The organism is Salinarimonas ramus (assembly GCF_014645695.1).
Taxonomy (GTDB): Bacteria; Pseudomonadota; Alphaproteobacteria; order Rhizobiales; family Beijerinckiaceae; genus Salinarimonas; species Salinarimonas ramus.
Window position 1 is genome coordinate 112473 of record NZ_BMMF01000010.1, and the last position, 55960, is coordinate 168432.

The 55960-nt window shown below is 70.7% G+C and carries 52 protein-coding genes, 1 tRNA gene and 1 pseudogene (2 of these 54 only partly in view); 24 read left to right on the plus strand and 30 right to left on the minus strand.

Features of this window, described 5'->3' with window-relative positions; all coding sequences use genetic code 11:
• From phnC to IEX89_RS16745, 6 genes are all read left to right on the plus strand, one after another.
• Positions 1-754: the 3' portion of a phosphonate ABC transporter ATP-binding protein gene (gene phnC, locus IEX89_RS16720; RefSeq protein ID WP_188914389.1), read on the plus strand. Its footprint begins 77 nt before the window's first position; 754 of the gene's 831 nt are visible here — the last part of the coding sequence; the start codon falls outside the window, past its left edge; its stop codon occupies positions 752-754.
• Complete coding sequence (gene phnE / locus IEX89_RS16725) at positions 751-1581, plus strand: phosphonate ABC transporter, permease protein PhnE (RefSeq protein ID WP_188914390.1); 831 nt, start codon at positions 751-753, stop codon at positions 1579-1581. The genes phnC and phnE (IEX89_RS16725) overlap by 4 nt, the downstream gene beginning before the upstream one ends.
• A complete protein-coding gene (gene phnE, locus IEX89_RS16730; protein WP_188914391.1) occupies positions 1581-2396 on the plus strand; it encodes a phosphonate ABC transporter, permease protein PhnE in 816 nt (271 codons plus the stop codon). The genes phnE (IEX89_RS16725) and phnE (IEX89_RS16730) overlap by 1 nt, the downstream gene beginning before the upstream one ends.
• Before the next feature lie 100 nt (positions 2397-2496).
• Positions 2497-2832: an ArsR/SmtB family transcription factor gene (locus IEX89_RS16735; protein WP_188914392.1), complete on the plus strand. Its 336-nt coding sequence runs from the start codon at positions 2497-2499 to the stop codon at positions 2830-2832.
• 61 nt (positions 2833-2893) lie between these two features.
• A complete protein-coding gene (locus tag IEX89_RS16740) occupies positions 2894-4282 on the plus strand; it encodes an NAD(P)-binding domain-containing protein (RefSeq protein ID WP_188914393.1) in 1389 nt (462 codons plus the stop codon).
• A complete protein-coding gene (locus tag IEX89_RS16745) occupies positions 4279-5529 on the plus strand; it encodes an MFS transporter (RefSeq protein WP_188914394.1) in 1251 nt (416 codons plus the stop codon). Before IEX89_RS16740 ends, IEX89_RS16745 begins: the two co-directional genes overlap by 4 nt.
• Before the next feature lie 4 nt (positions 5530-5533).
• Here the strand turns inward: IEX89_RS16745 and IEX89_RS16750 are convergent, their stop codons facing one another.
• The 5 genes from IEX89_RS16750 to IEX89_RS16770 form a co-directional block, all read right to left on the minus strand.
• Positions 5534-7831 (minus strand): putative bifunctional diguanylate cyclase/phosphodiesterase, encoded by a 2298-nt coding sequence (locus IEX89_RS16750; RefSeq protein WP_188914395.1) that lies wholly within the window; start codon positions 7829-7831, stop codon positions 5534-5536.
• A 76-nt stretch (positions 7832-7907) separates the two neighbouring features.
• A complete protein-coding gene (locus IEX89_RS16755) occupies positions 7908-10610 on the minus strand; it encodes a valine--tRNA ligase (RefSeq protein WP_188914396.1) in 2703 nt (900 codons plus the stop codon).
• Positions 10611-10749: 139 nt separating this feature from the next.
• The gene (locus IEX89_RS16760; RefSeq protein ID WP_188914397.1) at positions 10750-11472 is read right to left on the minus strand and encodes a PopZ family protein; all 723 of its coding nucleotides are present in this window, start codon (positions 11470-11472) and stop codon (positions 10750-10752) included.
• Positions 11473-11613: 141 nt separating this feature from the next.
• On the minus strand, positions 11614-13002 hold the full coding sequence (locus IEX89_RS16765) for a TolC family outer membrane protein (RefSeq protein WP_188914398.1): 1389 nt from the start codon (positions 13000-13002) through the stop codon (positions 11614-11616).
• A gap of 233 nt (positions 13003-13235) precedes the next feature.
• A complete protein-coding gene (locus IEX89_RS16770) occupies positions 13236-13904 on the minus strand; it encodes a protein-L-isoaspartate O-methyltransferase family protein (protein WP_188914399.1) in 669 nt (222 codons plus the stop codon).
• A 301-nt stretch (positions 13905-14205) separates the two neighbouring features.
• Here IEX89_RS16770 and IEX89_RS16775 point away from each other — a divergent pair, with 301 nt between their 5' ends.
• A complete protein-coding gene (locus tag IEX89_RS16775) occupies positions 14206-15672 on the plus strand; it encodes a methyl-accepting chemotaxis protein (protein ID WP_188914400.1) in 1467 nt (488 codons plus the stop codon).
• Between the two features lie 68 nt (positions 15673-15740).
• Here IEX89_RS16775 and IEX89_RS16780 read toward each other — a convergent pair.
• Positions 15741-15814: transfer RNA gene (locus IEX89_RS16780), tRNA-Cys, on the minus strand.
• Between the two features lie 358 nt (positions 15815-16172).
• On the opposite strand from IEX89_RS16780, the gene IEX89_RS16785 reads away from it, so the two are divergent.
• The 7 genes from IEX89_RS16785 to IEX89_RS16815 all read left to right on the plus strand — a co-directional run bounded on the left by IEX89_RS16785 (position 16173) and on the right by IEX89_RS16815 (position 22854).
• On the plus strand, positions 16173-17306 hold the full coding sequence (locus IEX89_RS16785) for a DUF4214 domain-containing protein (RefSeq protein ID WP_188914401.1): 1134 nt from the start codon (positions 16173-16175) through the stop codon (positions 17304-17306).
• Positions 17307-17438: 132 nt separating this feature from the next.
• On the plus strand, positions 17439-18482 hold the full coding sequence (gene speB, locus IEX89_RS16790; protein WP_188914402.1) for an agmatinase: 1044 nt from the start codon (positions 17439-17441) through the stop codon (positions 18480-18482).
• A gap of 104 nt (positions 18483-18586) precedes the next feature.
• Positions 18587-19432 carry a transporter substrate-binding domain-containing protein gene (locus IEX89_RS16795; protein ID WP_280513923.1) on the plus strand — a complete coding sequence of 282 codons (846 nt, stop codon included), beginning with the start codon at positions 18587-18589 and terminating at the stop codon, positions 19430-19432.
• A 238-nt stretch (positions 19433-19670) separates the two neighbouring features.
• Positions 19671-20534 carry a transporter substrate-binding domain-containing protein gene (locus IEX89_RS16800; RefSeq protein WP_188914403.1) on the plus strand — a complete coding sequence of 288 codons (864 nt, stop codon included), beginning with the start codon at positions 19671-19673 and terminating at the stop codon, positions 20532-20534.
• Between the two features lie 46 nt (positions 20535-20580).
• Entirely contained in the window at positions 20581-21303 is a 723-nt protein-coding gene (locus IEX89_RS16805; RefSeq protein WP_188914404.1) for an ABC transporter permease, read from the plus strand.
• Complete coding sequence (locus tag IEX89_RS16810) at positions 21303-22043, plus strand: ABC transporter permease (protein WP_188914405.1); 741 nt, start codon at positions 21303-21305, stop codon at positions 22041-22043. Before IEX89_RS16805 ends, IEX89_RS16810 begins: the two co-directional genes overlap by 1 nt.
• Before the next feature lie 46 nt (positions 22044-22089).
• Positions 22090-22854 (plus strand): ABC transporter ATP-binding protein, encoded by a 765-nt coding sequence (locus IEX89_RS16815; protein WP_188914406.1) that lies wholly within the window; start codon positions 22090-22092, stop codon positions 22852-22854.
• On the opposite strand, the gene IEX89_RS16820 is transcribed toward IEX89_RS16815, so the two are convergent.
• Positions 22835-23137: a hypothetical protein gene (locus IEX89_RS16820; RefSeq protein ID WP_188914407.1), complete on the minus strand. Its 303-nt coding sequence runs from the start codon at positions 23135-23137 to the stop codon at positions 22835-22837. The genes IEX89_RS16815 and IEX89_RS16820 overlap by 20 nt on opposite strands.
• Before the next feature lie 157 nt (positions 23138-23294).
• On the opposite strand from IEX89_RS16820, the gene IEX89_RS16825 reads away from it, so the two are divergent.
• A complete protein-coding gene (locus tag IEX89_RS16825) occupies positions 23295-24023 on the plus strand; it encodes a YcbK family protein (protein WP_188914408.1) in 729 nt (242 codons plus the stop codon).
• A gap of 168 nt (positions 24024-24191) precedes the next feature.
• On the plus strand, positions 24192-24863 hold the full coding sequence (locus tag IEX89_RS16830; RefSeq protein ID WP_188914409.1) for a carbonic anhydrase: 672 nt from the start codon (positions 24192-24194) through the stop codon (positions 24861-24863).
• Between the two features lie 19 nt (positions 24864-24882).
• Here IEX89_RS16830 and IEX89_RS16835 read toward each other — a convergent pair whose 3' ends face one another.
• The 7 genes and pseudogenes from IEX89_RS16835 to IEX89_RS24465 all read right to left on the minus strand — a co-directional run.
• Positions 24883-25221, minus strand: coding sequence for a hypothetical protein (locus IEX89_RS16835; protein ID WP_188914410.1), 339 nt, complete (start codon positions 25219-25221; stop codon positions 24883-24885).
• Between the two features lie 2 nt (positions 25222-25223).
• Positions 25224-25484, minus strand: coding sequence for a hypothetical protein (locus IEX89_RS16840; RefSeq protein ID WP_188914411.1), 261 nt, complete (start codon positions 25482-25484; stop codon positions 25224-25226).
• Between the two features lie 64 nt (positions 25485-25548).
• The gene (gene arsJ, locus IEX89_RS16845) at positions 25549-26787 is read right to left on the minus strand and encodes an organoarsenical effux MFS transporter ArsJ (RefSeq protein ID WP_188914412.1); all 1239 of its coding nucleotides are present in this window, start codon (positions 26785-26787) and stop codon (positions 25549-25551) included.
• A 2-nt stretch (positions 26788-26789) separates the two neighbouring features.
• A complete protein-coding gene (locus IEX89_RS16850) occupies positions 26790-27839 on the minus strand; it encodes an ArsJ-associated glyceraldehyde-3-phosphate dehydrogenase (RefSeq protein ID WP_210317655.1) in 1050 nt (349 codons plus the stop codon).
• The gene (gene arsB, locus IEX89_RS16855) at positions 27836-28915 is read right to left on the minus strand and encodes an ACR3 family arsenite efflux transporter (protein WP_188914413.1); all 1080 of its coding nucleotides are present in this window, start codon (positions 28913-28915) and stop codon (positions 27836-27838) included. The genes IEX89_RS16850 and arsB overlap by 4 nt, the downstream gene beginning before the upstream one ends.
• A gap of 2 nt (positions 28916-28917) precedes the next feature.
• Positions 28918-29460, minus strand: a complete 543-nt coding sequence (locus IEX89_RS24460) for an arsenate reductase ArsC (protein ID WP_244645541.1) — start codon at positions 29458-29460, stop codon at positions 28918-28920.
• Positions 29461-29547: 87 nt separating this feature from the next.
• Positions 29548-29781: pseudogene (locus IEX89_RS24465) on the minus strand (ArsR/SmtB family transcription factor); the annotation flags it as partial.
• 129 nt (positions 29782-29910) lie between these two features.
• Between IEX89_RS24465 and IEX89_RS16865 the strand changes: the two are divergent.
• Positions 29911-30420 (plus strand): DUF6653 family protein, encoded by a 510-nt coding sequence (locus IEX89_RS16865; protein WP_188914415.1) that lies wholly within the window; start codon positions 29911-29913, stop codon positions 30418-30420.
• A gap of 14 nt (positions 30421-30434) precedes the next feature.
• On the opposite strand, the gene IEX89_RS16870 is transcribed toward IEX89_RS16865, so the two are convergent.
• From IEX89_RS16870 to IEX89_RS16890, 5 genes are all read right to left on the minus strand, one after another.
• Positions 30435-31520, minus strand: a complete 1086-nt coding sequence (locus tag IEX89_RS16870) for an SDR family oxidoreductase (RefSeq protein WP_188914416.1) — start codon at positions 31518-31520, stop codon at positions 30435-30437.
• A 104-nt stretch (positions 31521-31624) separates the two neighbouring features.
• Complete coding sequence (locus IEX89_RS16875) at positions 31625-32326, minus strand: thermonuclease family protein (RefSeq protein WP_188914417.1); 702 nt, start codon at positions 32324-32326, stop codon at positions 31625-31627.
• A gap of 133 nt (positions 32327-32459) precedes the next feature.
• Positions 32460-33728 (minus strand): choline ABC transporter ATP-binding protein, encoded by a 1269-nt coding sequence (gene choV, locus IEX89_RS16880; protein ID WP_188914418.1) that lies wholly within the window; start codon positions 33726-33728, stop codon positions 32460-32462.
• Positions 33725-34576: a choline ABC transporter permease subunit gene (gene choW / locus IEX89_RS16885; RefSeq protein ID WP_188914419.1), complete on the minus strand. Its 852-nt coding sequence runs from the start codon at positions 34574-34576 to the stop codon at positions 33725-33727. Before choW ends, choV begins: the two co-directional genes overlap by 4 nt.
• A 183-nt stretch (positions 34577-34759) precedes the next feature.
• Positions 34760-35713: a choline ABC transporter substrate-binding protein gene (locus IEX89_RS16890; RefSeq protein WP_188914420.1), complete on the minus strand. Its 954-nt coding sequence runs from the start codon at positions 35711-35713 to the stop codon at positions 34760-34762.
• 210 nt (positions 35714-35923) lie between these two features.
• Between IEX89_RS16890 and betI the strand changes: the two genes are divergently transcribed.
• From betI to betA, 3 genes are all read left to right on the plus strand, one after another.
• Positions 35924-36574 carry a transcriptional regulator BetI gene (betI, locus tag IEX89_RS24470; protein ID WP_244645532.1) on the plus strand — a complete coding sequence of 217 codons (651 nt, stop codon included), beginning with the start codon at positions 35924-35926 and terminating at the stop codon, positions 36572-36574.
• On the plus strand, positions 36571-38031 hold the full coding sequence (betB, locus tag IEX89_RS16895; RefSeq protein ID WP_373290599.1) for a betaine-aldehyde dehydrogenase: 1461 nt from the start codon (positions 36571-36573) through the stop codon (positions 38029-38031). Before betI ends, betB begins: the two co-directional genes overlap by 4 nt.
• 114 nt (positions 38032-38145) lie before the next feature.
• Positions 38146-39852, plus strand: a complete 1707-nt coding sequence (betA, locus tag IEX89_RS16900) for a choline dehydrogenase (RefSeq protein ID WP_188914422.1) — start codon at positions 38146-38148, stop codon at positions 39850-39852.
• Positions 39853-39854: 2 nt separating this feature from the next.
• On the opposite strand, the gene IEX89_RS16905 is transcribed toward betA, so the two are convergent.
• Positions 39855-40643, minus strand: coding sequence for a class I SAM-dependent methyltransferase (locus tag IEX89_RS16905; protein ID WP_188914423.1), 789 nt, complete (start codon positions 40641-40643; stop codon positions 39855-39857).
• A 161-nt stretch (positions 40644-40804) separates the two neighbouring features.
• On the opposite strand from IEX89_RS16905, the gene IEX89_RS16910 reads away from it, so the two are divergent.
• Complete coding sequence (locus IEX89_RS16910) at positions 40805-41824, plus strand: serine hydrolase domain-containing protein (RefSeq protein WP_188914424.1); 1020 nt, start codon at positions 40805-40807, stop codon at positions 41822-41824.
• Positions 41825-41846: 22 nt separating this feature from the next.
• On the opposite strand, the gene IEX89_RS16915 is transcribed toward IEX89_RS16910, so the two are convergent.
• Complete coding sequence (locus tag IEX89_RS16915) at positions 41847-42305, minus strand: CAP domain-containing protein (RefSeq protein WP_188914425.1); 459 nt, start codon at positions 42303-42305, stop codon at positions 41847-41849.
• Positions 42306-42405: 100 nt separating this feature from the next.
• Between IEX89_RS16915 and IEX89_RS16920 the strand changes: the two genes are divergently transcribed.
• On the plus strand, positions 42406-43629 hold the full coding sequence (locus IEX89_RS16920) for a TIGR03862 family flavoprotein (RefSeq protein ID WP_244645533.1): 1224 nt from the start codon (positions 42406-42408) through the stop codon (positions 43627-43629).
• Between the two features lie 12 nt (positions 43630-43641).
• Here IEX89_RS16920 and IEX89_RS16925 read toward each other — a convergent pair whose 3' ends face one another.
• The 6 genes from IEX89_RS16925 to IEX89_RS16950 all read right to left on the minus strand — a co-directional run bounded on the left by IEX89_RS16925 (position 43642) and on the right by IEX89_RS16950 (position 51104).
• The gene (locus IEX89_RS16925; protein WP_188914427.1) at positions 43642-44196 is read right to left on the minus strand and encodes a BLUF domain-containing protein; all 555 of its coding nucleotides are present in this window, start codon (positions 44194-44196) and stop codon (positions 43642-43644) included.
• 128 nt (positions 44197-44324) lie between these two features.
• Positions 44325-46568, minus strand: a complete 2244-nt coding sequence (gene parC / locus IEX89_RS16930) for a DNA topoisomerase IV subunit A (RefSeq protein WP_188914428.1) — start codon at positions 46566-46568, stop codon at positions 44325-44327.
• A 99-nt stretch (positions 46569-46667) separates the two neighbouring features.
• Positions 46668-48071: a methyl-accepting chemotaxis protein gene (locus IEX89_RS24635; RefSeq protein ID WP_188914429.1), complete on the minus strand. Its 1404-nt coding sequence runs from the start codon at positions 48069-48071 to the stop codon at positions 46668-46670.
• Complete coding sequence (locus IEX89_RS16940; RefSeq protein ID WP_188914430.1) at positions 48046-48567, minus strand: PAS domain-containing protein; 522 nt, start codon at positions 48565-48567, stop codon at positions 48046-48048. The genes IEX89_RS24635 and IEX89_RS16940 overlap by 26 nt, the downstream gene beginning before the upstream one ends.
• Positions 48568-48690: 123 nt before the next feature.
• Positions 48691-49626, minus strand: coding sequence for a sugar kinase (locus IEX89_RS16945; protein ID WP_188914431.1), 936 nt, complete (start codon positions 49624-49626; stop codon positions 48691-48693).
• Positions 49627-49643: 17 nt separating this feature from the next.
• Positions 49644-51104 carry an FAD-binding oxidoreductase gene (locus IEX89_RS16950; RefSeq protein ID WP_188914432.1) on the minus strand — a complete coding sequence of 487 codons (1461 nt, stop codon included), beginning with the start codon at positions 51102-51104 and terminating at the stop codon, positions 49644-49646.
• 145 nt (positions 51105-51249) lie between these two features.
• Here IEX89_RS16950 and IEX89_RS16955 point away from each other — a divergent pair, with 145 nt between their 5' ends.
• Both IEX89_RS16955 and IEX89_RS16960 read left to right on the plus strand, forming a co-directional pair.
• A complete protein-coding gene (locus IEX89_RS16955) occupies positions 51250-51687 on the plus strand; it encodes a YqaA family protein (RefSeq protein WP_188914433.1) in 438 nt (145 codons plus the stop codon).
• Between the two features lie 82 nt (positions 51688-51769).
• On the plus strand, positions 51770-52468 hold the full coding sequence (locus IEX89_RS16960) for a fumarylacetoacetate hydrolase family protein (protein ID WP_188914434.1): 699 nt from the start codon (positions 51770-51772) through the stop codon (positions 52466-52468).
• A gap of 47 nt (positions 52469-52515) precedes the next feature.
• Here the strand turns inward: IEX89_RS16960 and IEX89_RS16965 are convergent, their stop codons facing one another.
• The 3 genes from IEX89_RS16965 to IEX89_RS16975 form a co-directional block, all read right to left on the minus strand.
• Positions 52516-53025, minus strand: coding sequence for an OsmC family protein (locus IEX89_RS16965; protein ID WP_188914435.1), 510 nt, complete (start codon positions 53023-53025; stop codon positions 52516-52518).
• A gap of 217 nt (positions 53026-53242) precedes the next feature.
• On the minus strand, positions 53243-54037 hold the full coding sequence (locus tag IEX89_RS16970; protein WP_188914436.1) for a TetR/AcrR family transcriptional regulator: 795 nt from the start codon (positions 54035-54037) through the stop codon (positions 53243-53245).
• Positions 54034-55960, minus strand: the 3' portion of a protein-coding gene (locus tag IEX89_RS16975; RefSeq protein ID WP_188914437.1) for an indolepyruvate ferredoxin oxidoreductase family protein. 1556 nt of this gene lie beyond the right edge of the window; only the last 1927 of its 3483 coding nucleotides appear in the window; the start codon falls outside the window, past its right edge — the gene reads right to left on this strand; the stop codon is at positions 54034-54036. The genes IEX89_RS16970 and IEX89_RS16975 overlap by 4 nt, the downstream gene beginning before the upstream one ends.

Genomic DNA, 55960 nt, shown 5'->3' on the forward strand with positions numbered 1-55960 from the left:
CTCGGGCCAGGTCGTGGGGCTCATCGGCCCCTCCGGCGCCGGCAAGTCGACGCTCATCCGCTGCGTCAACCGACTGGTGGAGCCGTCCTCGGGCAAGGTCTTCCTCGGCGATCGCGAGATCACCCGCGTGGGCCGCGGCGAGCTGCGCCGGGTGCGCCGGCGCATCGGCATGATCTTCCAGGAATACGCGCTGGTCGAGCGCCTGACCGTGATGGAGAACGTTCTCTCCGGTCGCCTCGGCTACGTGCCCTTCTGGCGCTCCTTCCTGCGCCGCTTCCCGCAGGGCGACGTCGACAAGGCCTTCGCGCTGCTCGATCGGGTCGGGCTCTCCGACCACGTCGACAAGCGCGCGGACGCGCTCTCCGGCGGGCAGCGCCAGCGCGTGGGCATCGCGCGCGCGCTCGAGCAGGACCCGGAGCTCCTCCTCGTCGACGAGCCGACCGCGTCCCTCGACCCCAAGACCTCGCGCCAGATCATGCGCCTCATCTGCGAGATCTGCCGCGAGCGTGGCCTGCCCGCGATCATCAACATCCACGACGTGCTCCTCGCCAAGATGTTCGTCGATCGCATCGTCGGGCTCAGAGCCGGCCGGATCGTCTTCGACGGGCCGCCGGACGCCCTCGACGAGGAGGCGCTCACCGCCATCTACGGCTCCGAGGACTGGAACGCCATGCGCAAGGAGGCGGACGAGACGGCGAAGGACGCCGCCGAGGCCGCAGATTTCGAGGCGCGCGCGCAGGCGGGCGCGGCATGAGCGCGTCCGCCCCCGGCGCTTCCGCTCCCGCCGCTCGCGGGCGGCGCTGGAAGCGCCCGCCGATCTTCATCCAGCGAGGCTGGCTGCGCCTCGTCGTCTACGGCGGCTTCGTTCTCTACCTCGCGCTCGCGATCTCGACCGTAGAGGTCAATTGGAGCCGCGTCGCGGAGGGCATGGAGCGCGGCTGGCGTTTCGTGCAGGGCTTCCTCACGCCCGACTTCACGTCGCGCTCCACCGACATCGTCAAGGGCTTCGTCGAGAGCCTCACGATGACGCTCACCTCGACCGTCGCCGGCGTCATCCTCTCCATCCCCATCGGGGTCGGCGCCGCACGCAACATCGCGCCGCTGCCGGTCTACGCGGTGTGCCGCGCCATCGTCGCCGTGTCGCGCTCCTTCCAGGAGATCATCATCGCCATCCTGTTCGTGGCGATGTTCGGCTTCGGACCCTTCGCCGGCTTCCTGACGCTCACCTTCGCCACGATCGGCTTCATGGCGAAGCTGCTCGCCGAGGACATCGAGGACATCGACGAGGGGCAGGCCGAGGCCATGCGGGCCACCGGCGCGAGCTGGTGGCAGGTGCTCAACTGGGGCATCCAGCCCCAGGTGCTCCCGCGGCTCGTCGGGCTCTCGATGTACCGGCTCGACATCAACTTTCGCGAGTCGGCGGTGATCGGCATCGTCGGCGCCGGCGGCATCGGGGCGACCCTCAACGTGGCCATGGACCGCTACGAGTACGACACCGCCGCCGCCGTGCTGCTCCTCATCATCCTCATCGTCATGGCCGCCGAGTATTCCTCGAGCTGGCTGCGCAAGCGGATCCAGTGATGCCGGTCTCCCACCTCGCCGATCGCCCGATCTGGACCCGCCGCACCACGCGCCAGCAATTCGCCGCCTATGCCGGCTGGCTCGCCCTGGTGGCGCTGACGATCTTCGCCTTCCAGGTGATGACGCGCGACACGATCTGGTTCTTCGTCCAGGACGCACCGCGCCAGGCGGGCGACCTCCTCGATCGCGCCTGGCCGCCGCGCTGGTCCTATCTCGACCGCCTATGGGCGCCGCTCTGGGACACGCTCAACATCGCGACGCTGGGCACGCTCCTCGGCATCCTCATCGCGGTGCCCGTCGCCTTCCTGGCGGCGCGCAACACGACGCCGAGCCTCGCCTTCGCCCGCCCGATCGCGCTCCTGATCATCGTCGCCTCGCGCTCCATCAACTCGCTGATCTGGGCGCTGCTGCTCGTCGCCATCATCGGCCCGGGCTTGCTCGCGGGCATCATCGCCATCGGGCTACGCTCCATCGGCTTCATCGGCAAGCTGCTCTACGAGGCCATCGAGGAGATCGACGAGAGCCAGGTCGAGGCGGTGAAGGCGACCGGCGCCCGAGGCTCGCAGGTGATCGACTACGCCATCGTGCCGCAGATCCTGCCGACCTTCGCCGGCATCTCGGTCTTCCGCTGGGACATCAACATCCGCGAATCGGCCGTTCTCGGCCTCGTCGGCGCGGGCGGCATCGGCGTGCAGCTGAACTCCTCGCTCGCCCGCCTCGCCTGGTCGGAGGTGACGGTGATCTTCATCGTCATCCTCGCCACGGTCGTGGTGTCGGAATGGGTCTCGGCCAAGGTGCGCGGGGCGATCATTTGAGAACCGGGACAGGGGGGCGACCGCTCTTTCGGTCAGCAAATAATTCGAAGATACTAGAAATACCGTTGACACGGCGATCCGGCTCCTGCAGGATCGCGCCATGGACACGACGACGATCATCGCCAAGCGGCTCGAAGCCCTCGGCAACCCGACACGGCTCGGCATCTACCGCGCGCTGGTGCGCGCCGGCGATGCGGGCCTCGCCGTCGGCGCGCTGCAGGAGCGGCTGGGCACGCCGGCCTCGACGCTCTCGCATCATCTGCGCACGCTGGTCGGCGTGGCGCTCGTGACGCAGGAGCGCCACGGCACGACGCTGATCTGCCGGGCGAACTACCCCGTCATGAACGGGCTCGTCGCCTTCCTGTCCGAGGAGTGCTGCGTCGATTCCCGCTGCGGGCCCGCCCGCGATCCGGGCGTGAGCGAGGAAGCGATCTAGCGCTTTTTCGCCGTCGCCTATTTCGAAATTTCTGGAATGATCGAGAGCCAAGGAGAGCACCATGCACGCGCCGTCTCGTTCCGCCGAGCTGCCGATCGCCATCTTGGGAGCGGGGCCCGTCGGCCTCGCCGCCGCGGCGCATTGCGCCGAGCGCGGGCTGCCCTTCCTCGTGCTGGAGGCCGGGCCGGCCGTCGGCGCCAACCTGCGCGAATGGGGGCACGTGCGCCTGTTCTCGCCCTGGCGCTACGACGTCGACGCCGCGTCCCGCCGCCTGCTCGAGCGGGAGGGGTGGGTGCAGCCGGATCCGGATTCGCTGCCCACCGGCGCGGAGATGGCGGATCGCTATCTCGCACCGCTCGCCGAGGCGCTCGCCGCCCACGGCCGGATCGTGATCGACGCACGCGTCCGGGCCGTCACGCGCGCGGGGCTCGACAAGGTGAAGAGCGCACGGCGCGCCCAGACGCCGTTCCTGATCGACGTCGAGCACGGCGACGGGCGGCGCTCGCGCCACCTCGCCCGCGCGGTCGTCGACGCCAGCGGCACCTGGAGCACGCCCAACCCGCTGGGCGGAACGGGCATCGCCGCCATCGGCGAGAGCGAGGCGGCCGGGCGCATCCGCTACCGCATCCCCGACGCACTCGGCGCGGACCGCGCCGTCTATGCCGGCGCGCGCACCCTCGTCGTCGGCGCCGGTCATTCGGCCGCGAACGCGGTCATCGATCTCGCAGGCCTCGTCGAGCAGACCGGGACGGGAAGCATCACCTGGGCGGTGCGGGGCGCACGCCCGATCCGCGCCTTCGGCGGCGGCGCCGGCGACGAGCTGCCCGCGCGCGGGGCGCTCGGAGCGCGGCTCCAGGCGCTCGTGGCCGACGGACGGGTGCGGCTCGTGACCGGCTTCGCCGCGGAGGAGATCCGTGAGGCGGATGCAGGCGGCGTCCTCGTCGCCGACGCGAGCGGGCGAACGATCGGGCCCTTCGATCGCCTCGTCGCGCTCACGGGACAGCGTCCGGATCTCGCGCCGCTGCGCGAGCTGCGCATCGATCTCGATCCGTGGCTCGAATGCTCCCGGGCGCTCGCGGCCGACATCGATCCCAACGTCCACGCCTGCGGCAGCGTCACGCCGCACGGGCATGCGGCGCTGGCCCATCCCGAGCCCGGCTTCTACGTCGTCGGCGCCAAGAGCTACGGGCGCGCGCCCACCTTCCTCATGATGACGGGCTACGAGCAGGTGCGCTCCGTCGTGGCGGCCCTCGCCGGCGCCGAAGCCGAAGCCGATCGCGTCGAGCTCGTCCTGCCCAAGACCGGCGTGTGCTCGACGGATCTCGCGACCGGCGCGGACGCCTGCTGCGCGCCGGCTCCAGAGGGTGCGCGCGGCTGCTGCGGCGCACCCGCCGCGCAGGACGCACCCGTTCCCGCCCGCGTGGGCGCCCGCTGCGGAGCCGCCGCGTGAGCCCTCCCCCGTCCGACTCCGCCGCGCTCGACCTCGCGAGCGCGGCGGCTCCCGAAAAGCCGTCCCGCCCGGTGGTGATCACCGTGCTCGGCGTCACGCAGATCCTGGCGTGGGGCTCCACCTTCTATCTCCTGGCGGTGCTCGCCCCCGTGATCGTGGCCGAGACCGGCTGGGCGAAGACCTTCGTCGTGGGCGGGCTCACGCTGGGCCTCGTCGCGGCGAGCCTCGTCTCGCCGCGGGTGGGGCGCGCCGTCGAGGCGACGGGCGGGCGACCGGTCCTCGTGGGCTCGGCGCTCACCATGGCGGCGGGGCTCGCGGCGCTGGGCCTCGCCGCCCACCCCCTCGCCTATCTCGCCGCCTGGCTCGTGATCGGGCTCGGCATGGGTGCGGGCCTCTACGACGCCGCCTTCGCGACGCTCGGCCGCCTCTACGGCGCGAGCGCGCGCTCGGCGATCACCACGCTCACCCTGTTCGGCGGCTTCGCCTCGACGATCGGCTGGCCGCTCTCCGCCCTCTTCGTCGAGCAGCTCGGCTGGCGCGGCGCCTGCTTCGCCTATGCGGCGATCCACGTCCTCGTCGTCGCGCCGCTCTACCTGACGCTTCTCCCGCGCCGCCCCGCGCCGGCGCCGCACGCCGCCCCCGTCGCGACGCCGGCGACGGAAAAGCCCGCCGACGGCGCGCGCCGGCTTCGCGACGAGACGCTCCTGCGGCTCACGCTCGCCGCCGGCCTCACCGTGAGCGGACTCGCCACCGCGGTCCTGTCGGTGCACCTCATCACGCTGCTCCAGGCCCGCGACCTGGCGCTCGCCGCTGCGGTCGGCCTCGCCGCGATGGTCGGGCCGAGCCAGGTGGGCGCGCGCGTGATCGAGGCCTGGATCGGCCGCCGCTACCATCCGATCCGCACCGCCGCGGCCTCGGCCGCGCTGACCTTCGCCGGCGTCGCGCTGCTCGCGAGCGGCAATGCGGCGATCCTGCCCCTCGCCCTCGTCTGCTACGGCGCGGGCATCGGCATCCGCTCCATCGTCAAGGGAACGTTGCCGCTCGCGATCTTCGGCCCCTTCGGCTATGCCGCCCTCATGGGCCGCCTCGCCCTCCCCCAGCTCCTCGTCGCGGCGCTGGCGCCGCTGGCCGGCGCCTGGCTCATGGAGACGATCGGCCCCGACGCCCTGCTCCACGCGCTGATCGGCGTCACCACGCTCGACGCGCTGCTCGTCCTGGCGATCGCGCTGCAGATCAGGGGGCGCTAGACGATCACGCCGCGCTGCGCGCGCGCTCCTCCAGGAACGCGACGACCGCGTCGGCGGGCATGGGGCGGCCGTAGAGCCAGCCTTGGGCCTGGGCGCATCCGCGGGCGGCGAGGAAGTCGGCCTGGGCCTGCGTCTCCACGCCCTCCGCCGTCACCGAGATCTCCAGCGCGCGGCCGAGCTCGATCACCGCCGAGGCGATGGCCGCGTCGTCCGGGTCCTCGATGAGGTCGCGCACGAAGCTGCGGTCGATCTTGATGTCGTCGACGGGGAAGCGCTTGAGGTGGGTCAGCGATGCGAAGCCCGTGCCGAAATCGTCGAGCGCGATGCGCATGCCCGCCGCCTGGAAGGCGCGCAAGGTCGCCTCGACGCCCTCCCCGCCCGGGCCGAGGAAGACGCTCTCCGTCACCTCCACGTCGATCCGCGACGGCGCCACACCGGCCCGGGCGAGCTGCTCCGCGACGTGCTCGGCGAGCTTGGGGCAGCCGAATTCCGCCGGCGCGAAGTTCACGGCGATCCGCCCCGGCTCCAGCCCCGCGTCGAGCCAGCGCCGCAGGTCGGCGGCGATCTGGCCGCGCATGCGCTCGCCGATGGCGATGGCGTGCTCCGGCTCGGCGAAGGCGGCAGCGAAATGAACGGGCGTGAGGAGCCCGCGCTCCGGGTGGCGCCAGCGCGCCAGCGCCTCGAAGCCGGTGACGCGCCCCGTCGCGAGGGCCACCTTCGGCTGATAGTAGGGCACGATGGCATCCGCCTCGAGGGCGGCGCCGACGTCGCGCAGCAACGTCACGCGCCGCTCGAAGCCGCGCCGCAGCGCCGGCTCGTAGACGACGAGGCGATTGCGCCCGCTCTGCTTGGCCGCATAGAGCGCGAGATCGGCGTCCTTCACGAGCTCGCCCGGGGAGGTGTCGTGCTCGGGGCACAGCGCGAGGCCGATGGAGGCGCGCCCGACGAGGCTGCGCTCGCCGAACGGCACCGGCTGGCGCATGGCCTCGAGCAGGCCGGCCGCGATCGCCTGAGCCTCCTCGCGGTTCGCGGGCGCGAGTACCATGGCGAACTCGTCGCCCCCCAGGCGCGCCACGACGTCGCCGTCGCGCGCCGCCGTGCGCAGGCGCTGCGCGGCGGCGACGAGGAGCGCGTCCCCGGCGTCGTGACCGAGGGCGTCGTTCACCTCCTTCAGCCCGTCGAGATCGACGAGGAGCAGCGCCGCTCCCTTCGGGCAGCTCTCGGCACGCGCGGCGATGCGCTCCAGGCTCGCCTGGAAATGCGTGCGGTTCGGCAGGCCCGTGAGCGCGTCGTGGTGTGCCGCGCGCCAGACGCGCTCTTCGGCGGCCTTTCGGTCGGTGATGTCGACGACGGCGGCGAGGAGCGCCGCGCGCCCGTCGATGTCGATGCCCGACGCCGCGAGGAGGACGTCGCGCTCATCCCCGTCGGGCTTGCGCAGGCGCGTGTCGAAGCCGTCGATCCGGTCCCGCCCCGCCATCTGCGCGATGAAGCGGTCACGGTCGCGGACATCCACGTAGAGGTCGCGCGTGGACCAGGCGCTCGCGTCCTCGATGCCGAGGAAGGTGCGGGCCGCGTCGTTCAGCGCGAGAAAGCGCCCGTCCGTGCGGTCCGAGACGACGAGGGGAATGGGCACCGTGCGGAACATCCGCTCGAACATCTCGCGGCTGTGGCCGAGCTCGCGATTGGCGAGGCGCTCGCGCTGGACGGCGGTCCATTCGAGGCGGCGCAGCCGGTTGGAGCGCGTGACGACGAGGAGGAGCGCGATGTTGAGCATCAGCATGCCGAGCCCCAGCCCCAGCGCCGTGGTCTCGATGCCGGGCGTGCCGTGCCCGATCACGCTGAAGCCGACGAGCATGCAGGTCGACGAGAACGCACCGGCGACGAGCGTCGCGCGGAAGGTGTTGGGCACGACGAGGTAGAGCATCAAGGGCAGGACGATGACGACGAAGAGCGCCAGGTCCGAGCGCGAGGAGACGAGCAGCCCGACCCCGATGGAGACGATCCCCTGCCAGACGCCGAGCACCGCCTGCAGCTCGCCCGCCGTCCGGCTACGCAGGACGAGCCCCAGGCAGACGATGGAGATCGCCACCACGACGAGGCGCGACGGCACGGCGATCCAGAAATGCGGATCTCCGGCGAAGCGCCAGTCGGAGACGAGGAAGAGCGTGTTGACGATCGTGGAGAAGAACAGGAGCAACCGCGCCTGCCGGATCGATTCCGGCAGGCGCTCGGCCCGGAAGGTGGCTTCCGTAGCGGGTGTGCGGAATTCACCGCTGATCGGGCTGAGCGCGTAGGCTGGCATGGCTGGACCATGCGTCGCATGCCCGGGTGTAACCTACGTTAACACCACCAGCGCGCGGATGCGCAGACCGGATGCGTCACGCCTGCAGACGCGCCAGCGCCTCCGCGATCTTCGCGCGGCGCGCCAGGGTCTCGTCGAGCCGCTCGCGCATCTCCTCGACCACCTCCTCCTTGGCGTTGGCGAGAAAGGCGGGGTTGTCGAGCTTGGCCCGCGACTTCGCCTCGTCGCCGGCGAGCTTGCCGTCCTCCTTGGCGAGGCGGGCGCGCTCTGCGGCGATGTCGACCACGCCCTGGAGCGGCAGCGCCGCGCTCTCGCCGCGCACGACGAGGAAGGCCGAGGCCTTGGGCGCGCTCTCCGCGACGGTGATCTCGGAGGCGCGCGCGAGGCGGCGGATCATGTCCGACCAGGCCTCGACCCGCGCCTTCGTCTGCGCCGAGGGCGACACGAGGACGAGCGGCACCTGCGCCGAGCCGGGCACGCCCGTCTCGGAACGGGCGGAGCGGATCTCGGAGATCAGGTCGACGACGAAGCCGATCTCCGCCTCCGCCGCCTCGTCGAGGAGAGCCGCGTGGTCCGGCCAGGCGGCGAGCGCGAGGACGGGCTCGTCGCGCGCCGGGCCCTCGGCACCCTTGGCCGCCCAGAGCTCCTCCGTGATGAAGGGCATGAACGGGTGGAGCAGCTTGCAGAGCTGATCGATCAGGAAGGCGGCGGTGGCGCGCGTCTCGTCCTTCGCCGGCCCGTCCTCGCCCTGGAGCACGGGCTTGGAGAGCTCGAGATACCAGTCGCAGAACACGTTCCAGGTGAAGCGATAGGCGGCCGCGGCGGCGTCGTTGAAGCGGAAGGCTTCCAGCGCCTCCGTGACGTCCGCGAAGGCGCGGGCGCATTCGGAGAGCGCCCAGACGTTGAGCGGCTGGGTCACGGCCTTCGGATCGTAGCCGGCGACGCGCACGCAGCCGTTCATCTCGGCGAAGCGGGCGGCGTTCCAGATCTTGGTCGAGAAGTTGCGGTAGCCCTCGACCCGGGAGACGGCGAGCTTGATGTCGCGGCCCTGCGCCGCCATGGCGACGAGGGTGAAGCGCAGAGCGTCCGCGCCGAACTGGTCGACGAGGCTCAACGGGTCGATGACGTTGCCCTTGGACTTCGACATCTTGGCGCCCTTCTCGTCACGGACGAGGGCGTGGATGTAGACCGTGTCGAAGGGCACCTCGTCCATGAAGTGCAGGCCGGCCATCATCATCCGGGCGACCCAGAAGAAGATGATGTCGAAGCCGGTGACGAGCGTGTTCGTCGGGTAGTAGCGCGCGACCTCCGGCGTCTCGTCGGGCCAGCCGAGCGTCGAGAACGGCCAGAGCGCGGAGGAGAACCAGGTGTCGAGGACGTCCTCGTCGCGGGTGAGCGCGACATCGTGGCCGTGCTTCTCGCGGGCTTGGGCCTGCGCCTCCGCCTCGTCGTAGGCGACGTAGACGTTGCCCTCCTCGTCGTACCAGGCGGGGATCTGGTGGCCCCACCAGAGCTGGCGCGAGACGCACCACGGCTCGATGTTCTCGAGCCATTGGAAGTAGGTCTTCTCCCAGTTCTCCGGCACGAAGCGCGTGCGCCCGTCCTTCACCGCGCCGAGCGCGCGCTCGGCGAGCGGCTTCACGTTCACGAACCACTGGTCCGTGAGGTAGGGCTCGACGACGACGCCGGAGCGGTCTCCGTGCGGAACCGCGTGGACGTTGGGCGTGATCTCGGCGAGGAGCTCGCGCGCCTCCATCATCTCGACGACGCGCTTGCGGGCCTCGAAGCGGTCGAGGCCGTGCAGCGCCATGGTCTCGGGCTCGGGCGCGGCGTTTACGAGGAAGTCCTCGTTCTCCGCGATCGCCACGTGAGCCGATCGGTCGAAGACGTTGACGATGCGCAGGTTATTGCGCTTGCCGACCTCGAAGTCGTTGAAGTCGTGCGCCGGCGTGATCTTCACCGCGCCGGTGCCCTTCTCCGGGTCCGAGTACTCGTCGGCGACGATGGGGATGCGCCGGCCGACCAGCGGCAGGATCGCGAACTTGCCGACGAGATCGGCATAGCGCTCGTCCTCCGGATGGACCGCGACGGCGGTGTCGCCCAGCATGGTCTCGGGCCGCGTCGTCGCGACCGTGATGAAGCGGCCCCCTTCGCCCTCGATGGGGTAGCGGAAGTGCCAGAGGTTGCCCTTGGTCTCGACCTGCTGGACCTCGAGATCCGAGATCGCGGTCTGGAACTTCGGGTCCCAGTTGACGAGGCGCTTGTCCTTGTAGAGCAGGCCCTGGCGGTAGAGCTCGACGAAGACCTTCAGCACGGCCTTCGACAGGCCCTCGTCCATGGTGAAGCGCTCGCGCGACCAGTCGCAGGACGCGCCCAGCCGCTTGAGCTGGTTGACGATGGCGCCGCCGCTCTCCTCCTTCCAGGCCCAGACCTCCTCGAGGAACGCCTCGCGGCCCATCTCGCGCCGGGACGGCCGGCCATCGGCGGCGAGCTTGCGCTCGACCACCATCTGCGTGGCGATGCCGGCGTGGTCCATGCCCGGCTGCCAGAGCACGTCGCGCCCGCGCATGCGCTCGAAGCGGCAGAGCACGTCCTGGAGCGTGTTGTTGAGCGCGTGGCCCATGTGGAGCGAGCCCGTCACGTTCGGCGGCGGGATCATGATGGTGTAGGGCTTCGCGTCCGTCCGCTCGGGGCGGCCGGCGCGGAACGCGCCCGCGTCCTCCCAAACCTGTGCGATACGCCCCTCGACGGCGGCGTGGTCGAACGTCTTGTCCATCATGAGGTCGGCCGATCGTATCTCGTGCAAACGAAAAAGCGCGCCGGAAAGGCTCCGGCTAGAAACCGGAGCCCGGCGCGCAAGTCAACGGGTCGAGGAAAATGCCGGGCGGACCCTGCCGCCCGGGATCCCGCGTGCGCGCTCAGCGGCCGCGGGATACGCGCTCGATCTCGGCGCGCACGAGGCGCTCGACGATGCTCGGCAGGTTGTCGTCGAGCCAGTCCTTCAGCATCGGTCGCAGCATCTCCTTGACGAGATCCTCGAGCGTCCGGCCCTGGTTGGAGAGGACGGCGTGGGCGAGCATGTTGAAATGGTTGCCCACGGCCGAATCCGTGGCTTCCGAGAGGAGGCGCTCCTCGTCGACCATGCGCCGGCGCGGGGGCTCGGGCATCGGCGGCGGAACATAGGGCGCCGGCTCCTCGAAGACGGGCTCGGGCTCCTCGAAAGCGTCGATCTCCGGCTCGGGCTCGGGCTCCGGCTCGGGGAGCGCATCGAAGTCGGGCTTGCCCGAGAGCTCGTTGTGGCGAAAGTCGATGTCCTCGTGCTCGAGGTCGAGGGGGGACGGCTCGCGCGCCACCTTGGCCACCGGCTCCGCCACCTGGCCGAGGTCGAGGACTTCCTCCTCCTCGTCCTCCGGCTCCGGCTCGGGTTCCGGCTCGGGCTCCTCCTCGGCGTCGTCGCCGAACATGTCGTCGATGGAGGCCTGCGAGTTCGGGCCGCCGTCGTCGGCGACCTCGTCCTCCTCCGGCTCCTCCTCCGGCGCGCTCGACGCCTGGTCGTCGGCGATGATCCGGCGGATGGAGGCGAGGATCTCCTCCATAGTCGGCTCTTCGGACTTGGCGCTCTTCGGGCTGGCCGGGCTCATCTGGCACTCATCGATCGCGATTCCACACGGAACGAGGATCGACCCGTATGGTCAACGAAAGCTTAACGCGGCTTGTCGGAACGGCGCAAAGCGCAATGTGCGTCGTCCACGGCGAAACGTCGGGTCGCGCCGCCCGCGGCGTCACTGGCCGGACGGCGTCTGCGTGCCGTACCAGAGCCCGTCGACCTGCTCGAAATGGACGCTGGCGTCGTAGATCTCGACACCGAGCGCGAGCTGGGTCGGCGTGAGCCTCCCCATCGCCTGTACGAGGGCGTAGCCCGCCACCACGCGATCGCGCTGCGCCGTGATCAGGTTCACGCGCGCGTTCAGCAATTCCTGCTGGGCGTTGAGCACGTCGAGCGTCGTGCGCTGGCCGACCCGGGCCTCCTCGCGCACGCCCGAAAGCGCCGTCTCGGCGGCGGAGACCTGGGCCTGCGCGGCCTCGATCTGCGCCGTCGACGCGTCGAGCTGGCCCCAGGCGGCGATGATCGCGGCGCGGACCTGCTCGCGGACGAGATCGACGTCGAAGCGACGCTGCGACGCGATCTCCTTGGCCTGACGCACGCGCGCCGAGACCTCGCCGCCCTGGTAGAGCGGCACGTCGAGGCGCGCCACGATCTGCGCGGACGTGGTCCGGTCGCCGGAGATCGAGGAATCGTAGCGATGGTTCACCGCACCCTGGACGCCGAGCGTCGGCAGGAGCTCGCCCTCGATCAGTCGGACCTGCGCCTGCGCGGCGTCGAGCGCGTGACGCGCGGCGGTGATGTTGGGATTCTGCGAAAGCCCGATCTCGACCGCGGCCTCGACCGAGCGCGGGATCAGGCGCGCGGGGATGCTGCCCGGCTGCAGCTGGCGTGGATCGACGCCGACGATGCGGCGGTAGATCGCGATGCTCGAGCGCAGGTTCGCCTCCGCGAGGCTGACCTGAGAGCGGGCGGCCGCGACGCGCGCCTCGGACTGAGCGACGTCGGTGCGGGTCACCTCGCCCACGTCGAATCGGTCCTGCGTCTGGCGCAGCTGCTCGCCCAGAACGTCGATGTTGTTGCGCTGCAGGTTGAGGATCGCCGTGTCGCGCAGGACGTTCATGTAGGCCTGCGCCGCCTGGAACAGCACGTCCTGGACGGAGGCCTCGAGGTTCTGGCGCGCGGCGAAGACCTGGCTCTCGGCCTGGCGCACGGAGGCGGCCGTGCGGCCGCCGTTGTAGATCGTCTGGTTGATCTGCAGGCCGATGCCGCGAGGAGTCAGCGCGCTCTCGGAGGAGATGCCGCGCAGCTCGCGCTCGCTCCAGGTACGGCCGATGTCGGCGCTGGCGCTGATGCGGGGGCGATAGCCGGAGAGCGCACGGGGCACGTTCTCGTCCGTGGCGCGCACGCTCGCGCGCTCGCCGTTGATGATCGGGCTCGCGATGTAGGCGCGCGAGAGCGCGGATTCGAGCGTCTCTGCGAGCGCCGCGGCGGGATACGCCGCCGACAGGCCGAGCGCCGCTGCGATCAGCGCTGCGTTCCAACGGACGGACCTGGCGCGCGACATCAACTCTTCCCTGTCCTGGCCCGACGACGGGAACGGTTCGGCGTCCCTGCGACTCGGGCGTTCATACTGAGCACGGTGCTGCGCAAGAATACGGCCGGGACGCTTCCGAGCAATGCTCATCGCCCCGCCTCGGCCATTTCCTCGCCATCCGTTGCCCCAAAACCACGATTCGGCCGCGGCCGGAAACCGCTTTTCTCAGCGGGTCTTAGCAAAAGTCAGTCGGTCGGCCGCCGTCAGAAGACGAAGCCCGGCTCCTCGCGGAACGGGGCCAGCACCGGCGCCGCCGCGTCGAAGATGGCGCGCGACCCGAAGGTGTCGCCGGAGCGCACGAAGATCGTGGCGCGGCTCGTGCGGCTGCCGTCGCCGACGATGGCGCCGAGCCGCCCATCCTCGGCGAGGCATTCGAGCAGCGCCTGCGGACGCTTCTGGGCGGCGCCGTTCAGGAGGATCACGTCGAAGGGCCCGTGCCCGGCGCAGCCGTTCTCGATCGGCCCCACGACCACCTCGACGTCCCCCGCCCCGTGCGCAGCGAGGAGCTCGCGCAGGCGCGCGGCCACCGCCTCGTCCGACTCGAGCACCGTCACCGTAGCGCCGAGCCGTCGCATCGCGACCGCCTCGTAGCCGAGCCCGCTCGCCACCACGAGCGCGCGCTCGCCGGCGACGAGGCGCAGGTTCTGCAGGAGACGCCCGAAGATCATGGGCGGCAGGAGCCAGCGCCCGCCGTCCTGGGTGCGCGCCACGGGCAGGCTCTGGTCCGAATAGGCGAGCGCCCTCGCCTCCTCGGGCGCGAAGTCCTCGCGCGGGATGTCGTTCATGGCCGAGAGGATGCCGAGATCGGTGATGTCGTAGGTGCGCAGCTGGTGGTCCACCATCATGCGGCGCACGCGGGCGAAATCGATCATCGAAGCCTCTCGGATCACGCAAGCATCGTCGGGTCGGCGTCTCGGGGACGTCGAGCTTTTGATGGATCGGTCGGCGAAAGGCAAGCGCGAGGGCGCGCGCGGCGGGTCCGCGAGACCCCGCATCCCGCCTCTCCGGGGGGCCCGGGACGATCCTCGCCGATTTGGTTCCGGTTCGATCGTGATCGCGCCGGATTGGAATTAATTGACACTATTAGATGTCAAATTCCGCTACCGTGTTTACGTCCGTGGAAGGATACGGGTCCAGGCTTCGCGCATCCACTAGAGACGAAACGGACAATCTATGAAGCTCTTCTCGATGCGCGGCCGGGCCACCGGCGACCGCGGCGCCACCCCGCATCTGTTCGTGCTCGACGAGAGCGGCAGGATCCTCTCCGCCAGCCAGACCCTGCTCACCGCCAGCGGCCGCACGCCCGCGGACGTCGTCGGCCGAACGCTGGCCGACATCCTCGACCTCTCCGCCGCTGCCGGGGAGACGGATCTCTTCGCCTCCCTGCGCCGCGGCGAGACGAGCGCCCGCGAGGTGTCGATCCGCACCCGCGACGGGCGCGAGGCGTGGCTTTCGGCGACCTTCGTTCCCGTCCGCACGAAATCGGGCGCGCTGGAGCGTGTCGTCGTCACCGGCGCCGACGTCACCGACGTCGTCGCCCGCGCCCGCGACGCGCAGAGCCAGCTCGACGCCATCAACCGCTCGCACGCGGTGATCACCTTCGCCCTCGACGGCACGATCCTGGACGCCAACGAGAACTTCCTCTCGGTGATGGGCTACACCGACGCGGAGATCGTGGGGCGCCACCATCGCATTTTCGTCGATGCCGCCTATGCGAAGAGCGCGGATTACGCGGAGTTCTGGGCCGTTCTCGCCCGGGGCGAGTACCGCTCCGCCGAGTACCGCCGCATCGCCAAGGGCGGGCGCGTCGTCCACATCATGGCCTCCTACAATCCGGTCTTCGACCGCACGGGCAAGCCGGTGAAGGTGGTGAAGTTCGCCACCGACGTCACAGCCCAGGTGCAGGAGCGTGAGCGCCGTCGCGAGGCGGTGAAGGCCATCGATTCCGACGTCGGGCGAATCGCCGAGGCGGCGGAGCGCACCCGCGCCACGGCGGAGGCCTCGGTGACCACGTCCGGACAGGTCTCGGCGAACGTCCAGTCCGTCGCCTCTGCGGCGGAGGAGCTCGCCTCGTCGGTGGGCGAGATCAGCCAGCAGGTCGCACGCTCCTTCGAGATCTCGACCGAGGCCGTCACCCAGTCCAAGGCGACGGACGGCATCATCGCCGAGCTCGACGCCTCCGCCTCGCGCATCGGCGAGGTGGTGGAGCTGATCCGCTCCATCGCGGGCCAGACGAATCTCCTCGCGCTCAACGCCACGATCGAGGCCGCGCGCGCGGGCGAATCGGGCAAGGGATTCGCGGTCGTCGCGGCGGAGGTGAAGAGCCTCGCCCAGCAGACCGCCAACGCCACCGACGAGATCAGCGGCCAGATCGCGCAGACTCAGGTCGCCACCGGCAAGGCCGTGACCGCCATCGGCGAGATCGGCCGTACCATCGAGCGGATGAACCAGGTCTCGTCCGGGATCGCCAGCGCCATCGAGGAGCAGACCTCGGTGACCCAGGAGATCTCGTCGAGCATGCAGGACGCCGCCGCCGACGTCGCGAGCGTCATCGCCGGCGTCGAGGAGATGGCCCGCTCCGCCGCCCTCGTCGCCGACGCGACGCGCACCCTGCGCGAGGCGTCGCGGTCGGTGGCGTGATCGGGCCGCGACGAGCTCGCGCTCGTTCCAGACGCCTGCGATCGAACCAGATTGTCGGGATGAGATTTTGGAGGCCTCGCCCGGAATCGAACCGGGGTGCAAGGATTTGCAGTCCTCTGCGTAACCACTCCGCCACGAGGCCTCGTCCGCGGCGTCTCCGTCGCGGGCCACCTCCATATCAGCGCCTCGCGCGCCGTGGCAAGCCCTAAGTGGCTAGCTAGAGACCCCACCTCGCCGGGCCGGGCACGGCACCGCGCCGGAGCGGAATAGGGTCGGTCGTGGTCGAGAAAGCGGACTGCAAGAGTGTGCCGAAGACGGGTCGACAATTCTCTGGCCCGTCGGAAAACAGCGACTTCTGATAGTGTATTGCCGGCAATCGCCGCGCGCCGACCAAGGTCGATTGCCTCTTGGAAGCCGGCGATTCCAATTGACAGCCCGCAGTGCCCCCTGGAGAGTGATACACTCTAGAGAGGATTTCTCTCAGTGTCGCGGGGGCTCGGATGGCGGATATCACGATTTTCAACGGCCAGGTCAACGGAACACCAGGGAACGACGTGTTTCGAACGACGGTCGGCCTCAGCAACTTCTCCGTCAATGCCGGGAGCGGGAACGACCAGTTCGTCGCCGACGTCAGCCATCTGGCCGGCGTCACATGGGAGGTCTTAGGCGTCGAGACCTTCACCTTCTTCGGAAGCCGGGAGACCATCTTCTTCAGCAGCTTCGGCAGCTTTCCGAAGACCATCGATTTCTCCGGCGTCTCGTCGCTCGCGCTCGCGACGATCCGGGACGGCTTCCTGACCAACACCGTGATCGGCGGCCCGCTGACGGCCGCGGGCTTCTCAAGCAGCTTGACCTCGACTGCCACCCTCCAGACGATGGACTTCAACACCGGCGTCGCAGTCTTGAACCGCACGAACGGCGAGACCGTCGCCTTCAATTCGTCCGCGCTGCCGGTCTTCTTCCTCATCGACGGGGTGAACTCTTCGACGACGGGAAGCGCGGCCAACAACGCGGTCCATGTCGCTCATGGCGTGCACACGTTCAACGGCGGCGCGGGTGTCGACAGCGTGGCCATCCGCTTCGAGACGATGGGCGCGCAGATCGGGCAGTTCCAGGTCCTCTCTCGCCCGGACGATACGCTGACGATCACGAATCCCACGGCGGCCCGCCCCTTTTCCGTGGAAGCCGGTTCTGTCGAGCGTGTTCAGTTCATCGACGGCCAGGGTGCGTTCGTCCGGACGCTCGCGTTCGACACGGGTGCGGGCGAGAACGCCGGTTCCGCCTATCGTGTCTATCAGGCCGCCTTCGATCGAACGCCCGACAACGACGGGCTGAAGTTCTGGATCGATCGCGCCGATGGCGGAACCTCGCTGATCGACATCGCCGCCGGCTTCGTGGCGTCCGCGGAATTCCAGTCGATCTACGGTGCGAACCCCACCAGCGCCCAATTCGTCGGGCGGCTCTACCAGAACGTCCTCGGGCGGGAGGGAGAGGCCGGCGGCGTCGCCTTCTGGACGAACGAGCTGAATACCGGCGCGCGCAGCCAGGCACAGGTGCTGGCCGATTTCGCCGAGAGCCCGGAGAACGTCGTCGGCGTGGCGCCGGCCATCGACGGCGGCATCGTGCTTCTGTAGAGCCAAGACGGCGGTGGAGTTCTCTCGGCGGCGCTCCTTCGTTCCCGCCACCCTTCCCCACCGCCCTCCCCGGTGCTTTGATCCCGGTCGGACCGCCGCGGCCGGCGGCGGGGAACGACGACGGGGAGCGCCATGGACGCGGACAAGCTCGCACGCCTGAGGGCGCGCTACGGGCAGGCCAAGGGCGGGGACATCCACGATCCCGCCTTCAAGGCGGTTGCGGACACCCAGTTCCGCGACGGCGAGCGCCGGCGCTGGCCCTTCGCCGACGTCGCGACCTTTCTCGGGGCGCCCTATCGCCCGCAGGCGCTGGAGGAAGGCTTCTCCGGGCTCGACGTGGCGATCTTCGGCGTGCCGATGGATCTGGGCGTCACCAACCGCTCGGGCACGCGCTTCGGCCCGCGCGCCGTGCGCGGGATCGAGCGGATCGGGCCCTACGAGCACGTGCTCCGCGCGTTGCCGACCTACACCCTGCGGGTGGCCGACGTCGGCGACGTGGCGATGGAGAGCCGCTTCTCGCTCGAGCGCTGCCATGCCGACATCGAGGCCTATGCCCGCCGCGTCGTCGAAGCCGGCGTGCGCACGCTCGCGGTCGGCGGCGACCACTCGATCTCCCTGCCGATCCTGAAGGCGGTGGGCGCCGGCCGGCCAGTCGGCATGATCCACATCGACGCCCACGCGGACACGTCGGGCCCGTACGAGGACACCAAGTTCCACCATGGCGGTCCCTTCCGGCAGGCGGTGCTCGACGGCGTCCTCGACCCGGAGCGGACGATCCAGATCGGCATTCGTGGGTCGGCCGACTGGCTCTGGGAGTTTTCCACCGAGAGTGGCATGACCATGATCCACGCCGAGGAGGTCGACACGCTCGGCATCCCGGCGATCGTCGAGCGCATCCACGAGGTCGTGGGCGAGGGGCCGACCTACCTCTCCTTCGACATCGATTCCATCGACCCCGCCTTCGCGCCCGGTACGGGCACGCCCGAGGTGGGCGGGCTCACGCCCCGCGAGGTGCTCGCGCTCATGCGGGGCTGCGCGGGGCTCGACATCGTCGGGGGAGACGTCGTCGAGGTCGCGCCGCAATACGACGCGACGACGAACACGGCCCACGTCGCCGGGCAGATGCTGCTGGAGATTTTGTCGCTGATGAGCCTTGCCCCGTCTCTACGCGATTGACCGCGGGCGCGTGAGCGGCTTGAGTTGCGCCAGAAGCGGGCCGAGGGGGCCCGCCCGCGCCCGAACGGGGCGCGAAACCAGAACGAACGAGGGAAGAACGACACATGCGCTTCATGAAGACGCTCGGCCTCGCCATCGCCGCCTCGGCCTTCGCGATCGGCGCCGCGACCGCCCAGGAACAGGTGACCATCGCCACCGAGGGCGCCTACGCGCCCTGGAACTTCTCGAACCCCGACGGCACGCTCGACGGCTTCGAGATCGAGCTCGCCCGCGACCTGTGCGAGCGCATGGAAGCCGATTGCGAGATCATCGCGCAGGATTGGAACGGCATCATCCCAGGCCTCACCGCCGGGCGCTACGATGCCATCATGGCGGGCATGTCGATCACCGCCGAGCGTGAGGAGGTGATCTCCTTCGCGGGTCCCTACACGCTTTCGCCCAACGGCTTCCTCGTGCCCAACGGCTCGGATCTCGCCGACATGCCGGGCACCGGCGAGCGCTTCAACCTCGACACCAACACCGAAGCCGCCATGGCGGCGCTCGAGGAGGTGAAGCCTCTGCTCGAGGGCAAGGTGATCGGCGTCCAGGGCTCGACCACCCACGCCAACTTCGCCCGCGAGCATCTGGCCGACGTCGCCGAGATCCGCGAGTACGGCACCACCGAGCAGCACGACCTCGACCTCCAGGCCGGCCGCATCGACGCCGTGCTGGCGGACGCGCCGACGCTGCGCGCCACGATGGAGAAGCCCGAGTTCCAGGGCGAGTTCTCCATCGTCGGCCCCGGCTACGTCGGCGGCATCCTCGGCCGCGGCGTGGGCGTCGGCCTGCGCCAGGAGGACGAGGAGCTGCGCACGCGCTTCAACGAGGCGATCGCGGCCGCGGCGGCCGACGGCACCATCAAGGAGCTGTCGGAGAAGTGGTTCGGCACGGATCTCACGCCGGCCATGTGAGCCGCGGGATTCGTGATCGCGCTCTCCGGAGCCGAAGCGAGGTGGCGGAGCGGCTCGCTCCGCCACCTTTCATTTGCATCTGCCCGTCTCGCAGGCCGTTTGCCTCCGCCGTCGCAAAAAAGTAGTGCTTGCCAGCTCGTGCACCCTGCCTGTTAGGTAGGCAGCAACGGGCGACGCAGAGCGCCCGGTGGACAGGCGATCCGCCCATGCCGGATCCCTCCAGAGGGGAACGAAGAACATGTCCATCGCAAAAGCCCTCGGGCTCGGGGTCGTCGGCGCCGTGCTGGCGCTGTCCCTCGCGCCGCAGGACGCGACCGCCCAGAGCGAGTGGGAGACGGTCCGCATCGCCACCGAAGGCGCCTACGCGCCGTGGAACTTCTCGAACCCGGACGGCACGCTCGACGGTTTCGAGATCGAGCTCGCCCGCGACCTGTGCGAGCGCATGGAGGTCACCTGCGAGATCGTGCAGCAGGACTGGGCGGGCATCATCCCCGCGCTCCAAGCCGGGCAGTACGACGCGATCATGGCGGGCATGAACATCACCGACCAGCGCGAGGAGGTGATCTCGTTCTCGCGCTCGTATGCGGGCACGCCCCACGGCTTCGCCGCCATGGCCGGCTCGCCGCTGCTCGAGCTCGAGACCGCCGACGCGCCGCTCTCCCTCGACGACGATCCGGATCAGGTCGCGGCCACGATCGAGGCTTGGAAGCCCATCCTCGAGGGCAAGGTCATCGGCGTGCAGGGCTCGACCACGAACTCGAACTTCCTGCGCGAATACCTCGACGACGTCATCGAGATCCGCGAGTACGGCTCCACCGAGCAGCACGACCTCGACCTCACGGCCGGGCGCCTCGACGGCATCTTCGCCGCGCATTCGGCGCTCAAGGCGACGCAGCAGAAGCCGGAATTCGCCGACATGCAGATCGTCGGCACGGGCATGCGCGGCGGCATCCTGGGCCGCGGCGTCGCAGTGGGCGTGCGCCAGGGCGACGAGGACCTCGCCGCCATGTTCAGCGCCGCGATCGACGAGGCGATGGCGGACGGCACCGCCGCCGAGCTCGCCGTGAAGTGGTTCGGCGTCGACGTGACGCCCGCCGAGTGACCCGCACGAGGACGCGCCCCCGGTCACGGGGGCGCGACGGGACGACATGACGCCGATCGGCTTCTTCGAGATCATCGGGTTCGGCGAGCGCGGCTGGGGGGCCGCGCTCCTCCTCGCCGCGGGAGTGACGCTCGCCGTCGCGATCTGCGGCTTCCTCGTGGGCTCGGTGCTCGGCTCGCTCGCCGCCGCGGCGAAGCTTTCGCGAAACCGCATCGCCGCGGCGATCGGAGACTTCTACACCACGGTGCTGCGCGGCATCCCCGACCTCCTCGTCATCTACCTGTTCTATTTCGGCGGATCGCTGGCGCTCACCAATGTCGGGCGCATGCTCGGCTACGACGGCTTCATCGGCCTGCCGGTCTTCGTCACCGGCGCGCTCGCCATCGGCGTCGTCAACGGCGCCTACCAGGCGGAGGTCTTCCGCGGCGCCTATCTCTCGCTCTCCAAGGGCGAGTTGGAGGCGGCGAAGTCGGTTGGCATGAGCCGCGCGCTCATGTTCCGGCGCATCGTCGTGCCGCAGGTGCTGCGCTACGCGATCCCGGGCCTCGGCAACGTCTGGCAGCTGGCGCTGAAGGAATCGGCGCTCATCTCGGTCATCGGGCTCGTCGAGCTCCTGCGCCAGGCGCAGATCGGCGCCGGCTCGACCCGCCAGCCGTTCTACTTCTTCCTCGCGGCGGCGATCCTCTATCTGGCGCTCACCACGATATCCACGATCGCCTTCCAGAAGGCGGAAGAGCGCAGCATGCGCGGCGTCCGGAGGGCGGGCTGATGGATCTCGCCTTCCTGTGGTCCACCTTCACGACGCTGATCGAGGGCGTGCCGCTGCTCCTCGAGCTCGCGGCCCTGTCGCTCGCCATCGGCGCCGTCTTCGCGCTGCTGCTCGCGACGATGCGCCTGTCGAACGTCGCCGTGCTCGACTGGACGGCGCAGGGCTACATCTTCGTCTTCCGCGGCACGCCGCTCCTCGTGCAGATCTTCCTGATCTATTACGGGCTCGGCCAGTTCCGCCCGGCGCTGCAGGATCTCGGCCTGTGGTGGTTCTTCCGCGAGCCGTTCTATTGCGCGGTCTTCGCGCTGACGCTCAACACCGCCGCCTACGCCGCCGAGATCTTCCGCGGCGGCCTGCTGTCGGTGCCCCACGGGCAGATCGAGGCGGCCAAGGCCTGCGGCATGTCGCGGGCGATGCGCTTCCGGCGCATCACGCTGCCCATCGCCATCCGCCAGGCGCTGCCGGCCTACGGCAACGAGATCATCCTGATGGTGAAGGCGACCTCGCTCGCCTCCGTCATCACGCTGATGGAGGTGACGGGCCTCGCCCACCGCCTCATCGCCCAGAGCTTCCGGGCGGTCGAGGTGTTCGTCGTGGCGGGCGCGATCTATCTCTTCATCAACTTCGTCGTCACCCGCGCGATCCTGATGATCGAATGGCGCCTGTCCCCGCACCTGCGCCAGCCGCCCACCGCGGAGGCGCCGATGAAGCCCGAGCCCGCCCATGCGCGAGGGGCGTGACCCGATGGCCGCGCCCGTCCCCGTACCTTCCCCAGAGCGAGAGCCCATGACAGACGCCGCCGTCGCCGTTCAGGACCTGCGCAAGAGCTTCGGTGCGCTCGAGGTACTCAAGGGCGTCTCGCTGACGGCGCGGGAGGGCGACGTGATCTCGATCCTCGGCGCCTCCGGCTCGGGCAAGTCGACGATGCTGCGCTGCATCAACATGCTCGAGATCCCCGACGGCGGCGTCGTGACGATCGGCGGCGAGACGATCCTCATGCGCAAGACCCGCCGCGGCATGCAGCCGGCGGACCCGCACCAGGTGGACCGCATCCGCTCCCAGGTCGCCATGGTCTTCCAGAGCTTCAATCTCTGGTCCCACATGACCATCCTGGAGAACGTCGTCGAGGCGCCGATCCACGTGCAGAAGCGCGACAAGGTGGAGGCGCGGGAGGAGGGCATGGCGCTCCTCGAAAAGGTGGGCATCGCCGACAAGGCCGGCCACTACCCCTCCCACCTCTCCGGCGGCCAGCAGCAGCGCGCCGCCATCGCCCGCGCGCTCGCCATGCGCCCACGCGTCATGCTCTTCGACGAGCCGACCTCCGCGCTCGACCCCGAGCTCGTCGGCGAGGTGCTGCGCGTCATGCGCTCCCTCGCCGAGGAGGGCCGCACCATGCTCGTCGTCACCCACGAGATGGGCTTCGCCCGCGACGTCTCCAACCGCGTGATGTTCCTCCACCAGGGCGTCGTCGAATGCGAGGGCGAACCGCAGGCCATGTTCGCCGACCCCGAGAGCGAGCGCTTCCGCCAGTTCATCTCCTCGCATCGGTGAAGCGCTCGCGGTCTCCCGTCGCCTTCGCGACGAGCGCGGCGATGCCGAGCACGATGGCGCCGACCACGAGCCAGATCGCCACGATGGCGAAGAGGCCGAGATCGCGGATCGTATCGAAGAACCAGGCGATCCACGCCACCTGCTCGGGATCGCGCGCGGCGAGGTCGGCGCGATTCACCGCGAAGCCGCCCACGAGGTCGACGGCGCCGTAGCCCAGCAAAGCCGCGAGCGACCAGAGGGCGACGATCGCCCACGCGACGATCCAAACCCTGCGTGTCGTCATCTTTTGGCCTCCCTTGGCCGGTTTCTCAGGTCTCGTCATCGGCGAAACGGCCGAGCGGGGCGCTTCGATCCCGCCGCACGTCTCGCCGCGATCGGAATAACGGCCGCGAAGGCCGCGCCCCGGCTCTCGGGGGCGCCCCCACAAGGACGCCGTCCGCATGCGATGCACCCTCCCCCGTCGCAGGCGCGCGCTCGCGCGCGCCCTGCTCGTGGCACCGCCCGTCTCCCTCCTCGCTCTCGCGGTCCTCGCGGGCACCCTCGGCGCCCCGTCCTCCGACGCGCGAGCCGAGGGCCTCTCCCACGTCTACGCGACGATCAAGCCCGAGACCGCGGCCGATGCGACGAGCCCGGACGAAGCGGATCCCGAGACGGTAGACAGCGAAGACGCCGAGGAAGCGGCAGCGGCGGACGCCGAGGCCGGCCCGGCGCCGGCGCCCATGCCGACGGGCGATACGGGGCTCTCCAACGTCTACGCCACGCTCAAGCCCGCCGAAGAGCTGGACACCGGGCTGGACGTGGAGACCACGGGCTCCATCCCGCGCACGCTCGGCGGCTTCGCCGCGCAGATCGAGGCCGGCGCCATCTGGGTGCGTGCCAGCGCGCCGACGCGCTGCCTGCCGGGCGATCTCACCCGTGTCGTGGCCGAGGTGGCGGAGCGCTTCGGCGAGGTGCGGATCATGTCGACCCATCGCAGCGCGCGCCACAATCGCCGCGCCGGCGGCGCGCCGCGCTCCATGCACCTCTCCTGCCGCGCCATCGACTTCCGCGTCGCCGGCGGCAGCCGCCGCGTCCTCTCCTACCTGCGGGATCATCCCGCGGTCGGCGGGCTCAAGCTCTACCGCTCGGGCCTCATCCACATCGACGACGGCGAGCGCCGCAGCTGGTGAGGCTCGGGCGCGGGCTCGGCTCTGCACCCGCCGTACGGCTTACGGAAATCTCCATAGCTTGCCTGTCGAACTCCCCGATTCTACACCCGTTGTACGGACGATCGCGGCGCCGAGGCGCGGGCGATCGTCGTGCGGGCGGCTCGAGCCCGCTGCAGCGGGGAGCGCAGCATGATCCCGGACAGGCTCGTCGAAGGCTATCGCGACTTTCTGCAGGGCCGCTTCATGGACGAGCGGGCCCGCTACGCGGACCTCGCCGAGACCGGCCAGAGCCCCGAGATCATGGTGATCGGCTGCGTCGACAGCCGGGTCTCGCCGGAGGTGATCTTCAACGCCGCGCCGGGCGAGCTGCTCGTCGTGCGCAACGTGGCGAACCTCGTGCCCGCCTACGAGCCGCACGGGGACACGCAGCACGGCACCTCCGCCGCGCTCGAGTTCGGCGTGCAGGCGCTGAAGGTGAAGCACATCGTGGTCCTCGGCCACGCCCGCTGCGGCGGCATCCGCGCCTTCGCGGACGAGTCCTCCCCGCTTTCGCCGGGCGACTTCATCGGGCGGTGGATGAGCCAGATCGCGCCCGCCGCCGAGAGCCTCGGGCCGCGCGTCCCCGGCGACGAGGATTCCTACCGCACGCGCCTGGAATTCGCCTCCGTCGAACTGTCGCTCAGGAACCTGATGACGTTCCCGTGCGTGCGCCTGCTCGTCGAGCGCGGGCGTCTCGCGCTGCATGGCGCCTATTTCGGCATCGCCTCAGGGCGGCTCCACGTGCGCGATCCGGAGACCGGCCAGTTCGAGCCGGTGTCGCGAGCGCCGGCGGTGCGCCGGACGCTCGTTCACTGCGTCTAGATCAGGAGCGTCTCGACGCTCAGCGGCGCGTCTGCCCGAGCCTGTCGGTCGCCTCGCGCGCGTCGCGATCGGCCTCCTTGCGATCCTCCGGCGTCTCCCCCGTCGACAGGCGGCGGGTGGTCTCGGGCGTCTCGCGAGCGGTGAGCTCGCCGTGTGTGGACGCGTCGCCGCCGGCGCCGGACGTCGCGGCCCGGTAGGCGTGCGCCTCGCCGCCGGGATCGTCCCAGACCGCCTGCTGCGTGAGGTTGCCCTCCGGCCCGCCGTCGCCGACGGGCGCGTTTTCGTCGCGCTGACGATTGCGCAGGCGGCTGACGTCCTCGTCCTTGAGGTTGGGGCGGTCGCGGCTCGTGTCGGCCATGATCAGGGCTCCTGGAATTCGTCTGGGGCGGGGGCGAGGATGTCGATGCCGGGGTCGAGCGCCTCCGGCGGCGGCAGCTCGCCGGACGCGCCGTCCTCCTCGCCGCGCAGGCGCCGCAGCTGGGCGGGCGTCGGCTGGTCGATCGCGGCGCCGACGCTGCCGGTAGCGTCCATGTCTCCGCGCTCGCTCTCCTGCGCGGAGAGCGCGGCCGGAGCGAGAACGAGAGCGGCGAGCGCCAGTGCGATGGATGATATGCGGGACATCGGGCCTCCGGTCTGAACGTGACCGGAGGGGAATGACGCGCGTCGGCGGGGGTTCCGTCGCGCCTCAGGCGGCCGCCCGCGCCGTTGCCCCGCGCGGCAGCGCCAGCGTGATCGCGAAGCAGAGCGCCAGCATGATCGCCGAGCCGAGAAGGCAGGCGAGGATGCCGCCGGCCTGGTAGAGGAGCCCCGAGAGCAGCGTGCCGGTGAAGCGCCCGGCCGCGTTCGCGGCGTAGTAGAAGCCCACGTCCTCCGCCGCCTTCTCCGAGCCCGCATAGGCGAGGATGAGGTAGGAGTGGACGGAGGAATTCACCGCGAACGCGACGCCGAAGATCGCGAGCCCGCCCACGAGGACGAGGTCCGGCCGCCCCACGCCGGCGGCGAGCGCCGCCGCGATCAGCGCCGGCACGGCAGCGAGGCCGAAGGACCAGGCGCGCGCGCCGTCGACCTCCGTGCTCAGCCCGTCGGCGCTGCGCTTCACGAGCGCGGGCGCCGCCGCCTGCACCGCCCCGTAGCCGATGGTCCAGGCGGCGAGGAAGCCGCCGACCATCGTGAAGGTCCAACCCTGCGCATAGAGGAAGACCGGAACGCCCACGACGAACCAGACGTCCCGCGCGCCGAACAGCGCCACCCGCGCCGCCGCGAGCAGGTTCACGCCGCGCGACTTGGCGAACAGCTCCTTCGCGCTCTTCGACGCCTTCGCACGGCCCATGTCGCGGGGAAGCGCCAGGACGACGCAGACGAGCACGATCGCGAGCGCGCCGGCCATCGCCCAGAGCGCGAGCTGGAAGCCGAGCGTCTGAAGCAGCAGGCCGCCGAGGAAGAAGCCCAAGCCCTTCATGGCGTTCTTGGAGCCCGTGAAGAACGCGACCCAGCGGAACAACCGGCTCTCGCCCGCCTCCTTGCGGGCCTGCGCCTCCGCGACCTTGATGGCGCTCTTGGAGGCCGTCTTCGTCAGGTCCTTGGCGACGCCGCACACGCCCTGGGCGACGACGACCCACGCCACCGAAAGCGCCGCCGCCCAGTCCGGCGAGACGCCGGACAGGACGAGGAAGCCCGTGATCTGCGTCGCGAGCCCCACGCTGAGCATCCGCGTGATGCCGAAGCGCGTCGCGAGCCAGCCGCCGATCATGTTGGCGCCGATCCCCGCCGCCTCGTAGAGCAGGAACAGGAACGCGAGCGTGAAGGGCGAGTAGCCGAGCCCGAAGAAATACAGCAGCACCAGCATTCGCAGGGCGCCGTCGGTGAGCGTGAAGCCCCAATAGCTCGCCGTGACGATGGCGTAGTTGCGCGCTCCCGTCGTCATGGTCAGATCCCCACGCGCGCCATGTGCGAGACGAGGTCGACCATCCGGCAGGAATAGCCCATCTCGTTGTCGTACCAGGCGTAGACCTTGAGCAGCGTGCCGTCGGTGACCATGGTGGACGGCGCGTCGACGATGGAGGAGCGCGTGTCGCGGGCGTAGTCCGCCGAGACGAGGGGGCGCTCCTCGTAGCCGAGGATGCCCGCGAGCGGGCCGGCCGCGGCCTCGGCGAAGAGGCTATTGACCTCTTGCGCCGTCGTCTCGCGGGCGAGCTCGAAGACGCAATCGGTCAGCGACGCGTTGAGGACGGGCGCGCGCACGGCGTGGCCGTTCAGCTTGCCCTTCAGCTCGGGATAGATGAGCGCGATGGCCGTGGCGCTGCCCGTCGTCGTCGGCTGCAGCGAGAGCATGGCCGAGCGCGCGCGCCGCAGGTCCTTGTGGACGGCGTCGTGGACGACGTTGGTGTTCGTCGGATCGTGGATCGTCGTGATCTGCCCGTGCCTTATGCCGATATTCTCGTGCACGACCTTCACCACCGGGGCGAGGCAGTTCGTGGTGCAGGAGGCGGCGGTGACGATCCGGTGGCGATCTGGATCGTAGAGGTGCTCGTTCACGCCCATGACGACGTTGAGAACGGAGGCGTCCTTCACGGGCGCGGCGACGACGACGCGCTTGGCGCCGCGGTCGAGGTGCCCCTCGAGCATGTCGGGCGTGAGGAACTTGCCCGTCGCCTCGATCACGACGTCGACCCCGAGATCGCCCCACGGGATGTCCCCGGGCGCGCGATGCTGCGAGAAGGCGAGCCGACGCTCGCCGATGGCGATGGCGGCCTCCCCCTCCGCGCGGATCGGCGCGCGCCAGCGGCCCTGGACCGAATCGAACTCGACGAGATGCGCGAGCGCCGAGGCGGAGCCCTTGATCTCGTTGACGGCGACGACGTCGAGCCGGTTCTCCCGGCGGGGATCGTCGTCGGGCCGCTCGGCGGCGCCGAGAGCGGCGCGGAGCGCCAGGCGGCCGATGCGGCCGAGCCCGTTGATGCCGACGCGCAGCGTCATGGGAGAGATCCTTTCGAGGTCTGGTCGCGCCGGGCGGCGGCGCCGCGCACGGAGCCGGCGCGCTCGTACCAGCCGCGCGAGCGGTTCACGACGGCGACGAGGGAGAGCATCACCGGCACCTCGATGAGGACGCCGACGACGGTCGCGAGAGCCGCGCCCGAGGAGAAGCCGAACAGCGCGATGGCGGTGGCGACGGCGAGCTCGAAGAAGTTCGAGGCGCCGATGAGCGCGGAAGGGCCGGCCACGGCATGGCTCTCGCCGAGAACGCGATTGAGCAGGTAGCCGAGGCCGAAGGTGAGGTACGCCTGGATGAGGATCGGCACCGCGAGCAGCGCGATGACGAGGGGCTGGTCGACGATCTGGTCGCCCTGGTAGCCGAAGAGCAGAACCAGGGTCGCGAGCAGCGCGACGATGGAGACGGGCTGCAGCCGGGCCAGCACGCTCGCGAGTGCCGCCTCCCCGCCGCTTCCCAGGATTCGCCGACGCACGAGATAGGCCGCGATCACCGGCACGACGATGTAGATCACGACGGAGAGGAGCAGCGTCTCCCACGGCACGACGATCGCCGAGAGCCCGAGCAGCACCGCGACGATGGGCGCGAAGGCGAAGACCATCACCACGTCGTTGAGCGCGACCTGCGTGATCGTGAAGCGCGGCTCGCCCCGGCAGAGGTTCGACCAGACGAACACCATGGCCGTGCACGGCGCGGCGCCGAGCAGGATGAGCCCCGCGATGTAGCTCTCGATCTGATCCGCAGGCAGCAGCGGGCGGAAGAGCCAGCCGATGAAGATCCAGCCCAGCACCGCCATCGAGAACGGCTTGATCCCCCAGTTCACGAGAAGCGTCACGCCGATGCCGCGCCATTGCCGGCGCACCTCGCCGAGCGCGCCGAAATCGATCTTCACCAGCATGGGGAAGATCATCAGCCAGACGAGCCCGGCGACCGGCAGGTTCACCTGCGCTACCTCCATGCCGCCGAGCGCCTGGAAGAAGCCGGGCACGAGCCGGCCCGCCGCGATGCCGACGACGATGCACAGGGCGACCCAGAGCGTGAGCCAGCGCTCGAAGACGGACATGGTCAGGCGCTCGCGCGCTCAAACGGCACGACGGCGCCCGTCGAGGCGCCCTCGATCGTGCCGATCTCGTCGAGCTTCTTCGAGAGCGCGAGGCGGTCGAGGCTCGCGATGGGCAGGCTCGTGAAGACGCCGATGCGATTCTTCAGGTAGCGGAAGGCCTGGCCGAAGGCCCGTTCGCGCTCGAAGGGCGCGCCTTCCACCGCGGCGGGATCCTCGATGCCCCAATGCGCCGTCATCGGCTGTCCCGGCCAGACCGGGCAGGGCTCGCCCGCGGCGGCGTCGCAGACGGTGAAGACGAAGTCGAGCTGCGGCGCGCCGGGCTCGGCGAACTCGCGCCAGTCCTTCGAGCGCAAGCCCTCGGTGGGATAGTCGAGCGCCTCGAGCACCTTGAGCGCCAGCGGCTCGACGAAGCCCTTGGGCCTCGATCCGGCGGAGTGGACGCGAAAGCGTCCCTCGCCCTCCTTGCGCAGGATGCTCTCGGCCAGGATGGAACGGGCGCTGTTGCCCGAGCAGAGGAAGAGGACGTCGTACACCCGGTTCGGCATGGGAAGGCTCCCGAGGAGGGGGGCGCAGATCTCCGGGCGGCCGTCGCAGCACTCCTCGAGGAGGAAGCGCACGAGACCGGCCAGCCCGTCGACCTTCGCCCGGTAGACGATCGAGCGGCTCTCGCGGCGGCTCTCGACGAGGCCCGCACGCTCGAGATGGGAGAGGTGGAAGGACAGGTTCGACGCCGAGGCGCCCACCGCCTCCCCGATGGCGCCCGCCGCCATCCCGGCTTCCCCCGACCGCACGAGCAGGCGCACGACGCGCAGGCGCGTCTCCTGCGAAAGGGCGGCGAAGGCGGCGATCGCGTGGGATTCGAGCATGAGGACGTTTCGATGATTCAAGAGACCTTGAACTAATAGGCGGAGACGTACGCTCCCGTCAAGCGGCTTGCGCACGGCGCCCGGCCGTGACGTCCTGCGCGGCGTGTCGAAGCCGCCACGGAGCGCGAGATGGATCTGTTCAGGGCGTCGGAGCGCCTGATGACCATGGACGAGGCCGCGTGGGAGCGCCACGCGCACCCGATCAGCGTCTATTCGCGCATGATCCTCGGCCTGCCGCTCGTCGTCCTCGCGATCTGGTCGCGGGCGTGGATCGGCTGGTGGGCGCTCGCCGTGCTGGCGCTCGTCGCGTTCCTGGTGTGGGTGAACCCGCGCCTCACGCCGCGCCCGCGCTCGACCGACAATTGGGCCTCGAAGGCGACGTTCGGCGAGCGCGTGCTCCTCGCCCGAAGGGACGTGCCGGTGCCGGCGCACCACGCCGTCATGGCGCACCGGCTCACCGCCGTCTCGGCAGCGGGCATACCCTTCCTCGCCTACGGCCTCTGGGCGCTCGACCCGTGGCCGACGCTGCTCGGCGGCGTTCTGGTCTATGCCGGCAAGCTGTGGTTCCTCGATCGCATGGTTTGGCTCTACGAGGACATGCGCGCCGTCGAGCCGCGCTACGCCGCCTGGCTGCGCTGACGCGTCAGCGCAGGTTAGCGCTTGTGCACCGCCGCCCGCGGTGTCGGGCGCGCGAAGCGGCCCGAGGGGGAGCGCTCGATCGGCCCTCCGCGATCGCTGCGCGCATAGACGAGCGCCGCGATGCCCGCGCCCGCCGCCACCGCCGCGGCGGTGGCGAGGCCCGGATGCATCAACGCCTGGGTATAGGCGGAGTGCTTGAGCGTGGGATAGGGGTAGGACGAGCGCTCATCGCCGTCGCGCATCGGCCGGTAGAGGCTCGAGGCGTTGCGCGGCGCCCGCGGCGCACTGCTCTCCTGCAGGCCGGGCATGATCTTGCCCATCACCCGATCCGCCATGCGCGGCGCGAGCCCCGCGGCCCAGGAGATCGCCTGCCCGCCGCCGCCCACGACGAGATCGCGCACGTCGTGCTCGCACGAATGGAGGACGGCGTGTGCCACGGTCTCCGGCTCGTAGACCGGCGGCGGGTTCTGCGGCGCGTGGTCGAGGTAGTTCTTGGCGTGCTCCTTGTAGGGCGTGTTGATCGCCGACGGCTTGATCAGCGTGATCGAGACCGGCGCGTCGATGGCGTCCATCTCCGATCGCAGCGCCTCCGTGAAGCCGCGGATCGCCGCCTTGGAGGACGAGTACGGCCCCTGCAGCGGGATGGAGCGATCGCCCAGTACCGAGCCGATGTTGATGATCTTGCCGGGTCCGCCGCGGGCGCGGAAATGCTTCACCGCGGCGAGGCAGCCATAGACCGTGCCCCAAAAATTCGTCTCGAACAGGCGGCGCATGTCGGCCGTGTCGACCTCGTCGATGCGGCCGTAGATGGCGATGCCGGCATTGTTGATCCAGGTGTCGAAGCCGCCATAGGTGCGGATCGCCTGATCGGCGATGCGGGCGACGTCGCGCTCGACGCCGACGTCCGCCTCGCAGGTCGCGACCCGCGCGCCCTCCTCGCGCAGCTCGCGGGCGACACCTTCGAGCGCGTCGGCATTGCGCGCGGCGATGACGAGGTTCGCGCCGGCGCGGGCGAGATGGCGGGCGGTGACGAGGCCGATCCCGCTCGTCGCGCCGGTGACGACGACCGTCTGCTGGTCGAGGGGCTTCAAGCGGGTCATGGCTTCTCTCCCGTGAATTGCGAATGGCCACGGGAACGAGAGGCGGGGCCGAGGGTTCCGGCCCGCTCCGAAGCGTCGCAGGCTCGCCGGTCGAAGAGAGCGGCTCAGCGATGCGCCTTCTGCCAGCCGGCGGCGCGCGCCTCGGCCTCCGAGCAGAACCAGCGCTCGCCGTCGCGCTCGTCGATGCGCGTGCGCTCCCAGTCGGGGCTGTCCTGCGTGTGGTAGAGCCGCCGGCCCGAACGCGAGACGTTGCCCTTGATGGTGCAGCCGCCGGGCCCGACGCTGGCGGTCTGGTCGGTGCGCCCGGCTCCGCGCTGCGCGGCCCGATGCTCCCAGGGCGCCGTCGCCTCGCCCGCGAACATGCCGGCGCGCGATGCGCGGGCGGCCCGCTCGTTCGCGACGTAGCGGTCGCTGAAGTCGCGATAGGCGAAGGCGAGCCCCTCGGAGACGAGCGTGCCGTTCAGGTCGCGATCCCCGGCCCGGCAGATGCCGACGATGCGCTCGTAGGGGTCGCGATCCACCTCCTCGCAGAGAATGGTGCGCCCGTCCGCCAGCTGCTCCAGGCGCCGCATCGCTGCGCGCCCGCAATCCCAGCGCGAACCGTCGGCGCGCTCGCAGGATTGGTCTAGCTCCGGCGCGTCGATGCCGAAGAGGCGTATCCGGCGGTCACCGCCGAGATCGAGCGTGTCGCCATCGGCGACGCGCGCGACGCCGCGATGGACGTCGCCATCGGCCGCGAAGGCCGTCGAAGCGAGGGGAAGGGCGGCGAGCGCGGCGAGGAGCGCGAATCGAGCGAGACGGGGCATGCCCCGCACATCGCCAGATCGCGCCGTGCGATACAACTAGAAAACGGACGTCGGATGCCGCCTCAGGTAGCGTACGCAACCTCAGAAGGATTATTACCCCTGCCGCAACGTCAACCGCGATCGCCCTCCCCGCTCACGCCGCGTTCGGCTCCGCCTTCGCCGCCTCGTCCCCGCTCTCCCCGCGCTCCCCGCGCTCGGTGGCGCCGAGCACGCCGTCGTAGAGTTCCTTCTCGCCCAGCACCCCGATCGCGCGGCCGTCCTTGGCGACGACGAGGAGCGCGCCCGTGCGGCGGCGAATCTCGATCGCCTCGCGCAGGGTCACGTCCGGCGAGACCACCACGACGGCGTCGGCCGGCCCGGCCTCGGCCATCGTCGCCTCGCCTTCCCAGATCCGCACGGGCGCCGGCCCGCGCCCGTCGACACGCGCGCCGACGACGCGTCCGTCGGGACCGAGCTCCAGCGTCACGCCCGAGCCGGGCTCGCCGACGATGCGTCCGTCGCGCAACCGCGTCAGCGCCTCGAGCGGCGTCATCAGGCTCTGGCCGCGCAGCACGTTGACGGGGTTCATGTGCGCGACGAACTCGGCCACGTAGGCGTTGGCGGGGTTGAGCGCGATGTCCTCGGGCGTGCCGGTCTGGACGATGCGCCCTCCTTCCATGATGGAGATGCGGTCGCCGATCTTCATCGCCTCGTCGAGGTCGTGGGAGACGAAGAGGATGGTCTTCTTCAGCTCCTTCTGCAGCTGCACCAGCTCGTCCTGCAGCTTCGAGCGGATGAGCGGGTCGAGCGCCGAGAACGGCTCGTCCATCAAGAGGATCGGCGCGTCCATGGCGAAGGCGCGCGCGAGACCCACGCGCTGCTGCATGCCGCCCGAGAGCTCGTGCCCGTAGGCGCCCGCCCAGTCGGAGAGGCCGACGAGCGCGAGCTTCTCGTGGACGACCGTCTCGATCTCGGCCTTGGAGCGCCCGTTCACCTCGAGCCCGAAGCCGACGTTCTGCGCCACCGTGCGCCAGGGCAGGAGCGCGAATTGCTGGAAGACCATGGCGACGCCGCGCCCGCGCAGGCGCTTGAGGTCGGCCGGCCGGCGATTGGCGACGTCGATCTCCTCGCCGTCGAAGGAGACGAGAACGCGCCCGCGCGAGACCCGGTTGAGCCCGTTGACGCAGCGCAGCAGCGAGGACTTGCCGGAGCCGGACAGCCCCATCAGCACCGAGATCTCGCCCTCCGCGACCTCGAGGTTCGCGTCGGCGACGCCGAGGATGGCGCCGGTCTCCTTCTGGATCGTCTCGCGGTCGCAGCCGCGGTCGAGGAGCGCCAGCGCCTCCCGCTGCCGATCGCCGAAGACGAGGTCGACATGCTCGAAGCGCACGGCGATGGAGCGGCTCGTCGCGTTCGTCGTCATCGGGTGGACCTCTGCGGCTGCTTGCACAGGCGGTCGAGGACGACGGCGAGGAGCACGATGGCGAGCCCGGCCTCGAAGCCCATGGCGATGTTGACGGTGTTGAGCGCGCGCACGACCGGCTGCCCGAGGCCGCCCGCGCCGACGAGGGCGGCGATCACCACCATCGAGAGCGAGAGCATGATGCATTGCGTGAGCCCTGCCATGATGGTGGGGAGCGCGTGCGGCAGCTCGACCTTCCACAGGATCTGGCGGCGCGAGGCGCCGAAGCTCTCGCCCGCTTCGATCAGCGCGCGCGGCGTCGAGGTGACGCCGAGATAGGTGAGGCGCACGGGGGCGGCCACGGCGAAGATGACGGTGGAGATCAGCCCCGGCACGACGCCGAGGCCGAACAGGATCAGCGTCGGGATCAGGTAGACGAAGGTCGGGATCGTCTGCGTCAGGTCGAGCATCGGCCGCAGCACCTGGTAGAGCCAGGCGCGATGCGCCGCCGCAACGCCGAGCGGCACGCCGATGAGCATGCACAAAGCGGTGGCGAAGACGACGAGGGAGAGCGTTTCCATCGTCTCCTCCCAGTAGCCCAGGTTGATCACGAGCAGGAAGGAGACGACGACGAGGGCCAGCAGCTTCCAGTCGCGATGGATCGCCCACGCGATGGCGCCGAACAGAGCCACGATCGCCAGCGGATGCGCCCACAGGAGCGCCTCCGTCACGCCGTCGATGACGAAGCCGAGGCTGTCGGAGATGGCGTAGAAGACGAAGGCGGCGTGGTCGTTGAGCCAGTCCACCCCGTCCCCGATCACCCGCCCGAGCGGAATCTTGTTGTCGGTGAGCCAGGCGATCGGGTCCATGGGGGAAAGCTCCTGCTCGGTCCTTCCCTGCAGGGGAAGGTGGATCGTCGGCGCAGCCGACGAGACGGTCGGGGCACGCGGGACGCGTGCTCGGCGCAGCCGAAACGGCGCCGAACGTCGAGGCGACGGACCCCACCCCTAGCCGCCTGCGGCGGCATTCCCCTCCCCTACAGGGAGGGAGATTCAGCCGCCGAGCGCCGCGCGCACGGCCTCGGCGCCGTTCTCGCCCTCGACGGTGGTGACGCCCTCGACCCAGGAGAGCGCGGTGTCGACGTTCTGCTCGAGCCAGGCGCGGGCGGCGGCGTCGGGCGCGGTGCCGTCGTCGAGGATCGCACCCATGATCTCGTTCTCCATGGCGAGCGAGAACTCGAGGTTCGTGAGGAGCTGCGCGAGGTTCGTGCACTCCTCCATCAGCCCGGCGCGCACGTTGGTGAAGACCTCGGCACCGCCGTAGTTCGGGCCGAAGACGTCGTCGCCGCCCGACAGGTAGACGAGATCGAAATTGGCGTTCATCGGATGGGGCTCCCAGCCGAGGAACACGATGCCCTGCTCGCGATCCTCGGAGCGGCGCACCTGAGCGAGCATGCCCTGCTCGGAGCTCTCGACGAGCTCGAAGGAGCCCAGCCCGAACATGTCCTCGTCGATCATCGACTGGATCAGCCGGTTGCCGTCGTTGCCGGGCTCGATGCCGTAGATCTCGCCGTCGAGCTGATCGGCGAAGTCCGCGATGTCCGAGAAGTCGGTCAGCCCCTGCTCGGCGAGGTAGGCCGGGACGGCGAGCGTGTACTTCGCGCCCGTCAGGTTCGGCTTCTCCAGCACGATCACGGTACCCGCCTCGCGATAGGACGCCAGATCGGCCTCCATCGTCGGCATCCAATTGCCGAGGAAGACGTCGACGTCGCCGTTCGCGAGCGAGGCGTAGGTCACCGGCACGGAGAGGAGCTCCGCCTCGGGCGCGTAGCCGAGCGCCTCGAGCACGACCGACACCGCCGCCGTGGTCGCGGTGATGTCCGTCCAGCCGACATCGGCGAAGACCGGGGCGCGGCACGCTTCCGGCACGGCGGCCTGGGCGAGGGCCGGCGCGGTCGAGAGCGCGAGCATTCCTGCTGCGGCGAGGGCGGTGTGGCGGATGGTCATCGGGTCGTCTCTCCTTGTCGGGCCTCGAACCCCTCGACGCACGAAGGCGCCTCTGTCGGCTCGCGAATGCGTCGCCGCAGCCGGAGCGCTGGTATGCGCCTCGGCGAACACGGCTTAACGTCTGGGCCAAAATTGATTGACCGTTCAATTAAAATCGGGCAGGCTGCGGATGTCAACCCACTTGAAAGAATTGCCGCGAAGGTTCCGCTGATGCCGCGTGTCGGCGTGTCGAATATCCGCAAGAAGCAGCTGATCGAGGCAACCATCGCCGCGATCCATGCGCATGGCTACGACGACACCACCATGGCGAAGATCGCCAAGCGCGCGGGAATGTCTCCAGGGCTGATCGCGCATTATTTCGGGTCGAAGGACGAGCTCTTGGAAGCGACGATGCGTTCGCTCCTCACCGACCTCCAGGCGCTGGTCTCGCAGCGGCTCGCCGCCGCGGGGCGTGCGCCCCGCGCGCGGCTGGAGGCGATCGTCGGGGCGAATTTCGACGAGAGCCAATGCGCCCGCGAGACGGTCTCCGCCTGGCTCGCCTTCTGGGGGCAGGTGCCGCACGTGCCGGCGCTGGGGCGCCTCCAGCGCGTCTATGCGCGGCGCTTGCACTCGAACCTCAAGCGCGAGTTCGGCCGCCTCGGCGTCGCGCCGCAGGAGACCGACTACCTCGCCGAGGTGACGGCGAGCCTGATCGACGGCGTGTGGATGCGCGCGGGTCTCTCCGGCGGCGGGCTCGACACGGTCGGCGCCCGGCGCCTCGTGGGCGAGACGATCGACCTGCACCTCGCGGCGCGCGGCATCGCCCGCGCCGCCGACGACCACAGCGATGCCGCCGAACGAAAGAAGAGGAAGACGGCGTGACGACGAACCTCCCCCTGTATATCGGCGGCGCGCGCCGCCCCGCCACCTCCGGCGAGCGTTTCGAGACGCGCAATCCCGCGGACGGCTCCGTGCTCGCCACGATCGACGTCGCGGGAGCGGCCGACGTCGACGCCGCAGTCGAAGCGGCGCGCGAGGGCTTTCGCGTCTGGTCGGCGATGAGCGGCATCGCGCGCGGGCGCATCCTCATGCGCGCCGCCGCCATCTTGCGCGCGCGCAACGACGAGCTCGCCCGGCTCGAGACGCAGGACACGGGCCGCCCGATCTCGGAGACCTCCGTCGTCGACGTGATCTCCGGCGCGGACTGCCTCGAATATTACGCGGGCATGGCGCCCACCCTCACCGGCCGGCACATCCCGCTGGGAGAGGAGGCCTTCGCCTATACCCGCCGCGAGCCGCTGGGCATCTGCGCGGGCATCGGTGCCTGGAACTACCCGATCCAGATCGCCTGCTGGAAGTCGGCGCCCGCGCTCGCCTGCGGCAACGCCATGATCTTCAAGCCCGCCGAGCTGACGCCGCTCACCGCCATGGCCCTCGCCGAGATCTACGCGGAAGCCGGCCTGCCACCGGGCGTGTTCAATGTCGTCCAAGGCTTCGCCGAGACGGGACGCCTGCTCACCCGCCACCCCGGCATCGCCAAGGTCTCGCTCACGGGCGAGGTCGGCACCGGCAAGGCGGTGATGGCGGACGCGTCGACGACGCTCAAGCACGTGACGATGGAGCTCGGCGGCAAGTCGCCGATGGTCGTCTTCGACGACGCCAAGCTCGACAACGCGGTGGGCGGCGCGCTGCTCGGCAACTTCTATTCCCAGGGCGAGATCTGCTCGAACGGGACGCGCGTCTTCGTCCAGCGCGGCGCCATGGACGCCTTCCTCGACAAGCTCGTCGCCCGCACCAAGGCGATGGTGATCGGCGATCCCATGGATCCCGCGACCCATGTCGGCCCGCTGATCTCGCACGAGCACATGGGCAAGGTGCTCGCCGCCATCGAGCGCGGCAAGGCGGCGGGCGCGGAGCTGCTCGTCGGCGGCGAGCGGGTGACGGAGAACGGCCTCGACAGCGGCTTCTGGGTCGCGCCGACGATCTTTTCCGCCTGCACGGACGAGATGGACATCGTGCGCGAGGAGATCTTCGGGCCGGTGATGACGGTGCTCCCCTTCGACGAGGAGGAGGAGGTGATCGCGCGCGCCAACGCCACGCCCTACGGCCTCGCGGCGGGCGTCTTCACCAACGACCTCACCCGCGCCCACCGCGTGGCGGCCGCGCTCGAGGCGGGCACGGTGTGGATCAACGCCTACAACCTCACACCGATCGAGATGCCCTTCGGCGGCGTCAAGCAATCGGGGCTCGGCCGCGAGAACGGGCATGCGGCCATCGAGCACTACACCCAGGAGAAGAGCGTCTACGTCGCGCTCGGCGACGTGGAAGCGCCCTATTGAGGCCCGAGAGGCGAGACGAGACGCCGATGAAGAGCTCGACGTTCTCCCCTCTCCCTCGGGGAGAGGGGAGTCGCCTCGGCGCACGCCATCGACGCACTCGCGAGAGAAGACATCATGACCAACAGCTTCGACTACATCATCGTCGGCGCGGGCTCCGCGGGGTGCGTGCTCGCCAACCGCCTCAGCGAGGACGCGGACGTCACGGTGCTCCTGCTGGAGGCCGGGCCGAAGGACCATTGGTGGGACTGGCGCATCCACATGCCGAGCGCGCTCTCCTACCCGATGCAGTCGAAAACCTACAATTGGGACTACTGGACCGAGCCGCAGCCGAACCTCGCCGGCCGGCGCATGCATTGGCCGCGCGGCAAGGTGCTCGGCGGCTCGTCCTCCATCAACGGGATGGCCTATGTCCGCGGACACGCGCTCGATTACGAGCGCTGGGCGGCGGAGGATACGGCGCTGGCGCACTGGTCCTACGCCAACGTGCTCCCCTATTTCCGCAAGTCCGAGGCCCGCGCGAAGGGCGCGGACGCCTATCACGGCGCCGACGGGCCCCTGCGGGTCTCCACAGGCATCGCGAAGAACCCGCTCTACCAGGCATGGATCGAGGCCGGCATCCAGGCGGGATACGACCGCACGGAGGACCAGAACGGCTACCAGCAGGAAGGGCTCGGCACGATGGACATGACGGTCCATCGCGGGCGCCGCTGGTCGACCGCGCAGGGCTACCTGCGCCCGGCCATGAACCGGCCGAACCTCACCGTGCGCACGGGGGTGACCACGCTGGAGATCATCCTGGACGGCACGCGCGCCCGCGGCGTCGTCGTCTCGGACCCCTCCGACGGCATCGAGAGCCTCTTCGCCGAGCGCGAGACGATTCTCAGCGCCGGCGCCATCGGCTCGCCGCAGCTCCTCATGCTCTCGGGCATCGGCAATCCCGACGAGCTGAAGGCGGCGGGCGTGACGCCGCGTCACGACCTGCCCGGCGTCGGCGAGAACCTGCAGGACCACCTCGAGATCTACGTCCAGCAGGAGAGCCGCGAGCCGATCACGCTCTACTCGGCGCTCGCCCCCGTCTCGAAGGTGAAGATCGGGCTCGAATGGTACCTGAGGAAGACGGGCCTCGGAGCCACCAACCACTTCGAGACCGGCGGCTTCATCCGCTCGCGCGCGGGCGTGCGCCACCCCGACCTGCAATACCACTTCCTGCCCATGGCCGTGCGCTACGACGGGCGCAACCCCTCCGACCGCCACGGCTACCAGGCCCATGTCGGGCCCATGCGCTCGAAGAGCCGCGGCAAGATGCGGCTTTCGAGCGCGGATCCGGCCGCGCATCCGATCATCGACCCGCGCTACATGTCCCATCCCGAGGATTGGGAGGAGATGCGCGCGGCCGTGCGGCTCACCCGCGAGATCTTCGCGCAGGCGGCCTTCGACCGCTTCCGCGGCGAGGAGCTGGCGCCGGGGCCGGACGTCCGCACCGACGCCGAGATCGACGCCTGGGTCGCACGCAATTGCGAGAGCGCCTACCACCCGTCCGGCGCCTGCAAGATGGGCTCCGACCCCATGGCCGTCGTCGACGGCGAATGCCGCGTCCACGGCATCGCGGGGCTGCGCGTGGTCGATTCGGCGATCATGCCCTCGATCGTCTCGGGCAACCTGAACGCTCCGACGATCATGCTCGCCGAGAAGGCCGCCGACCTGATCCGCGACCGCGCCCCCCTCCCCGCCTCCAACGCCCCGTGGCACGAGGACGAGGCGTGGGAGACGAGGCAGCGGCCGGGGGCGCCGCAGGCACGGGTGGCGGACGCGGCGGAGTAGGCTCACCCCGCCTTCCGGCACCGCACGTGCAGGAAGATCGGCGCGACACGCGTATCGGCCACCACCGGCTCGGCGGCGGCTTCCTCCTCGGTGGCGCGGGGCTCGCCCATGGCGTCGATGGTGAAGCCGGCGGCGGCCACCATCTCGACCCAGCGCGACAGCGGGCGGTGGAAGCGCGGGACGCGGAATGGCGAGAGACTGGCGCGCTCCTCGGGTGGGACGGTTGAGAAGATCCAGGTCTCGATGTCTCCGTCGATCTCCTCGAAATAGCCGCCGATCTCGAGCGCCACGACCCGGCCCGCCTCGTCGCGCACGTTGCGATGCCGCGGAGGGACGAAACAGGGGTGGAGGATCGAGAACTGGAGGAAGCCGCCGGGCCGCAGCACGCGGCGCGCCTCGGCGAGCGCGCCCTGCTGATCGGGTACGTCCATCAGCGACATGAAGGCGGTGGCGAAGTCGAAGGCGCCGTCGGCGAAGGGCAAGGCGGCCGCGTCGGCGACCTCGTAGGCGATGCCGAGCGGCGCGGCCGCCTCGGCCTCGCGGGCGTGGCGCACGAAGGTCGGCGCGATGTCGATGCCCGTCATCCGCGCGCCGAGCCCGGCCACGGCGCGCGTGTTCGCCCCCTCGCCGCAGCCGATGTCGAGCCCGACGAGACCGGTGACCGGCGGGAGCAGAGCGAGGAAGGCGGGCGTGTTGAGCACGTCGCGATAGCGGTCGTGGCCGGCGCGCACGAGGCGCGTCCAGGTCTCGGCGTTCTCCTCCCAGAGGGCGGCGACCTCGTCGGATCTCATCTGCAGGCTCCCCGATAAGCTACCTCTCGTCGCGGCGGACGGCTCTCTTAGCGGTTTGCACGGCGGGCACAAGCCGGATCCGCGCCGCCGCTGCTCTCCCGCGGTCGTGCGACCCCGCGCCCGACTTGGCGCGCGGTGACCGACTCCCCAGCTACAGCCCCATGCCGATCGATCGCCGCGCCCTCCTCGCCCTCGCCGCCGCCGCCGCGACGCTCCCACCCACCCTCGCGAGGGCGCAGGAGGCGCGGCCCGAGACCCTCGACGCGCTCCTCGACGAGGCGCGCGCGTTCGATGCGCTCGAGACCGTGCTCGTCTCCCGCGAGCGGCGGGTGCTCGCCGAGCGCGGCTATGGCGGCGCTTCGCCGGATCGCGCGACGAACATCAAGTCGGCCTCGAAGACCATCGTCTCGGCCCTCGTCGGCATCGCCATCGAGCGCGATATCCTCCACGGGGTGGATCAGCCGATCGCGCCGCTCCTGCGCGACAAGCTGCCCGCCGATCCCGATCCGCGCCTTTCCCAGATCACGATCGGCCATCTGCTCACGATGCGCGCGGGCCTCGAGCGGACCTCGGGCGCCAATTACGGCTCGTGGGTCGCGAGCCGCGACTGGGTGCACGACGCGCTTCGCCGCCCCTTCGTCGACGAGCCCGGCGGGCGCATGCTCTATTCCACCGGCTCGACGCATCTCCTCTCCGCGATCCTCGCCCGCGAGAGCGGACGTCCGACCCGCGCGCTCGCCGACGAGTGGCTCGGCGCGATCGAGGGCTTCCGCATCGCGGATTGGGAGCGCAGCCCGCAGGGCATCCATCTCGGTGGCAACCAGATGGCCATGACCCCGCGCTCGCTCCTCGCCTTCGGCGAGACCTACGCCGCGGGCGGGCGCGCCGCCGACGGGACGCAGGTGATCCCAGAGGCGTGGGTGGAGGAGAGCTGGCGCCCGCGCACCCGCTCGCGCTTCACCGGAGACGGCTACGGCTATGCCTGGTTCGCCCGGCGGCTCGCGGGGCGCGACGTGCGCTACGCCTGGGGCTACGGCGGGCAGATGCTCTACGTCGTGCCCGAGCTCGACCTCGTCATCGCCATGACGTCGGACGAGACGCGCCCCTCCGCCCGCACCGGCTATCGCGATCGCCTCCACGCGCTGGCGGGCGCGATCATCGACATCGTCGCCGCCGCCTGACCCGCGTCCAGGCGCGCGGCGCTCAGTCGGAGGCGAGCACCAGCACGTCGAAGGTGCGGTGGCGCGTCTGCGGGGCGAGGGCGCGGACGTAGCCGATGCGGGTGGAAGCCGGGCTGATCAGCGCGCGGTGGTGATCGGGCGAGGCCTTCCAGGTGGCGAGCGCCGCCTGCGGCGTCGGATCCCCGGCGGCGAGGTTCTCGAAGGCGTGGTCGGTGTCGACGCCGTGGCGGTGGATGCGGCCCGTGAAATTGCCGTGAGCGAGGCGGTCGCGGCCGGCGACGGTGCGTGCCTGCTCCTCCGCCGCCGCCATCAGCGAGGTATCGACCCGCAAAGCGGGCAGGCCGCGCTCGGCGCGGTATTGCGAGAGCATGCGGGCCATGTCCTGCGCGTGCCCGCGCTCGATCGTCACCGGCCCGCTGTCGGGCAGGAGCGCGCAGGCGGAGACGAGGAGCGCGAGTGCGGTGGCGAGGAGGATCTTCATGGCCCGCCTCCCCTGCCGCCACGCTCGGGCGAAATCAAGGCCGGGCTGGACTTGCCCCACGGATCGCGTATCCCACCGGTCCCGAGAGGAGATCGCCGCCTTGTCCCTGCCCCACGTCGTCATCGTCGGCGCCGGCCCGGCCGGCCTCGCGGCCGCCGAGCGTCTCGCGCAGGCCGGCGGCGTCGCCGTCACGATCGTCGAGCGCATGCCCACGCCCGCGCGCAAGTTCCTGCTCGCCGGGCGCGGCGGGCTGAACCTCACGCATTCCGAGCCGCTGCCGGGTTTCCTGCGCCATTACGGCGGCAGCGCCGCGGAGATCGTCGCGGACGCGATCGGCCGCTACACGCCCCTTGCGCTGCGGGACTGGGCGGCCGATCTCGGCGCGCCGACCTTCGTGGGCTCCTCGGGACGCGTCTTTCCCGAGAGCTTCAAGGCGAGCCCGCTCGCCCGCGCCTGGCTCTCCCGGCTCGAACGCCGGGGCGTGCGGCTCCTGTCGCGCACGCGCTGGACGGGCTTCGGGCCCGACGATTCGCTCGCGCTCGAGCGGGCCGGCGAACGGTCGACGCTCGCGGCGGACGCCACGATCCTCGCGCTCGGCGGCGCTTCCTGGCCGCGGCTCGGCTCGGACGGTGCGTGGACCGCGATCCTCGCGGCCTCGGGTGTCGCCGTCGCGCCGCTCGCGCCGATGAACGCGGGCGTGGAGATCGCCTGGAGCGACGTGTTTCGCCAGCGCTTCGCCGGCATGCCGCTCAAGCGCATCGCCATCGGCGTCGGCGCGCCCGCGGACCCCGCGGCTGTCACCGAGGCGATCATCACCGCGCAGGGGCTCGAAGGCACCGGCATCTACGCGCGCTCCGCCGAGATCGGCGAGGCGCTGGAGCGCGGCGGAGCGGTCGCGCTGCATCTCGATCTGCGCCCCGATCTCGCCCGCGACGCCCTCGCCGAACGGATCGCCGCCGCACCCAAGGGGCGCACGCTCACGGAGCGCCTGCGCCGCGCCGGCCTCTCGGCCCCCGCCATCGGGCTCCTGCGCGAAGCGGGGCCACTTCCAGCGGAGCCCGCCGGCATCGCGGCGCGCGCCAAGGAGTGCATCCTCACGATCGAGCGCATGCGCCCCATCGAGCGGGCGATCTCGACGCGCGGGGGCATCCTGGCGGACGCGCTCGACGAGACGCTGATGCTGCGCGCGCTGCCGGGCGTCTTCGCGGCCGGCGAGATGCTCGACTGGCACGCGCCGACGGGCGGCTACCTGCTGCAAGGCTGCTTCGCCACCGGCCGCGCCGCCGCCGAGGGCGTGCTCGCGCGGCTCGCCGGCGGGGCCTGACGGGCGCGTTCGCTACTCGGCCGCCTCGACGAAGACGACGTCGTCGAGGAAGCCGGCGGTCGGGCACGGGGCGCCGAGCAGCGCGTTGTCCTGCGCCTGCGCCTGTGCGACGGCCTCCAGGAACGCCACGAGCGCGGTGGGTGTCATCGCCCGCAAGTCGAGGCTGGGCCCGTGCCGGTAGCGCGCGACGAGCGTCTCCGGCGCGTCCGCGATGTCGCTGAACGCCATCGTCCACTGCGAGAAGCGTCGCTCGTCGACGGCGCGCATGTCGAGGATCTCGATCGCTTCGTGGCGCGTGTCGCGACAGATGCGGGCGAAGGTGTCGGACACCGCCGCGCGGCCGCCTTCGAGCACCTGCGCGAACAGGCCGGGGCCGGCGACCAGCACGCCGGTGAGCGCGGCATCGGCATTGCGCCGACGGGACTCGACGAGGATCTCGTCGCACATGGCCAGGAAGTCGTCGCGCGAGTCGCGGCGCGGCGCCTTCCGCGATCTCCCCTGCGAATCCCCCTGCCGGCCCACCGTGCGGGGTCGGCTGACATAGACGAGGCGCACCAACGTCGTCATCGCTCTCTCCCGGAGGCGCACCGTTCGAGCGGTGCGCGCATCAGTAGTTTTCCAGGGTGAGGATGCGCAGGAAGTGTTAACGAGAGGCGATCCGAAAACGCGAAATTTCCGCCTCTCGATCGTTGAAATTACGAAAACCTGTTCGTCTTCGGGAAGCCCTTGGGCGGCAGGCGCCCGGCATCGGCGCGGTTGGCGATCCAGTCGCGGAGGTCCTCGCCCTTGACCGTCCAGGTGCGGCCGGACGTGTCGACCCAGGTGAGCCCGTCGGCGAGCGCGAAGACCTTGGCGTCCGAGACGCCGCCGTCGCGGTAGCGCTGCAGGCGCACGCCTTTGCCGCGGCTCATCTCCGCCACCTGCGCCAGCGGGAAGACGAGGAGCTTGCGGTTCTCGCCGACGATGGCGACGTGGTCGCCGTCCGCCGGCACGGCGAGCACGGCCTTCGCGCCGGCGTCGACGTTGAGCGCGAGCTTGCCCTTGCGGGTATTGGCGACGAGCGCGTCCGTCGGCGCGACGAAGCCGCGCCCGTCGGTGGAGACGAGGAGCCGCTTCTGCCCGGCGACGTAGGGGAAGATCGCCGCGATCTCGGCATCGTCGTCGAAATCGACCATGAGCCGGATCGGGTCGCCGAAGCCGCGCCCCCCGGGCAGCTTCGAGGCGTCCAGCGTGAAGGCCTTGCCGTTGGTCGCGAGCGCGAGGATCTTCGCCGTCGTCTCCGTGTGGAAGGAGAAGGCGAGCGCGTCGTCGCCCTTGAAGGCCACAGCCGAGACGTCCTGCACGTGCCCCTTGAGCGCGCGGATCCAGCCCTTCTTCGAGACGATGACCGTGATCGGCTCGCGCTCCACCATCGCCTCGGTGATGTCGATGCCGGCCGTGTCGGGCATGTCCTCGAAGCTGGTGCGCCTGCGCCCGAGCGTGGTCTCGCCGGAGAAGCTCTTGCGCACGTCGCGGATCTGCTTGGCGACCGCCTTCCACTGCTTGCCCTCGCTGGCGAGGAGCGCGTCGAGCCCGGCGCGCTCCTCGGTGAGCGTGTCGAGCTCGCGCTTGAGCTCCATCTCCTCGAGCTTGCGCAACGACCGCAGGCGGGTGTCGAGGATGGCGTTCGCCTGGATCTCGGTGAGCTCGAAGGTGCGCATCAGCTCCGCCTTCGGCTCGTCCTCCTCGCGGATGATGCGGATGACCTCGTCGAGGTCGAGATAGATGACGAGGAGGCCGCGCAGGATCTCGAGGCGCCGGTCGATCGCCGCCATGCGGTGGCGCGAGCGTCGCTGGAGCACGTCCCGGCGATGGTCGAGCCAGGCCCGCAGCGCCTCGGCGAGCCCGATGACGCGGGGCACCGTGCCGCCCATGAGGACGTTCATGTTGAGCGGCACGCGCGCCTCGAGGTCGGTGAGGCGAAACAGCGATTCCATCATCAGCGCCGGATCGACCGTGCGCGAGCGCGGCTCGAAGACGACGCGCACGTCCTCCGCCGATTCGTCGCGTACGTCCGCCACGAGCGGGAGCTTGCGCTCGGCCATCAGCTCCGCGATCTTCTCGATCATGCGCGACTTGCCGACGCCGTAGGGGATCTCGGTCACCACGACCGACCATTGCCCGCGCCCGCTGTCCTCCTTGTGCCAGCGCGCGCGCACGCGAAAGCCGCCGCGCCCGGTATTGTAGGCCTCGACGATCTGCTCGCGCTTCTCGACGATGATGCCGCCGGTGGGGAAGTCCGGACCCGGCACGAAGGCGAGGAGCTGCTCGGACGTCGTCTGCGGATGGTCGATCAGGTAGAGCGCAGCGTCGCACAGTTCCGCCGCGTTGTGCGGCGGGATCGAGGTCGCCATCCCGACCGCGATGCCCTGCGAGCCGTTGGCGAGGAGGTTCGGGAAGGCCGCCGGCAGGACGACGGGCTCCTCGGTGGAGCCGTCGTAGTTCGGCCGGAAGTCCACCGTGTCCTCGTCGATGCCATCGAGCAGCAGGCGCGCGACCTCGGTCATGCGCGCTTCGGTGTAGCGGTAGGCCGCAGCCGCGTCGCCGTCGATGTTGCCGAAATTGCCCTGGCCGTCGACCAGCGGGTAGCGCGAGGCGAAGTCCTGGGCCAAGCGCACCAGCGCGTCGTAGATCGCCTGGTCGCCGTGGGGATGGAACGAGCCCATCACGTCGCCGACGACCTTGGCGGACTTCTTGAAGGCGGTGCCGGGATCGAGCCGCAGCAGGCGCATGCCGTAGAGGATGCGCCGGTGCACGGGCTTCAAGCCGTCGCGCGCGTCCGGCAGCGCGCGATGCATGATCGTCGAGAGCGCGTAGGCGAGGTATCGCTCCTCGAGCGCGTCCTTCAGGTTGATGCTCTCGGCGTCTTCGCCGGAGGGCGGATCGACGGGCTTGCCCATGGATTGCCTCGAGGTGGTCCGTGACCCTCGTGGCTAGAACGGATGGTGTACGAAGGCAAGAGCGGCGGCGGACTTGTCCACCGCTGCCCTCGCTCTTTCTCAGCTCGCGCGGCGCATGGCCACGGGCTTGCGCTCCTCCCGGCGATCCTCCCGCCGCTCGGGCCCGGCATAGCTCGGGTCCTCCTCCTTGCGGCGGTCCATCGGGCCACGGCGCAGGGCCACCAGGAAGGCGCGGACCTCCTCGCCGAGGCGCCGCCCCTGCGCCTCCACGTCGGCCGCCGCCGAAAGCACCTGGCCAGCCGTTCGGCGCGAGCCCTGCACGTTCTCGGAGACGCCGTGGATGTTCTCCGTCACGTTCCGCGTGCCCGACGAGGCCTGCTCGACGTTCCGCGCGATCTCCGCCGTGGCGGCGGTCTGGGAGGCGATGGCGTTGGCGATCTGAGAGGAGGCGCGGTCGATCTCCTCGATGAGGCGCCCGATGTCGGTGATGGCGCCCACCGCGCCCGACGTCGCGGATTGCAGCTCGTTCACCTGGGCGGCGATCTCCTCGGTCGCCTTCGCGGTCTGTCCCGCGAGCGTCTTCACCTCGGCGGCGACGACGGCGAAGCCGCGCCCGGCATCGCCTGCGCGTGCGGCCTCGATGGTGGCGTTGAGGGCGAGCAGGTTCGTCTGGTCGGCGATGGCGTTGATCAGCTCGACCACCTTGCCGATGCGTTCGGCGGCGCCCGACAGCCCCTCGACGATGGCCTGCGTCTCGCCGGCGCGCGCCACCGCCTGGCGGGCGCGATCGGCGGAGCGCTGGGCCTCGTCGACGACCTCCTGGGCGGAGGCCGAGAGCTCGGTCGCCGCGGACGCGACGGTCTCGACCGAGATCGCCATCTCCTCGGAGGCGGCGGCGACGGCGCTGGCGCGCTCGTTCGTCGTCCCGGCGCCGGTCTCCATCTGCGCGGCCATCTCGCCCATGGTGCGCGAGGCCTCCGACAGGGTCGAGACGATGGCCTCGATCGCCTCCTCGAAGGAGGCGGTGGAGGCGTTGAAGGCGGCGACGCGGCTCTCGATCACCGCGGTCGCCTCGTTGATGGTGAGCGCCGCGCCGCCGAGCGCGCCTTCGAGCCCGTCGGGGAGGATGCGGCGGTAGTACTTGTTGTTGCGCACGGCCTCCATGGAGGCCGCCGCCTCGCGCACGAAGGCGTCGATGCGGTCCGTCGTGTCGTTGACCTGGTGCATCAGCGCGCCGAGCCCGCCGCCCTCGCGGATGCCCACGAGGCGCGCCTCGAAGTCGCCGCGGCCGATGCGGCGGACGATATCGGTCGTGCGCGCGAGCGCGGCGTTCACGCGGCGCAGCATGGCGCCCGCATAGACGAGCCCGGCGAGGCCGAGGCCGCCGCTCGCCAGCGTCGTGGTCGATTCGAGAGCGGGGCCGCCGAGCGCGAGGCCGATCCCTCCCAGTCCGGCGACGCCGAGGCCGAGGCCGGCCTTAGAGAGAGAAGACGAAGCGATCATAATCGTGCCCCTTGGCGCCGATGACGGAAGAGAGGTGCGCGGATGAGGCGGCGAGCGCCTCCTTGCCGTTCTTGTGGCCGGCTTCGATGCGCGTCAGCTCGCGATAGAGCGGCTCGATCTTGGCGAGCGCGGCTCGGTCGGGAACGCGGCGGTTCGAGTGGAAGCCCGTGACCTGGCGCGCGCCGTCGAAGGAGGGCGTCACGTGGGCGAAGACCCAGTAATGATCACCCGTCTTGGTCATGTTCTTCACGTAGGCGAAGATCTCGCGCCCGGCGAGGATCGCGTCCCACAGGAGCCGGAAGACCGCGCGCGGCATGTCCGGATGCCTGATCATGGCGTGGGGCTGGCCGATGACTTCCGTCTCGGAATAGCCGGAAATGTCGCAGAACGTCGCGTTCGCGTAGGTGATGCGGCCCTTCAGGTCCGTCTTGGAGACGATGAGGTCCGACTTCTCGAACATCACCTCTCTCTGCGTCGGTGTAATCGCTTGCCCCATGGCGCACCTCGCACGTCGCTTCTTCAGTCGGTTCGTAGACCCGATTTCGCGTGCGGGGCGTCTAAACTTCGTTAAAGTGTCGCAGCTTCCGTGTTCCTACCTATGCCATTTCGGATTGCTCCGTTAACGGTCGGCGAGGAACGCCTCCACCCGCTCGCGGGTCGGGAGCGGCGCCACCGCGCCGATGCCGGTGGTAGAGAGCGCCGCCGCCGCGTTGGCGTAGGCGCCGGCGCGCAGCGCGTCGCCGTGGCGGAGATACTCGGCGAGGAAGGCCCCGTCGAAGGCGTCTCCCGCGCCCGTGGCGTCGATGGCGTCGACGCGCCGCGCCGGGATCACCGTCGGCGCGCCCTCCCCCGTCGCGATCATTGCGCCGTCCTTGCCGAGCGTGAGCGCCACGACGCGCGCGCCGAGCCGCAGGTAGTCGGCGCAGATCTCCTCCGGCCGGTCGAGCCCGGTGAGCTGGCGCGCGTCGTCGAGGCCCGGGAGCACGATGTCCGCCATCCCGGCCGCCGCCTGGATGATGGCGCGGGCGCGGTCGAGCGGCCACAGCCGCAGGCGCAGGTTCGTGTCGTAGGAGACGAGCGCCCCCGCCTCGCGCGCCGTCCGCATGGCGGCGAACACCGCGTCCGTGCAGGAGGGCGAGATCGCCTGGCTGATGCCGGAGGCGTGGACGATGCGCGCGCGCGCGATCGCCTCGCGCGGCAGCTCGGCAACGCTCACGAGGCTCGCGGCCGAGCCCTGGCGGTAATAGCTGAAATCGTGGCCGTCCGGCCCGTAGGAGATGAAGTAGACGCCCGTGCGCTCGCCCGCGCGGCGGATCACGGCGGAGGTGTCGACGCCCTCCTTCTCCCAAAGGTCGAGGAAGGCCTGGCCGAACGTGTCGTCGCCCACCGCCGTCGCCATGGCCGCGCGCGCGCCCTGGCGGGCGGCGGCGATGGCGACGTTGGAGCAGTCCCCGCCGAATCCCGGCGCGTAGAGCCGGCCCTCGGCGGTGCCGGTCTCGGCGAGCTCCATCAGGGGCTCGCCGATGGAGAGGATGTCGATCGTCTTCTCGGTCATGATCGGTCTCGTGGCGCTCAGCGTCCAGGCAGGGCTGCGGGCGCCTCGGGCGAGAGCGCCACGACCTTGCCCGGGTTGAGGGTGTCGCGCGGGTCGAGAGCGGCCTTGACGGCCAGCATCATCTCGATCGCGACGGGGTCCTTGTAGAGCTTGAGCTCGTCGCGCTTGATCAGTCCCACCCCGTGCTCGGCGGCGATGGAGCCGTCATAGGCGTGGACGATGTCGTGGACGATGCGGTTGAAGCGCTCCCATTCGGCGAGGAACGCCGCCTTCTCCATGCCCACCGGCTGGGTGAGGTTGAAGTGGATGTTGCCGTCGCCGAAATGGCCGAAGGCGCACACGCGGATGCCGTCCATCGCCGCCTCGCAGGCCGTCGAGGCTTCGACGATGAAGTCCGCCACGCGCGAGACCGGCACGGACACGTCGTGCTTGATCGAGCCGCCCTCGCGGCCCTGCACCTCCGACAGCATCTCACGCAGCTTCCACAAAGCCGCGTTCTGCGCCTCGCTCGCGCCGATCGTCGCGTCCTCGACGAGCCCCTCCTCGATCGCGGCGCCGAGCACGGTCTCGATCACGCTCGCGAGATCCGCGTCCGCCCGCGGCGAGGAAAGCTCGACGAGGGCGTAGGCCGCGTGCTCGCCTTGGAGCGGGCGCGTGACGCCGTCGGCGTGCTTGAGCACGAGCTCTAGCCCGAAGCGGGGGATGTACTCGAAGGCCGTGAGCTGGTCTCCGGCCCCCTCGCGCAGGCGCTCGAACACCTGGAGCGCCGCCTGCGGCCCTTCGCAGCCGAGGAATGCCGTCACCGTCGCCTTGGGCTTGGGGTAGAGCTTCAGCACCGCCGCCGTGATGATGCCGAGCGTGCCCTCCGAGCCGACGAAGAGGTGCTTGAGGTCGTAGCCCGTGTTGTCCTTGCGCAGGCCCTTGAGCCCGTTCCAGATCCGCCCGTCGGCGAGCACGACCTCGAGGCCGAGAACGAGGTCGCGGGCATTGCCGTAGCGCAGCACGCCGGTGCCGCCGGCATTGGTCGCGAGGTTGCCGCCGATCTGGCAGGTGCCCTCGGACGCGAGCGAGAGCGGGAAGAGCCTGTCCGCCTCGTCCGCCGCGTCCTGGATCGTCTTGAGCGTGACGCCCGCCTCCACCGTGATCGTGGCGTTGACCGGATCGAGGCCGCGGATCGCGTTGAGCCGCGCCAGCGAGATCACGACGCCGCCATGCGGCACGCCGCCGCCGACGAGCCCGGTATTGCCGCCCTGCGGCACCACCGGCAAGCCCGCTTCGGAGCACTGGGCGAGCACGAAGGAGACCTCGTGAACGTCCCTGGGCCGCACCACGGCGAGGGCGCGCCCGCGATAGAGCCCGCGGCTCTCGATCAGATGCGGCTCGATGTCGGTGAGCGCGGAGACGACGTGCGCGGCGCCGAGGCGCTCGGCGAGGCGCGCGACGAGGGCGGCTTCGGCGGTCGAGGTGGCGTCGTTCATGGTCGTCCGGCGGGTTCGAGGCTGCGGGGCGTCTCCTTTAGCACGGAGCGGGGCGACGTGGTCACCCCTTGCACCGCGCACCGTCCGATGCGAGATCGCGCGCAGCCGCAAGGCCACCCATCCCTGCAACGCCGAGGAGCCGCCTTTGGGCGACATCGCCGCGCTCGCCGCCCTCGCCCTCTCCGCCTTCACCTCCGCGACGCTGCTGCCCGGCACGTCGGAGGCGGCCCTCGTGGGGCTCCTCGCGCTCGGCGAGACGGCGGCGTGGCTCGCGATCCTGGTGGCGACGGTCGCCAACGTCGCGGGATCGGCGGTGAACTGGGGCATCGGCCGCTATCTCGTGCGCTTCCGCGACCACCCGCGCTTCCCCGTCTCGCGGGAGCGCTACGCGCGCACGGAGGCGCTCTACCGGCGCTGGGGCGTCGCCTCGCTGCTGCTCTCGTGGACGCCGATCGTGGGCGATCCGCTGACGGTCGTCGCCGGCGTGATGCGCACGCCGCTCCTCCTCTTCCTCCCGATCGTCGTCCTCGCCAAGGGCGGGCGATACGTCGCCGTCGCGGCGCTGGCGGAAGGGCTCCTGTGAGCCCGGCCGGCATGCGTGTGGCGCTCCCCGAGGCCCTCGTCTAGGAATGACGGACGCTACGCCCGAGCGAGAGGCTCAGCCCATGACCTTCGTCTTCCCCGCCCCCGAGACGCCCGCGCTGCCCGTCGCGGGATCGAGCGCGCTCTTTCCCGCGCGGCGCGTCTATTGCGTCGGCCGGAACTACGCGGCGCACGCCCGCGAGATGGGCGGCGACCCGACCCGCGAGCCGCCCTTCTTCTTCATGAAGCCGACGGACGCGCTCCAGCCCGTGCCGGCGGACGCCATCGCCGAGCATTGCTACCCGCCGATGACGGCGAACTACCATTTCGAAGCGGAGCTCGTCTGCGCGCTCTCCCGCGGCGGACGGGACGTGCCGGTGGAGCGGGCGCTCGATCTCGTCTTCGGCTATGCGGTGGGCATCGACATGACCCGGCGCGACCTGCAGGACGAGGCGAAGAGCCTGCGCCGCCCCTGGGCGCTCGCCAAGGGCGCGGACCTGTCGGGGCCCGTGGGACCGATCCATCCGGTCTCCCAGGTGGGTCACATCGCCTCCGGCGAGATCCGGCTCGAGATCGACGGCGTGCCGCGCCAATCGGCCGACCTCTCCGACATGATCTGGTCCGTGGCCGAGCAGATCGCCTACCTGTCGCGCTACAACGAGCTCTTCGCCGGCGACGTGATCTTCACGGGCACGCCGGAGGGCGTCGGCGCCGTGAACCGCGGCGAGACCATGCGCGCGAGCATCGCCGGGCTCGGCGCCATCACGCTGCAGGTCGTGTGAGACGCGAGACGGCCGCCTTGGGGAGCGGCGGCCGTCTCGGTGAGCGATCAGCCCTTGGCGAGCGTCGCCTTCAGGTCGGGGCGGTGGCTCAGCGTCTGGAAGATGACGCAATAGCGCTCCGTCAGCGTCAGCAGCCGCTGGAGCTGCTCGTCGGTCGCGTCCGCGTCGACCTCGAAGGCGAGGCGGATGGCGCGAAAGCCCACCGGCGCCTCCTTGTCCACGCCGAGCGTGCCGCGGAAGTCGAGATCGCCCTCGGCCCGCACCGTGCCCGAGCGCACCGGGATCTCGAGCGCCGTCGCCACCGCCTTGAGCGTCACGCCGGCGCAGGCGACGAGCGCCTCGAGCAGCATGTCGCCGGAGCAGAGATCCGCCCCGGTGCCGCCGGCTGCCTTGTGCAGGCCGGCGACCGCCACCGCGCGGGCGGTCTCCACCTTGCAGGCCACGGCTTCGGAATCGAGCGTGCCCTGGGCTTTCATCGTGATGATCGAGGATTGCGGGTCCTCGCGGTACCTCTGCTTGAGAGGGGCTTGCAGGGCGCGCAGGTCGGCAGCGTCCATGGTCGTCTCCGGCAATCGTTCGGCGTTCCAATGCGACGCACCCGCCACCGGCGGCTGCGTATCGCGGGGTTCATCGCACTATGAGGTTAGGTCGAGAGCGGTCGTGCGGCTATTCCGGACGGTGTGCACCGCCCGGTGCACGGATCGCGAGACATCCGGCGCGAGACTTGCTTTTGCGGGCATCCATGCACGCGCGGGTCGCGCAGGCGCGCACAGCTCAGGCCTTCGCAATCGGCAAGCGCTCCGCCTGCTCCGCGTCGTCGGGCAGATCGTCCTCGTCGGGCACGTCGTCCGCGTCCGCCTCGTCCCGCGCGGGCTCGGTCTCGGAATCGTCGGGCGCATGCGGGGGGCGCAGCCCGGCATAGACGTCCGAGCGCGCCGGGACGCCCTCCGCCAGCACGCCCGTGGCGACGAGGCGCACGAACGTGTCCGTGAGCTGCGCGATCGAGCCGCGGCTCGGGTCGAACCAGCTCGAGGCGGAGTTCAGCATGCCCAGGATGGCGAAGGCGACGAGCCTCGGCTCGAGACCACGGTCGAGCGTGCCCTGGCTCTGCCCCTCCTCGATGAGCCGGATCCAGAGCGTGGTGTAGCGGCGCCAGGTGAGCCGGAGCGAGGCGATGCGCGGGTCGCGCGTCGTTCCGTTGAGCTCGCGGACGGCGATGGCCATCTCGAGGTAGTTCGGGTTGAAGCGCATCATATGGCTCTCCACCGCCATGACGAGCTTCTTGCGCGAGCAGACGTCGAGGGAGAGGATCCGCTCGAGGCCCCAGACGAGGTAGTCGCTCTCGGGCTTGATGATCTCGATAAGGATCTCGGCCTTGTCGCGGAAATAGTAGTAGATCGCCTCGCGCGTGACGCCCACCGCCTCGGCGATGTCCTCGATCGTCGTGTGGGCGAAGCCTTTCGATTTGAAGATCTCGGTCGCCCGCCGGACGATCGCCGTGCGGCGCGCGCCGTCGCGGCGGGGCGTGCGCAGGCGGCCGCGGGCGGTCGAGGACTTGGCACCGCTCATCGGGCCGCCTCCGTCAGGGGCGCGCGCGTCGGTGCCGCGGGCGCGTCGAGGCTCCGCAGGCCGGAGGCGAGCGCCTCGCGGTAGCGCGCGACGGCGCGGGCCTTCACCGGGCCGTACCCGCGGATCTCCAGGGCGAGCCCCGCGAGGGCGCAGGCGCGGTCGTGATTGTCGGGGGTCAATCGCATGGACAAGGTGCTCAGGAGCTCTTCGTAGTCCCGGACGAGCGCACGCTCCTCGCGCCGCTCCGCGTTCCAGCCGAACGGATCGAGCGGCGTCCCGCGCAGGCGCCGCGCTGCCGCGAGCCCGTGCAGGACCGGCCTGATCCACGGCCCGAAGGCGCGCTTGCGCGGCTCGCCGGTAACGGGGTCGCGCCCGGTGAGACCGGGTGGCGCGAGATGGTGCACGATGCGGGTCACGCCGTCGAACTCCTCCGCGATGCGGCGCACGAAAGCCGGATCGACCTGGAGCCGCGCGACCTCGTACTCGTCCTTGTAGGCCATGAGCTTGTAGAGAGCGCGGGCCGCGGTTGCAACCAACGCATCGGATTCCGGCGCGACACGAGCCTCCGCGGTAGACAGGTCGGCGAGCGCACGACGGTACCGCTGAGCATAGCGGCCGCTTTGATACGTTTCAAGTTCCCGTGCGTAGCGCTCTATCAGCGCACCCGCGCTCTCCGCCGGCGCCGTTTCCTCCAGGCTCACCTGCGCCTCGAACGCGCCCGCGACCGCCTCGGGGGCGACGGCGTAGCGCCGCCCCAGCGCGAAGGCGGCCCGGTTCGCCTCGATCGCCACCCCGTTCGCCGCGATGGCCGCGTCGATGGCGGGAAGCGGGATCGGCACGAGCCCCTGCTGCCAGGCGAAGCCGGCGAGGATCATGTTGGCGGCGATGGTGTCGCCGAAGGCCGCGCGGGCGAGCCGCTCGGCGGGGATGGTCGCGAGCGCCTCCGCCCCGGCCGCGTCGCGCAGGGCGGCGCGCTCCGAGCGTCCGCTGAGATCGAGGGCGCCGTCGAAGACGAAAGCGAGGGAGGGCGCGACGTCGGCATTGGCGCGGACCCGCGTGCGCCCGCGCCCGACGAGATCGCGGATCGCGGGTGCGGCCGCGACCACGAGGTCGGCGGCGAGAACAAGGTCCGCGCAGCCGGGCGCGGGCTTCGCCGGCGCGTCGACGTCGCTGCCGCCGATGCGCAGGTAGCTGACGACGGCGCCGTTCTTCTGGGCGAGGCCGGCCATGTCGAGCGCGCTGACGCACAAACCCGCGCGGTCCGCGGCATTGGCCAGCACCTGCGCCGTCGTGACGATTCCCGTCCCGCCGATCCCCGGCAGGACGAGCGTATGCGCCCGTGTGCCGTCGGCGAGGTCCGGCTCCGGCAGGGGAATGTCCGCGAGCCGCGCCAGCGCCTCGGGCGCGCCGGCGCGCCTGCGGGGACGCGCGCCCTCCAGCGTCACGAAGCTCGGGCAGAAGCCCTTCAGGCACGAGGTGTCGACGTTGCAGCTCGACTGGTCGATGCGCCGCTTGCGCCCGAAGTCGGTCTCCACCGGCGTGATTGCGATGCAGCCGGACTTCGCCGAGCAATCGCCGCAGCCCTCGCAGACGCGCTCGTTGATGATCACCCGCCGCTCCGCCGCGGGCGCCGTGCCGCGCTTGCGGCGCCGGCGCTTCTCGGTGGCGCAGACCTGGTCGTAGATCAGGACCGTGACGCCCGACATCTCCCGCAGCCGCCGCTGGACGCCGTCGAGAGCGTCGCGATGGTCGAGCGTGACGCCGGCGGGAAGCCGCCCCCGATGCCGGCTCGGATCGTCCGCGACGACGGCCACCGCGGAGACGCCGTCCGCCAGCGCCTGGCGTGCAATGGCGTCGACCGTCAGGGCGCCCTCGACACGCTGGCCACCCGTCATGGCGACGGCGTCGTTGAACAGGATCTTG

Coding starts and splice junctions, on each gene's coding strand:
- IEX89_RS24635 (WP_188914429.1), bottom strand. CDS start 48,071: ATGATCGCTTCGTCTTCTCTCTCTAAGGCCGGCCTCGGCCTCGGCGTC.
- IEX89_RS16875 (WP_188914417.1), bottom strand. CDS start 32,326: ATGCCCCGTCTCGCTCGATTCGCGCTCCTCGCCGCGCTCGCCGCCCTT.
- IEX89_RS16915 (WP_188914425.1), bottom strand. CDS start 42,305: ATGAAGATCCTCCTCGCCACCGCACTCGCGCTCCTCGTCTCCGCCTGC.
- IEX89_RS16890 (WP_188914420.1), bottom strand. CDS start 35,713: ATGACCATCCGCCACACCGCCCTCGCCGCAGCAGGAATGCTCGCGCTC.
- IEX89_RS16740 (WP_188914393.1), top strand. CDS start 2,894: ATGCACGCGCCGTCTCGTTCCGCCGAGCTGCCGATCGCCATCTTGGGA.
- IEX89_RS16800 (WP_188914403.1), top strand. CDS start 19,671: ATGTCCATCGCAAAAGCCCTCGGGCTCGGGGTCGTCGGCGCCGTGCTG.
- IEX89_RS16840 (WP_188914411.1), bottom strand. CDS start 25,484: ATGTCCCGCATATCATCCATCGCACTGGCGCTCGCCGCTCTCGTTCTC.
- phnE (WP_188914390.1), top strand. CDS start 751: ATGAGCGCGTCCGCCCCCGGCGCTTCCGCTCCCGCCGCTCGCGGGCGG.
- IEX89_RS16825 (WP_188914408.1), top strand. CDS start 23,295: ATGCGATGCACCCTCCCCCGTCGCAGGCGCGCGCTCGCGCGCGCCCTG.
- IEX89_RS16950 (WP_188914432.1), bottom strand. CDS start 51,104: ATGAACGACGCCACCTCGACCGCCGAAGCCGCCCTCGTCGCGCGCCTC.
- IEX89_RS16735 (WP_188914392.1), top strand. CDS start 2,497: ATGGACACGACGACGATCATCGCCAAGCGGCTCGAAGCCCTCGGCAAC.
- IEX89_RS16865 (WP_188914415.1), top strand. CDS start 29,911: ATGGATCTGTTCAGGGCGTCGGAGCGCCTGATGACCATGGACGAGGCC.
- IEX89_RS16945 (WP_188914431.1), bottom strand. CDS start 49,626: ATGACCGAGAAGACGATCGACATCCTCTCCATCGGCGAGCCCCTGATG.
- IEX89_RS16750 (WP_188914395.1), bottom strand. CDS start 7,831: ATGCCAGCCTACGCGCTCAGCCCGATCAGCGGTGAATTCCGCACACCC.
- IEX89_RS16970 (WP_188914436.1), bottom strand. CDS start 54,037: ATGAGCGGTGCCAAGTCCTCGACCGCCCGCGGCCGCCTGCGCACGCCC.
- choW (WP_188914419.1), bottom strand. CDS start 34,576: ATGGACCCGATCGCCTGGCTCACCGACAACAAGATTCCGCTCGGGCGG.
- IEX89_RS16925 (WP_188914427.1), bottom strand. CDS start 44,196: ATGACGACGTTGGTGCGCCTCGTCTATGTCAGCCGACCCCGCACGGTG.
- speB (WP_188914402.1), top strand. CDS start 17,439: ATGGACGCGGACAAGCTCGCACGCCTGAGGGCGCGCTACGGGCAGGCC.
- IEX89_RS16785 (WP_188914401.1), top strand. CDS start 16,173: ATGGCGGATATCACGATTTTCAACGGCCAGGTCAACGGAACACCAGGG.
- IEX89_RS16910 (WP_188914424.1), top strand. CDS start 40,805: ATGCCGATCGATCGCCGCGCCCTCCTCGCCCTCGCCGCCGCCGCCGCG.
- IEX89_RS16805 (WP_188914404.1), top strand. CDS start 20,581: ATGACGCCGATCGGCTTCTTCGAGATCATCGGGTTCGGCGAGCGCGGC.
- IEX89_RS16870 (WP_188914416.1), bottom strand. CDS start 31,520: ATGACCCGCTTGAAGCCCCTCGACCAGCAGACGGTCGTCGTCACCGGC.
- IEX89_RS16760 (WP_188914397.1), bottom strand. CDS start 11,472: ATGAGCCCGGCCAGCCCGAAGAGCGCCAAGTCCGAAGAGCCGACTATG.
- IEX89_RS16850 (WP_210317655.1), bottom strand. CDS start 27,839: ATGACGCTGCGCGTCGGCATCAACGGGCTCGGCCGCATCGGCCGCCTG.
- choV (WP_188914418.1), bottom strand. CDS start 33,728: ATGACGACGAACGCGACGAGCCGCTCCATCGCCGTGCGCTTCGAGCAT.
- IEX89_RS24460 (WP_244645541.1), bottom strand. CDS start 29,460: ATGCCGAACCGGGTGTACGACGTCCTCTTCCTCTGCTCGGGCAACAGC.
- betI (WP_244645532.1), top strand. CDS start 35,924: ATGCCGCGTGTCGGCGTGTCGAATATCCGCAAGAAGCAGCTGATCGAG.
- IEX89_RS16795 (WP_280513923.1), top strand. CDS start 18,587: ATGCGCTTCATGAAGACGCTCGGCCTCGCCATCGCCGCCTCGGCCTTC.
- arsB (WP_188914413.1), bottom strand. CDS start 28,915: ATGTCCGTCTTCGAGCGCTGGCTCACGCTCTGGGTCGCCCTGTGCATC.
- IEX89_RS16905 (WP_188914423.1), bottom strand. CDS start 40,643: ATGAGATCCGACGAGGTCGCCGCCCTCTGGGAGGAGAACGCCGAGACC.
- arsJ (WP_188914412.1), bottom strand. CDS start 26,787: ATGACGACGGGAGCGCGCAACTACGCCATCGTCACGGCGAGCTATTGG.
- IEX89_RS16755 (WP_188914396.1), bottom strand. CDS start 10,610: ATGATGGACAAGACGTTCGACCACGCCGCCGTCGAGGGGCGTATCGCA.
- phnE (WP_188914391.1), top strand. CDS start 1,581: ATGCCGGTCTCCCACCTCGCCGATCGCCCGATCTGGACCCGCCGCACC.
- IEX89_RS16960 (WP_188914434.1), top strand. CDS start 51,770: ATGACCTTCGTCTTCCCCGCCCCCGAGACGCCCGCGCTGCCCGTCGCG.
- IEX89_RS16940 (WP_188914430.1), bottom strand. CDS start 48,567: ATGGGGCAAGCGATTACACCGACGCAGAGAGAGGTGATGTTCGAGAAG.
- parC (WP_188914428.1), bottom strand. CDS start 46,568: ATGGGCAAGCCCGTCGATCCGCCCTCCGGCGAAGACGCCGAGAGCATC.
- betA (WP_188914422.1), top strand. CDS start 38,146: ATGACCAACAGCTTCGACTACATCATCGTCGGCGCGGGCTCCGCGGGG.
- IEX89_RS16775 (WP_188914400.1), top strand. CDS start 14,206: ATGAAGCTCTTCTCGATGCGCGGCCGGGCCACCGGCGACCGCGGCGCC.
- IEX89_RS16765 (WP_188914398.1), bottom strand. CDS start 13,002: ATGTCGCGCGCCAGGTCCGTCCGTTGGAACGCAGCGCTGATCGCAGCG.
- IEX89_RS16830 (WP_188914409.1), top strand. CDS start 24,192: ATGATCCCGGACAGGCTCGTCGAAGGCTATCGCGACTTTCTGCAGGGC.
- IEX89_RS16810 (WP_188914405.1), top strand. CDS start 21,303: ATGGATCTCGCCTTCCTGTGGTCCACCTTCACGACGCTGATCGAGGGC.
- IEX89_RS16770 (WP_188914399.1), bottom strand. CDS start 13,904: ATGATCGATTTCGCCCGCGTGCGCCGCATGATGGTGGACCACCAGCTG.
- IEX89_RS16815 (WP_188914406.1), top strand. CDS start 22,090: ATGACAGACGCCGCCGTCGCCGTTCAGGACCTGCGCAAGAGCTTCGGT.
- IEX89_RS16835 (WP_188914410.1), bottom strand. CDS start 25,221: ATGGCCGACACGAGCCGCGACCGCCCCAACCTCAAGGACGAGGACGTC.
- IEX89_RS16820 (WP_188914407.1), bottom strand. CDS start 23,137: ATGACGACACGCAGGGTTTGGATCGTCGCGTGGGCGATCGTCGCCCTC.
- IEX89_RS16965 (WP_188914435.1), bottom strand. CDS start 53,025: ATGGACGCTGCCGACCTGCGCGCCCTGCAAGCCCCTCTCAAGCAGAGG.